General features: G+C 66.8%; 57 protein-coding genes (2 of these 57 only partly in view). 25 read left to right on the top strand and 32 right to left on the bottom strand.

Annotated features, from left to right (window positions below; genetic code table 11):
- From ACSF9G_RS14615 to ACSF9G_RS14605, 3 genes are all read right to left on the bottom strand, one after another.
- Positions 1-1,267, bottom strand: the 5' portion of a protein-coding gene (locus ACSF9G_RS14615) for a TRAP transporter large permease (protein ID WP_436642816.1). Its footprint begins 89 nt before the window's first position; the window shows 1,267 of its 1,356 coding nt (coding positions 1-1,267); it begins with the start codon at positions 1,265-1,267; the stop codon falls past the left edge of the window.
- A complete protein-coding gene (locus ACSF9G_RS14610) occupies positions 1,264-1,926 on the bottom strand; it encodes a TRAP transporter small permease subunit (RefSeq protein ID WP_436642815.1) in 663 nt (220 codons plus the stop codon). The genes ACSF9G_RS14615 and ACSF9G_RS14610 overlap by 4 nt, the downstream gene beginning before the upstream one ends.
- 77 nt (positions 1,927-2,003) lie before the next feature.
- Positions 2,004-3,170 (bottom strand): TRAP transporter substrate-binding protein, encoded by a 1,167-nt coding sequence (locus ACSF9G_RS14605; protein ID WP_436642814.1) that lies wholly within the window; start codon positions 3,168-3,170, stop codon positions 2,004-2,006.
- A gap of 451 nt (positions 3,171-3,621) precedes the next feature.
- On the opposite strand from ACSF9G_RS14605, the gene ACSF9G_RS14600 reads away from it, so the two are divergent.
- Positions 3,622-4,770 (top strand): alpha-hydroxy acid oxidase, encoded by a 1,149-nt coding sequence (locus ACSF9G_RS14600; RefSeq protein WP_436642813.1) that lies wholly within the window; start codon positions 3,622-3,624, stop codon positions 4,768-4,770.
- 122 nt (positions 4,771-4,892) lie between these two features.
- Positions 4,893-6,026, top strand: coding sequence for a 4-hydroxybutyrate dehydrogenase (gene gbd, locus ACSF9G_RS14595; RefSeq protein WP_436642812.1), 1,134 nt, complete (start codon positions 4,893-4,895; stop codon positions 6,024-6,026).
- Here the strand turns inward: gbd and ACSF9G_RS14590 are convergent.
- From ACSF9G_RS14590 to ACSF9G_RS14580, 3 genes are all read right to left on the bottom strand, one after another.
- A complete protein-coding gene (locus tag ACSF9G_RS14590; protein ID WP_436642811.1) occupies positions 5,998-6,462 on the bottom strand; it encodes a hypothetical protein in 465 nt (154 codons plus the stop codon). The two genes, gbd and ACSF9G_RS14590, sit on opposite strands and share 29 nt — an antisense overlap.
- Positions 6,463-6,479: 17 nt before the next feature.
- A complete protein-coding gene (locus ACSF9G_RS14585) occupies positions 6,480-6,950 on the bottom strand; it encodes a MarR family winged helix-turn-helix transcriptional regulator (RefSeq protein ID WP_436642810.1) in 471 nt (156 codons plus the stop codon).
- 76 nt (positions 6,951-7,026) lie between these two features.
- Positions 7,027-8,655, bottom strand: coding sequence for a L,D-transpeptidase family protein (locus tag ACSF9G_RS14580; protein WP_436642809.1), 1,629 nt, complete (start codon positions 8,653-8,655; stop codon positions 7,027-7,029).
- A gap of 195 nt (positions 8,656-8,850) precedes the next feature.
- Here ACSF9G_RS14580 and ACSF9G_RS14575 point away from each other — a divergent pair, with 195 nt between their 5' ends.
- Both ACSF9G_RS14575 and ACSF9G_RS14570 read left to right on the top strand, forming a co-directional pair.
- The gene (locus ACSF9G_RS14575) at positions 8,851-9,471 is read left to right on the top strand and encodes a thioredoxin family protein (RefSeq protein WP_436642808.1); all 621 of its coding nucleotides are present in this window, start codon (positions 8,851-8,853) and stop codon (positions 9,469-9,471) included.
- Positions 9,472-9,491: 20 nt separating this feature from the next.
- Positions 9,492-10,094, top strand: coding sequence for a hypothetical protein (locus ACSF9G_RS14570; RefSeq protein ID WP_436642807.1), 603 nt, complete (start codon positions 9,492-9,494; stop codon positions 10,092-10,094).
- Here the strand turns inward: ACSF9G_RS14570 and ACSF9G_RS14565 are convergent.
- Both ACSF9G_RS14565 and ACSF9G_RS14560 read right to left on the bottom strand, forming a co-directional pair.
- Positions 10,091-12,187: a putative bifunctional diguanylate cyclase/phosphodiesterase gene (locus ACSF9G_RS14565; RefSeq protein WP_436642806.1), complete on the bottom strand. Its 2,097-nt coding sequence runs from the start codon at positions 12,185-12,187 to the stop codon at positions 10,091-10,093. The genes ACSF9G_RS14570 and ACSF9G_RS14565 overlap by 4 nt on opposite strands.
- 119 nt (positions 12,188-12,306) lie before the next feature.
- Positions 12,307-13,230, bottom strand: coding sequence for a DMT family transporter (locus ACSF9G_RS14560; protein ID WP_436642805.1), 924 nt, complete (start codon positions 13,228-13,230; stop codon positions 12,307-12,309).
- A gap of 128 nt (positions 13,231-13,358) precedes the next feature.
- Here ACSF9G_RS14560 and ACSF9G_RS14555 point away from each other — a divergent pair, with 128 nt between their 5' ends.
- Complete coding sequence (locus ACSF9G_RS14555) at positions 13,359-13,529, top strand: hypothetical protein (protein ID WP_436642804.1); 171 nt, start codon at positions 13,359-13,361, stop codon at positions 13,527-13,529.
- Between the two features lie 82 nt (positions 13,530-13,611).
- On the top strand, positions 13,612-14,766 hold the full coding sequence (locus ACSF9G_RS14550) for an acyl-CoA dehydrogenase family protein (RefSeq protein ID WP_436642803.1): 1,155 nt from the start codon (positions 13,612-13,614) through the stop codon (positions 14,764-14,766).
- A 3-nt stretch (positions 14,767-14,769) separates the two neighbouring features.
- On the opposite strand, the gene ACSF9G_RS14545 is transcribed toward ACSF9G_RS14550, so the two are convergent.
- Entirely contained in the window at positions 14,770-15,498 is a 729-nt protein-coding gene (locus tag ACSF9G_RS14545; RefSeq protein ID WP_436642802.1) for a polyamine aminopropyltransferase, read from the bottom strand.
- A gap of 257 nt (positions 15,499-15,755) precedes the next feature.
- Between ACSF9G_RS14545 and ACSF9G_RS14540 the strand changes: the two genes are divergently transcribed.
- From ACSF9G_RS14540 to ACSF9G_RS14515, 6 genes are all read left to right on the top strand, one after another.
- On the top strand, positions 15,756-16,193 hold the full coding sequence (locus ACSF9G_RS14540) for a baeRF12 domain-containing protein (RefSeq protein ID WP_436642801.1): 438 nt from the start codon (positions 15,756-15,758) through the stop codon (positions 16,191-16,193).
- 89 nt (positions 16,194-16,282) lie between these two features.
- On the top strand, positions 16,283-17,131 hold the full coding sequence (locus ACSF9G_RS14535; RefSeq protein ID WP_436642800.1) for a universal stress protein: 849 nt from the start codon (positions 16,283-16,285) through the stop codon (positions 17,129-17,131).
- Between the two features lie 114 nt (positions 17,132-17,245).
- Positions 17,246-19,945 (top strand): bifunctional acetate--CoA ligase family protein/GNAT family N-acetyltransferase, encoded by a 2,700-nt coding sequence (locus ACSF9G_RS14530; RefSeq protein ID WP_436642799.1) that lies wholly within the window; start codon positions 17,246-17,248, stop codon positions 19,943-19,945.
- 73 nt (positions 19,946-20,018) lie between these two features.
- Entirely contained in the window at positions 20,019-20,459 is a 441-nt protein-coding gene (locus ACSF9G_RS14525; protein WP_436642798.1) for an EamA family transporter, read from the top strand.
- A gap of 24 nt (positions 20,460-20,483) precedes the next feature.
- Positions 20,484-21,233 carry a sulfite exporter TauE/SafE family protein gene (locus tag ACSF9G_RS14520; protein WP_436642797.1) on the top strand — a complete coding sequence of 250 codons (750 nt, stop codon included), beginning with the start codon at positions 20,484-20,486 and terminating at the stop codon, positions 21,231-21,233.
- Between the two features lie 318 nt (positions 21,234-21,551).
- Entirely contained in the window at positions 21,552-22,724 is a 1,173-nt protein-coding gene (locus ACSF9G_RS14515) for a mechanosensitive ion channel family protein (protein WP_436642796.1), read from the top strand.
- A 1-nt stretch (position 22,725) separates the two neighbouring features.
- Here the strand turns inward: ACSF9G_RS14515 and ACSF9G_RS14510 are convergent, their stop codons facing one another.
- The 3 genes from ACSF9G_RS14510 to ACSF9G_RS14500 form a co-directional block, all read right to left on the bottom strand.
- On the bottom strand, positions 22,726-24,405 hold the full coding sequence (locus tag ACSF9G_RS14510; protein ID WP_436642795.1) for a thiamine pyrophosphate-binding protein: 1,680 nt from the start codon (positions 24,403-24,405) through the stop codon (positions 22,726-22,728).
- A 164-nt stretch (positions 24,406-24,569) separates the two neighbouring features.
- Positions 24,570-25,034 carry an Hsp20/alpha crystallin family protein gene (locus tag ACSF9G_RS14505; RefSeq protein WP_436642794.1) on the bottom strand — a complete coding sequence of 155 codons (465 nt, stop codon included), beginning with the start codon at positions 25,032-25,034 and terminating at the stop codon, positions 24,570-24,572.
- Positions 25,035-25,180: 146 nt separating this feature from the next.
- Entirely contained in the window at positions 25,181-25,576 is a 396-nt protein-coding gene (locus tag ACSF9G_RS14500) for a hypothetical protein (protein ID WP_436642793.1), read from the bottom strand.
- A 183-nt stretch (positions 25,577-25,759) separates the two neighbouring features.
- Between ACSF9G_RS14500 and ACSF9G_RS14495 the strand changes: the two genes are divergently transcribed.
- From ACSF9G_RS14495 to ACSF9G_RS14485, 3 genes are read left to right on the top strand one after another with little or no spacing between them, the layout of a single operon-like run.
- On the top strand, positions 25,760-27,337 hold the full coding sequence (locus tag ACSF9G_RS14495) for a bifunctional aminoglycoside phosphotransferase/ATP-binding protein (protein WP_436642792.1): 1,578 nt from the start codon (positions 25,760-25,762) through the stop codon (positions 27,335-27,337).
- Between the two features lie 55 nt (positions 27,338-27,392).
- Positions 27,393-27,704 carry an MliC family protein gene (locus ACSF9G_RS14490; RefSeq protein ID WP_436642791.1) on the top strand — a complete coding sequence of 104 codons (312 nt, stop codon included), beginning with the start codon at positions 27,393-27,395 and terminating at the stop codon, positions 27,702-27,704.
- Between the two features lie 28 nt (positions 27,705-27,732).
- Complete coding sequence (locus ACSF9G_RS14485) at positions 27,733-28,047, top strand: MliC family protein (protein ID WP_436642790.1); 315 nt, start codon at positions 27,733-27,735, stop codon at positions 28,045-28,047.
- Between the two features lie 27 nt (positions 28,048-28,074).
- On the opposite strand, the gene ACSF9G_RS14480 is transcribed toward ACSF9G_RS14485, so the two are convergent.
- The 3 genes from ACSF9G_RS14480 to ACSF9G_RS14470 all read right to left on the bottom strand — a co-directional run bounded on the left by ACSF9G_RS14480 (position 28,075) and on the right by ACSF9G_RS14470 (position 30,765).
- Complete coding sequence (locus ACSF9G_RS14480; protein WP_436642789.1) at positions 28,075-28,533, bottom strand: GNAT family N-acetyltransferase; 459 nt, start codon at positions 28,531-28,533, stop codon at positions 28,075-28,077.
- Between the two features lie 110 nt (positions 28,534-28,643).
- A complete protein-coding gene (locus ACSF9G_RS14475; protein WP_436643262.1) occupies positions 28,644-29,627 on the bottom strand; it encodes a zinc-dependent alcohol dehydrogenase family protein in 984 nt (327 codons plus the stop codon).
- Positions 29,628-29,994: 367 nt separating this feature from the next.
- Positions 29,995-30,765 carry a mannan-binding lectin gene (locus tag ACSF9G_RS14470; protein ID WP_436642788.1) on the bottom strand — a complete coding sequence of 257 codons (771 nt, stop codon included), beginning with the start codon at positions 30,763-30,765 and terminating at the stop codon, positions 29,995-29,997.
- On the opposite strand from ACSF9G_RS14470, the gene otnI reads away from it, so the two are divergent.
- Positions 30,728-31,507 carry a 2-oxo-tetronate isomerase gene (gene otnI / locus ACSF9G_RS14465; RefSeq protein WP_436642787.1) on the top strand — a complete coding sequence of 260 codons (780 nt, stop codon included), beginning with the start codon at positions 30,728-30,730 and terminating at the stop codon, positions 31,505-31,507. The genes ACSF9G_RS14470 and otnI overlap by 38 nt on opposite strands.
- A gap of 40 nt (positions 31,508-31,547) precedes the next feature.
- Here otnI and ACSF9G_RS14460 read toward each other — a convergent pair whose 3' ends face one another.
- Both ACSF9G_RS14460 and ACSF9G_RS14455 read right to left on the bottom strand, forming a co-directional pair.
- Entirely contained in the window at positions 31,548-32,297 is a 750-nt protein-coding gene (locus ACSF9G_RS14460) for a hypothetical protein (protein WP_436642786.1), read from the bottom strand.
- 9 nt (positions 32,298-32,306) lie between these two features.
- A complete protein-coding gene (locus tag ACSF9G_RS14455) occupies positions 32,307-32,771 on the bottom strand; it encodes an Lrp/AsnC family transcriptional regulator (protein ID WP_436642785.1) in 465 nt (154 codons plus the stop codon).
- Positions 32,772-32,935: 164 nt separating this feature from the next.
- Here ACSF9G_RS14455 and hppD point away from each other — a divergent pair, with 164 nt between their 5' ends.
- Entirely contained in the window at positions 32,936-34,054 is a 1,119-nt protein-coding gene (gene hppD, locus ACSF9G_RS14450) for a 4-hydroxyphenylpyruvate dioxygenase (protein ID WP_436642784.1), read from the top strand.
- Between the two features lie 10 nt (positions 34,055-34,064).
- Here the strand turns inward: hppD and ACSF9G_RS14445 are convergent, their stop codons facing one another.
- The gene (locus ACSF9G_RS14445; RefSeq protein WP_436643261.1) at positions 34,065-34,856 is read right to left on the bottom strand and encodes a crotonase/enoyl-CoA hydratase family protein; all 792 of its coding nucleotides are present in this window, start codon (positions 34,854-34,856) and stop codon (positions 34,065-34,067) included.
- A gap of 92 nt (positions 34,857-34,948) precedes the next feature.
- Here ACSF9G_RS14445 and ACSF9G_RS14440 point away from each other — a divergent pair, with 92 nt between their 5' ends.
- Together ACSF9G_RS14440 and ACSF9G_RS14435 are read left to right on the top strand one after the other, a co-directional pair.
- Positions 34,949-35,521 (top strand): TetR/AcrR family transcriptional regulator, encoded by a 573-nt coding sequence (locus ACSF9G_RS14440; RefSeq protein ID WP_436642782.1) that lies wholly within the window; start codon positions 34,949-34,951, stop codon positions 35,519-35,521.
- Between the two features lie 212 nt (positions 35,522-35,733).
- On the top strand, positions 35,734-37,203 hold the full coding sequence (locus tag ACSF9G_RS14435; RefSeq protein WP_436642781.1) for an aldehyde dehydrogenase family protein: 1,470 nt from the start codon (positions 35,734-35,736) through the stop codon (positions 37,201-37,203).
- A 47-nt stretch (positions 37,204-37,250) separates the two neighbouring features.
- Here the strand turns inward: ACSF9G_RS14435 and ACSF9G_RS14430 are convergent, their stop codons facing one another.
- Positions 37,251-38,786, bottom strand: a complete 1,536-nt coding sequence (locus tag ACSF9G_RS14430) for an MFS transporter (RefSeq protein WP_436642780.1) — start codon at positions 38,784-38,786, stop codon at positions 37,251-37,253.
- Between the two features lie 83 nt (positions 38,787-38,869).
- On the opposite strand from ACSF9G_RS14430, the gene ACSF9G_RS14425 reads away from it, so the two are divergent.
- Entirely contained in the window at positions 38,870-39,241 is a 372-nt protein-coding gene (locus ACSF9G_RS14425; protein ID WP_436642779.1) for a hypothetical protein, read from the top strand.
- A 9-nt stretch (positions 39,242-39,250) separates the two neighbouring features.
- Here the strand turns inward: ACSF9G_RS14425 and ACSF9G_RS14420 are convergent, their stop codons facing one another.
- On the bottom strand, positions 39,251-39,463 hold the full coding sequence (locus tag ACSF9G_RS14420; RefSeq protein WP_436642778.1) for a YrhK family protein: 213 nt from the start codon (positions 39,461-39,463) through the stop codon (positions 39,251-39,253).
- Positions 39,464-39,674: 211 nt separating this feature from the next.
- The gene (locus ACSF9G_RS14415) at positions 39,675-39,899 is read right to left on the bottom strand and encodes a tautomerase family protein (RefSeq protein WP_436642777.1); all 225 of its coding nucleotides are present in this window, start codon (positions 39,897-39,899) and stop codon (positions 39,675-39,677) included.
- Between the two features lie 227 nt (positions 39,900-40,126).
- Here ACSF9G_RS14415 and ACSF9G_RS14410 point away from each other — a divergent pair, with 227 nt between their 5' ends.
- The gene (locus ACSF9G_RS14410; protein WP_436642776.1) at positions 40,127-40,825 is read left to right on the top strand and encodes a winged helix-turn-helix transcriptional regulator; all 699 of its coding nucleotides are present in this window, start codon (positions 40,127-40,129) and stop codon (positions 40,823-40,825) included.
- Positions 40,826-40,864: 39 nt separating this feature from the next.
- Here the strand turns inward: ACSF9G_RS14410 and ACSF9G_RS14405 are convergent, their stop codons facing one another.
- Complete coding sequence (locus ACSF9G_RS14405) at positions 40,865-41,347, bottom strand: SRPBCC family protein (protein ID WP_436642775.1); 483 nt, start codon at positions 41,345-41,347, stop codon at positions 40,865-40,867.
- Positions 41,348-41,436: 89 nt separating this feature from the next.
- Positions 41,437-42,291 carry a class I SAM-dependent methyltransferase gene (locus ACSF9G_RS14400; RefSeq protein ID WP_436642774.1) on the bottom strand — a complete coding sequence of 285 codons (855 nt, stop codon included), beginning with the start codon at positions 42,289-42,291 and terminating at the stop codon, positions 41,437-41,439.
- Positions 42,292-42,664: 373 nt separating this feature from the next.
- Between ACSF9G_RS14400 and ACSF9G_RS14395 the strand changes: the two genes are divergently transcribed.
- Together ACSF9G_RS14395 and ACSF9G_RS14390 are read left to right on the top strand one after the other, a co-directional pair.
- Positions 42,665-43,078 carry a universal stress protein gene (locus ACSF9G_RS14395; protein ID WP_436642773.1) on the top strand — a complete coding sequence of 138 codons (414 nt, stop codon included), beginning with the start codon at positions 42,665-42,667 and terminating at the stop codon, positions 43,076-43,078.
- A gap of 18 nt (positions 43,079-43,096) precedes the next feature.
- The gene (locus ACSF9G_RS14390) at positions 43,097-44,719 is read left to right on the top strand and encodes a BCCT family transporter (protein ID WP_436642772.1); all 1,623 of its coding nucleotides are present in this window, start codon (positions 43,097-43,099) and stop codon (positions 44,717-44,719) included.
- 204 nt (positions 44,720-44,923) lie between these two features.
- Here the strand turns inward: ACSF9G_RS14390 and clpS are convergent, their stop codons facing one another.
- From clpS to ACSF9G_RS14360, 6 genes are all read right to left on the bottom strand, one after another.
- The gene (clpS, locus tag ACSF9G_RS14385; protein ID WP_436642771.1) at positions 44,924-45,241 is read right to left on the bottom strand and encodes an ATP-dependent Clp protease adapter ClpS; all 318 of its coding nucleotides are present in this window, start codon (positions 45,239-45,241) and stop codon (positions 44,924-44,926) included.
- 199 nt (positions 45,242-45,440) lie between these two features.
- Positions 45,441-45,959, bottom strand: coding sequence for a DUF6790 family protein (locus tag ACSF9G_RS14380; RefSeq protein WP_436642770.1), 519 nt, complete (start codon positions 45,957-45,959; stop codon positions 45,441-45,443).
- Between the two features lie 47 nt (positions 45,960-46,006).
- Positions 46,007-47,140 carry an ABC transporter permease gene (locus ACSF9G_RS14375; protein ID WP_436642769.1) on the bottom strand — a complete coding sequence of 378 codons (1,134 nt, stop codon included), beginning with the start codon at positions 47,138-47,140 and terminating at the stop codon, positions 46,007-46,009.
- 412 nt (positions 47,141-47,552) lie between these two features.
- Complete coding sequence (locus ACSF9G_RS14370) at positions 47,553-48,515, bottom strand: ABC transporter ATP-binding protein (RefSeq protein ID WP_261614055.1); 963 nt, start codon at positions 48,513-48,515, stop codon at positions 47,553-47,555.
- Positions 48,512-49,465 carry an HlyD family secretion protein gene (locus tag ACSF9G_RS14365; RefSeq protein ID WP_261614056.1) on the bottom strand — a complete coding sequence of 318 codons (954 nt, stop codon included), beginning with the start codon at positions 49,463-49,465 and terminating at the stop codon, positions 48,512-48,514. The genes ACSF9G_RS14370 and ACSF9G_RS14365 overlap by 4 nt, the downstream gene beginning before the upstream one ends.
- Positions 49,465-50,184, bottom strand: coding sequence for a CerR family C-terminal domain-containing protein (locus ACSF9G_RS14360; RefSeq protein WP_436642768.1), 720 nt, complete (start codon positions 50,182-50,184; stop codon positions 49,465-49,467). The genes ACSF9G_RS14365 and ACSF9G_RS14360 overlap by 1 nt, the downstream gene beginning before the upstream one ends.
- A gap of 210 nt (positions 50,185-50,394) precedes the next feature.
- On the opposite strand from ACSF9G_RS14360, the gene ACSF9G_RS14355 reads away from it, so the two are divergent.
- The gene (locus ACSF9G_RS14355) at positions 50,395-51,144 is read left to right on the top strand and encodes an SDR family oxidoreductase (protein ID WP_261614058.1); all 750 of its coding nucleotides are present in this window, start codon (positions 50,395-50,397) and stop codon (positions 51,142-51,144) included.
- Positions 51,145-51,157: 13 nt separating this feature from the next.
- On the top strand, positions 51,158-51,505 hold the full coding sequence (locus ACSF9G_RS14350; RefSeq protein WP_261614059.1) for a hypothetical protein: 348 nt from the start codon (positions 51,158-51,160) through the stop codon (positions 51,503-51,505).
- 4 nt (positions 51,506-51,509) lie between these two features.
- On the opposite strand, the gene ACSF9G_RS14345 is transcribed toward ACSF9G_RS14350, so the two are convergent.
- The 3 genes in view from ACSF9G_RS14345 to ACSF9G_RS14335 are tightly spaced (at most 30 nt apart) and all read right to left on the bottom strand, a layout consistent with a single transcriptional unit that may run on beyond the window.
- Entirely contained in the window at positions 51,510-52,412 is a 903-nt protein-coding gene (locus ACSF9G_RS14345; protein ID WP_261614060.1) for a homocysteine S-methyltransferase family protein, read from the bottom strand.
- A gap of 30 nt (positions 52,413-52,442) precedes the next feature.
- On the bottom strand, positions 52,443-53,732 hold the full coding sequence (locus tag ACSF9G_RS14340; RefSeq protein ID WP_436642765.1) for an NAD(P)/FAD-dependent oxidoreductase: 1,290 nt from the start codon (positions 53,730-53,732) through the stop codon (positions 52,443-52,445).
- Positions 53,733-53,746: 14 nt separating this feature from the next.
- Positions 53,747-54,175 carry the 3' portion of an aspartate aminotransferase family protein gene (locus tag ACSF9G_RS14335; RefSeq protein WP_436642763.1) on the bottom strand. It continues 960 nt past the right edge of the window, so 429 of the gene's 1,389 nt are visible here — the last part of the coding sequence; its start codon lies beyond the right edge, outside the window; the stop codon is at positions 53,747-53,749.

The raw sequence follows: 54,175 nt of genomic DNA, 5'->3' as shown, positions 1-54,175 counted from the left end.
ACGGCATCACGCCGGCGAAGATCTGCGTCAGACGCACGTGTGGCGGGGCTATGCCTTTCAGGTAGTAAGCCGCCATCGCCATCGGTGGTGTCAGGAACGAGGTCTGCAGGTTGAGCGCGATCAGGATGCCGAACATCAACGGATCGATGCCGAAGTGCGGCAGCAGCGGCAGGAAGATCGGCACGAAGATGATGATGATCTCGCTCCACTCGAGCGGCCAGCCGAGCAGAAAGATGATCAGCTGGGCGATAATCAGGAACGTGATCGGCGACAGGTCGAGGCCGAGCACGAATTCGCTGATCAGCTGCTCGCCGCCGAGATACGAGAACACCGAGGAGAAGGTCCACGACCCGACGAACAGCCAGCACACCATGGCCGACGTCCGCACGGTTAGATAGACCGCCTCGCGCAATCGCTGCCAGGTGAGCGCCCGGTAGGCGATGGCCAGGACAAGGCCGCCGAGGGCGCCGATGGATGCGGCTTCCGACGGCGTCGCCAGCCCGAACAGGATAGCCCCGAGCACCGACAGGATCAGAAAGGCGAGCGGAAAGAACGAAGTCAGCAGCATGATCACGACCTGCCCCGCCGAGACATCGCCGATTTCATCCTCGGTTGGTTTCGGCGCGATCTTCGGATTGAAGGCCGCGCGGCCCATCACGTAGAGGAGATACAGACCGGCCAGCATGAACCCCGGGAACAGCGCGCCGGCATAGAGCTTGACGATCGACACGCCGGACGTCGCCGCGTAGACGATCAGCATGATCGAGGGCGGGATCAGGATGCCGAGACAGCCGCCGGCGCAGATGACGCCCGAGGCGAAGCTGGTGTCGTAGCGGGCCTTCAGCATCGCCGGAAACGCCAGCAGGCCCATCAGCGTGACAACCGCGCCGACGATACCGGTGGCCGTTGCGAACAGGGAGCACGTCACCAGCGCGGCGATCGCCATCGAGCCCGGCAGGCGGCGGGCGGCGATATTGAGGGTCTGGAATAATCGGTCGACGATATTCGCGCGTTCGACGATGTAGCCCATGAACAGGAACAGCGGCACCGCCGTCAGAACGTCGTTCGACATGACCGAATAGGTCTGATTGACGAACAGGTCGAAGACGCGGTTGTCGAAGATCGTCCGCATCCGTTCCGGGTCGTAATAGGCGTAGTAGCCAAAGCCCAGGCCCATGCCCATCAGCGTGAACGCGATCGGGTAGCCGAGCAGAATCACGAAGATGAAAGCGCCCAGCATGAAAACGGCGACTTGCGGGTCAGTCATGGCCGGTCACCGTCGGTTCGGGTTCTGTTGTCGGCGTCCGCGTCGTTTTCACGTGGGGTGACGACGTCGACGGCTTCGGAATAGTGGCGCAGTTCGTTGCGTTCGTATTCGCGCAAGAGAACCTGCTCCAGCTCCTCGACGTCCTCGAGATGCTTGGGCCAGACGCCGGTGCGCATGCACAGAATGCAGCGACATACCTGGGCGAGCCCCTGGATGAACAGAAGCAGACCCGCGGCGATGATGATGGTCTTGAACTGGAAGACCGGGATGTTCGCCGGGCTCATGACGCTGACCTCCAGGTAGCGCCAGGAGCGGCTGGCATAGCGCCATCCCGAGAAGATCAGGGCAAGCACGGCCGGGAAGAAGAAAATCAAATACAGAACGAGTTCGACCTTGGCCTGGGTCTGCGGCTTCCACAGGCGGTAGAGGAAGTCGCCGCGCACATGGCTATCGCGCGACAGCGCGTAGGCACCGGCCATCATGAACAGCGCGCCGTAGCCCATGTAGCTGACGTCGAAGGCCCAGGGCGTGGGATCGCGCAGCACGTAGCGCACGAAAACCTCGTAACCGACGCCGAACGTCATGACGAGGATCAGCCAGGCGAACGCCTTGCCGAACCAGGCCGTGAACTTGTCAATGAAGAAAATGAAGCGTTCCATCTATGCCCCTGGCCGCGCGGCCGAAGGGGCGGCGCGGCGCGCCGCCCCCGGTCATCAAACACGGATCGAACAATCCATCAGAAGCCGAGCTTGCCCGGGAAGTAGTGTTCGTAGGCAAGCTTGTAGTCGGCCGTGTTCATCAGATCGTAGAAGGCGACGCGCTCCGACCAGGCGCGCTGGCTGTCGACGACCTTCTTGAAGAACTCGTCCTGCATCAGGGTATCGAGAACCGTGTCCCAGGATACCAGCTGGGCTTCCATGACCGAGGTCGGCGTGCGGTAGACGTTGACGCCATCCTCGTTGATCAGCTTCTGCAGGTCGCGCGAATAGTTGTCCATCGCGAGACCGTAGTTGGCGGTGTTGGCCGCCTCGGCACCATATTCGAGAATCGCCTGCTGCTCGGCCGGCAGCGACTCGTACAGGTCCTTGTTGAAGATGATCTCGAAGAACTCGGCGGCCTGATGGTATGAGCCCATCATGTAGACCTTCGAGACGTCCTGAGCGCCGAAACGACTGTCCGAGGTCGGATTGTTGAACTCGAACGCCTCGATGACGCCACGTTCCAGCGCCGGCACGATTTCGCCGCCGGGAAGCTGCGTAACGCTCAGTCCCATGCCCTGCATGATGTCCGTGGCCAGACCGACGGTCCGGTACTTGAGGCCCTTCATGTCGTCGGCCGACTTGATCTGCGTCTTGAACCAACCGAGCGGCTGGGTGGGCATCGGCATGGCGAAGAACCCGACCACGTTCAGGCCGAGCTTGTCCTGCACCAATTCGCGGTACATGTCCTTGCCGCCGCCGAAATGGATCCAGGCCAGGATCTGCGAGGCGTTGGCGCCGAACACCGGACCGGTACCGAACAGCGACGCGGCCTTGTCCTTGCCGTACCAATAGGCCGTCACGGTATGGGCGCCGTCGAGCACACCGTCGTGGCAGGCGTCCTGCACCTGAAAGGCCTGGACAACCGCTCCGGACGGCAGCAGGTCCACCTTGAGGCGTCCGCCGGACATCTTCTCGACGCGGTCGGCGTATTGCTGCGCCATTTCCTGGAAAATGTCGGACGCACTCCAAGAACTCTGCATCTTGAGCGTCTTGGTCTGGGCTCGCGATACCTGAGGCATCGCGACGGTGGCGGCAGCACCGCCGGCGACCGTGGCAGCACCGGCGAGGAACTTGCGACGGCTCGCGTTTTTCGGCGCGTCGGATTTGGCTACCGATTTGGCATCTTCTGATTTGCTGGACATAGACAACCCTCCTAAAGGTCGTTTCCCCAAGCGACCTAAGTCGCGAAAACCGCAGCGCGTTCTTAAGCTTTGTCTCGCACGACGGTGTCGTGCCGACCGCCATATTTTGTCGTCGATCCTCATTTTGTACGGGATCAGCGCTCGGATTATTCATTTGAACGCAACGTATTCGCATTTAGCAACGAAAATCGGAGAACATCGCCTTTTCCGAACGAGAAATATTCCTTATCAGGTCAGCATTGCTTCCCTAATTCGTGACGCTCCCGTGACGGCAACAAGCAACGCAAACGCGGGGCAACGCGGATACTGGCCAACGCAGACACCGGGCCTGGATCGACACCGGCAAAATCCCGGGTTCCAGTGGATCACACTTGCGGGTATCTACGTCGGTGCGAAAACGCACGCCCAGTCGGGTATCGGCGGGGCATCAAATCCCGGGGGAGCGAACGCGATGGGACCCGTTGTTGAAATTGCCGATCTCGAGCGACTGGCGCGGCGCAGGGTGCCGAAGATGTTTTTCGACTATGCCGATTCCGGGGCGTGGACCGAGAGCACCTACCGCGCCAACAGCGAGGACTTCGGCAAGATCAAGCTGCGCCAGCGCGTCGCCGTCGACATGACCAACCGGTCGCTGGAGACGACCATGATCGGTCAGAAGGTGGCGATGCCGGTGGCGCTCGCGCCCGTCGGCCTGACTGGAATGCAGCATGCCGACGGGGAGATCCTGGCGGCGAAGGCGGCAGCGGAGTTCGGCATTCCCTTCACGCTGTCGACCATGAGCATCTGCTCGCTCGAGGCCGTGGCGGAAGCCACAAAGAAGCCGTTCTGGTTCCAGCTCTACGTGATGCGCGACCGCGACTTCATCAACGCGCTGATCGAGCGGGCCAAGGCGGCCGGTTGCTCGGCGCTGGTGCTGACCCTCGACCTGCAGATCCTCGGCCAGCGCCACAAGGACCTGCGCAACGGCCTGTCGGCGCCGCCGAAGTTCACGCCGAAGCACATCTGGCAGATGGCCACCCGGCCGGGCTGGTGCCTCAACATGCTCGGCACCAAGAACCGCACCTTCGGCAATATCGTCGGCCACGCGAAGGGGGTCGGGGACCTGTCGTCGCTCAGCGCCTGGACGAACGAGCAGTTCGATCCGCGCCTCAGCTGGAGCGACATAGACTGGATCAAGGAGCGCTGGGGCGGCCCGCTGATCCTGAAGGGCATCCTCGACGCCGAAGACGCCAAGATGGCGGCCAAGACCGGCGCCGACGCGATCATCGTCTCCAATCATGGCGGGCGGCAGCTGGACGGGGCGCCTTCTTCCATCGCGGCCCTGCCGGAGATCGTCGAGGCGGTCGGCGACAAGATCGAGGTGCATCTGGACGGCGGCATCCGCTCGGGTCAGGACGTGCTCAAGGCGCTGTGCCTCGGCGCGAAAGGCACCTATATCGGCCGCGCGTTCATCTTCGGGCTCGGCGCGATGGGACAGGCCGGCGTCAAACAGGCGCTCGACATCATCGCCAAGGAGCTCGACACGACGATGGCCCTGTGCGGCGAGCGCACGGTGAGCGAGCTGTCGCGCGACAACCTCTACAGGTACGACCAGCCGTAGACCGGTCGGGGGGGCGAAAGGCGGTCCACAGGAACGGAGAGAATCGGACACGCGAGGCGGACAGGGGACGCGGGTAGCGCGATCGATTCATCCGGATCCGGAAACAAACAGGAGGGTCCGACGTGTCGGCACTGATCACGTATCTCACCACGATCCGGTTCGGCGAAGGCTGCGTCGGCGAGATCGGCGAGGACCTGGCGCAGCTCGGTATCGAACGGGCGCTCGTCGTCACCGACAAGGGCGTCACCGCCGCCGGACTAACCGAAACGGTTATGGCGGCGGCAGGCGGGGATCGGATCGCCGCGGTCTTCGACGAGACACCGTCGAACCCGACCGAGGGGGCCGCGGAGGCCGCGCTCGAACTTTATCGCGCGTGTGGCGCGGACGGGCTGATCGCGGTCGGCGGCGGGTCCCCCATCGATCTGGCCAAGGCGGTGGCGCTGATGGCGACGCACGAAGGGCCGTTGGAGTCCTACGCCGCGATCCTCGGCGGCATCCCGAAGATCACCGACGCGGTCGCTCCGGTGATCGCCGTGCCGACGACGGCCGGCACCGGATCGGAGGTCGGCCGCGCCGCGCTGGTGACGCTCAAGGACGGGCGCAAGCTCGGCTTCATCTCGCCTCACCTGTTCCCCAAACGCGCCGTCTGCGATCCCGAACTGACCTACGGCATGCCGACAAAGCTGACGGCGGCGACCGGCATGGACGCGATCAGCCACTGCATCGAGACCTACCTGTCGCCGCGCTTCAATCCGCCGGCCGACGCGATCGCACTCGATGGGCTGACGCGCGCGGTCCGGTTTCTTCGGCGCGCCGTTGAAGACGGCGCCGACGTGGAGGCCCGCCGCGAAATGATGATCGCGGCGTTGCATGGCGGTCTCACCTTCCAGAAGGGGCTGGGCGCGATCCACGCGATCTCGCATCCGCTCGGCGGACTGAAGGAGGTCTCGCTGCATCACGGCACGCTGAACGCGGTGCTGCTGCCGCACGTGCTGCGATTCAACGAGCCGGCTGCAGGTGAGAAATACGCGGTGATGCGCAAGGCGATCGGCGTCGCCGAAGACACCGATCTCGCCACGTGGTTCGACGACCTCAACGGCGAGATCGGCATGCCGAAGTCGCTGTCGGAGATGGGTTTCGAACGGCAGCTCATCCCACCGATCGTCGCGGGCGCGCTCGAGGACCATTCCGGTCCCACAAATCCGCGCCCGCTCGACGAGGCCTCCGTCACCGCGTTGATGGAAGTGGCCTACTAGCGACCCGGCGGCCGCGGGTCATGCGGACGCCGTCTCGGATGTTTAGCCCCATCAGCGTCATGTTGACGGCGCCGACAACGAGTTCGATCGCCTGCACGGCATAGAACGCCGTGCCGAAGTCGCCGGCGGCGGCCAGCCGCTGCAGATAGACGGCGCAGGGGATCAGAATGACGATACCGTTGCCGGCGATGAACGGCATCCGCCGTTTCTTGGCGGCGACGAGTCCCCGCGGGTTCGGCCCGGCGAGCCGGAAGCCGCTCGCCCCGGCGATCGCCAGCGAGGGGATCAGCACGATCATGCCCCACAGGATGCCGGTCTTCACCGTTGCGATCGCGGATGCCGATCCGATGACTTCGACGGCAACCGTCGATGTCCAGAAGGCGAGGATCGTGAGGAAGCCGACAAAGCCGGCGGCGGGATGAATTCGGCGAAGCATGGAATCTTCCTTGTGCTTTACGACGACTGTCCTTCGAGCCGCTGTGCCAGCGCGGCCAGCACGCGGCGGGCGGCGGCGATCTCGGTGGGCGACACCCCTTCGGCCAGCGCGTTCGACCAGGGCGCTTCCCGCGCCGAGGCGTCTGCGTAGGCCGTCTCACCCTTGGGTGTCAGAACGACGAGATGCGCGCGTTTGTGGTGCGGGTTGGTTTCGAACCGCACGTAGCCCTGCCCTTCCAGATCGTTGACGACCCTCTGTACCGCCTGGCGCGTCAGTCCCATGACGCGCGCGAGATGGGCGACCGGCAGCGGCCTGTCGGACAGGGCGATGGACCCGAGTACCTGCCAGCGCGCACTGGTCAGGCCGAGCGGCGCGACCAGCCTGTCTCCCGCAGCGAGCAGCGCGCCGTTGACGCGGAAGACGTCGAGCATCAGCGCCGTCAGTTCGGCACCGGCTTGGGTGTGGGCGGGATATCGGGCATCCTTCATAGGCAACATATAGTCATATTGACAGGATGTTGTCAAATTGGACTTGCCGAAGGGGGCGACCGGTCGATGCGGCCTCCTAGCTTTTCTGCACCCGGTGGGTGGTTTTGATCCCCTCGCGCAGGCGCTTGTCGCGGCCGTAGAGATCCCTGCGGAAGTGCACGGTTCCGTCCTTGTTAACCCAGGCGGTGAGATAGGTGACGTGCACCGGAACCGGCGTCTCCAGATTGACCACGGTCTTCTCTCCCGAGGCAACGACCTTGCGGATGCGGTCGCCACTCCAGCCCTGCGTACCAAGGATCACCTCGCCCAGTTCGATCGGATTCTCCACGCGCATGCAGCCGCGGCTGAACGTGCGGTGCGGACGAGCGAACAGGCCCTTCGAGGGGGTGTCGTGGAGATATACGTTATAGGCGTTTGGAAACATGAACTTGATGACGCCGAGAGCATTGTCTGGGCCCGGATCCTGGCGCAGCGTGTAGCGGAAATCCGATTTCGTAATGGTCGACCAGTTGATCGACATGGGACTGATCGCGGTGCTGCCAGCGTAGATCCGGATGTTCTGCCTGGACAGCGCCTCCGGCGACTTCTTCAGTTTCGGCAGGTACTCGTTGCGGGCGATCGAAGCCGGCACGGTCCAGTCGGGATTGATGACCACGAATTTCATCGTCTCGTCGAAGACGGGGGTGCGGGCGTACGGCTTGCCGACGATGAGCCTGGCGGTGTGAATGGTGCGTCCGCGATCGACAACCTTGAGATACTGGTCGGCGATATTGACAAAGACATAGCGCTCGCCGGGATCGTCCTTCATCCAGCGGCGTCGCTCCAGATTGAGCTCCATGGTGGCGATACGGTCGTCGATCGGGGTGTTGATCGCGGTGAGCGTCTCCTTGCCGACAGCACCGTCGACGTCGAGACCGTGACGCTCCTGGAACCGCTCGACCGCCTCGGTCAGTTCCTCGTCGAACAGCATGGAGGGATCGTCCGGATCGCCCGCGTAGTCGCCGACGGCGACCAGATAGGCGCGCAGCGCGAGAACGCGCGGATCGTCCATACCGGACTGCAGCGCCTCGCCGTCAGGAACGGTTGGCCAGCCGCCTTCGGCAGCGATCTCGCGATACTCGGCGAGCATCGTGGCCAGCCGTGCATACTCGTCGGTCTTCGGGGCCAGGGACAGCGCGTAGGGACCGATATTGTCGGCCCCTTCGGCACCGTGGATCAACTCGCTCGCGTCGATCGGGGTCGGATTGAGATTAATCTCGGAATCGACAGATTCCGGCGCCACTCGTCCCGCCGACAGATCGCGGCCGTAGTCGAGAAAGGCGCGCGTGAGCAGGAGGTCGAGCCGCGCCAGGCTATAGATGCCGGCCTGATCCATCAGTTCCGATAGCCGATCGACGTAGTAGTCGGTCGGCTCCAGGCCGTCGGCATTGGCGTTGCGCAGAACCGCCAGCAGCTCGCGACCCTTCGTTTTCGGCCCGCTGTCACGTACCCAGATCGGGGTAAAGGACCGCCGGTGATAATAGGCGTAGACCTGGAACAGCCGTTCTTCGTCGATGTCGTTGCCGAACGGCACCTGTCCGTCGCGGACAATCCGGGCAATCTCCTCGGCGACCAGCTTGGGCTGCTGCGCGCCGGCCATCGGCGCCGCGACAGCGAACGCAACGACGACGAACATCCACAAAACGAGCTTTCTCGCGATCGCCATAGACTACTCCCGATTGCCTCGCCGATGTCGCACCGGACTGGCCGCAAGAACAGTCTAGCGCGAATCGGCAGAGGATTTCACCGCCTCAACAATTCGCGAGGCCGAAATTTACTGCACGCGCGGCTTGTTTCCCTTGGTTCTCGGCTGCACTATTTGATCACGACAATAAAACGGCACACGCTAGGGAGGAGTGCCATGACCGTATCACGCAGAGGTCTACTCACTGGCACCGCACTGCTCGGTGCAGCCAGTCTCGCGCCCCGGAGCGCCTTCGCCACGCAGGAAGAACCGGCGGTCGCCGACAACGGTCTCTATACGCAACCGTTCTTCGTCGACACGTTCCTGAACTTCGGCGACGACCACGCCGAGGCGGCGGCCGACGGCAAGGGGCTCGTGCTCATCTTCGAACAGCGCGGCTGTCCCTACTGCCGGGAGATGCACCGGGTGAATTTCGCCGTGCCCGAGATCGTCGACTTCGTGACGGAGCACTTCAACGTCATCCAGCTCGACATGTGGGGATCCCGGGAGGTTACGGATTTCGACGGCGAGGCCATGGAGGAACGGGCCCTGGCGCGCAAATGGGGCGTCAACTTCACGCCGACGCTGGTGTTCTTCGCCGCGGACGCGGACGTCGACGGCAAGCCGGGCAACACCGTGGAGTCCGCCCGACTGCCCGGCTACTTCAAGCCGTTCCATTTCCTGTCGATGTTCCAGTTCGTCGAAAGCGGCCGTTACGACGAGCTGCCCTTCCAGCGGTTCCTGCAGGAAAAGGCCGAGACGATGCGCGAACAGGGCGTCGAGGTCGATCTCTGGTAGGGGCTCCGCTGCAGAACCGGGTGACGCCATTCGGCGCGCTGGTCGCTACGCCGGCGCGCGGAACGCTGCTCGGCAATCGGGGCGGCAGGTTCCATGACCCGGAGACGCAGCGCCTCGGGCGCCGCCGATGGGCTTCCCGGCAGTGGATCGCCTGTGTTCTCGACTTCAAGGGCCGCCATCGGCGGGTCTGGGGCGACGGTTACACCGAGCTGTTCTTCCTCGACGAGGTGACCGCGCTGGCGGCGGGGCATCGGCCCTGTTTCGAATGCCGCCGGCAAGACGCCGTGGCGTTCGCCGGGGCCGTGGCGCACGGGCTCGGTTGGCCGGCGCCACCGCGCGCAACGGCGATGGACCGGCAGTTGCACGCGGAACGGCTCGACGGCAGAACGAAGCGCTGCCATGTCGCCGGCTTCGCAAGCCTGCCAGACGGGGCGATGATCGCGTTGGACGGACAGGCCTTCGCGGTTCGCGGCAACCGGCTGCTTGCCTGGGAAGCGGCAGGATATGCCGGCGCAATTCAGATACCGAAGGCAGCGACGGTATCGGTGCTGACCCCGCCGCTCGTCATCGCGGCGCTAAATTCGGGTTACCGGCCGCGCTGGCACCCGAGCGCGCCCCCTTAAGCCGCGGAGACGGCCGCCTTGGCCCTGGCGAGGACCTCGACGATTTCGTCGCGCGGGACGGGCGGCGAAAACAGATAGCCCTGGACCTCCGTCAGCCCTTCGGCACGCAGCGTCTTGAGCTGGGATTCCGTCTCGACGCCCTCCGCCGTCGTATCGATCCCGAGATCCGACCCGAGGCTCGCCACGGCGCGGATGATCGCCCGGCAATCGTCCTTGGTTTCCAGGTCGGCGATGAAGGAGCGGTCGATCTTGATGCGATCGAAGGGGAAGCGCCTGAGATAGCTGAGCGACGAGTATCCGGTGCCGAAATCGTCCATCGAGATGCGGACGCCGAGATCGCGCAGCCGATGCAAAGCTGCCAGCGTGTCCTCGCTTTCCAGCAGAAGTACGGATTCGGTGATCTCCACCTCCAGCCGGCCCGGATCGAGGCGCGCCTGCGACAGCGCCTGCATGACCGACGAGACGATGCCGGGAGCCTTGAACTGGACCGGCGACAGGTTCACGGCGACGGAAATGTCGTCGGACATCCGCGCCACCTCGCAGCATGCGGTCCTTAGCACCCAATCCCCGAGCGGAACGATCAGCCCCGTCTCCTCGCACATCGGCACGAACTCGCCCGGCGACAGCAGCCCGCGCTCGGGATGGCACCATCGCAGCAGGGCTTCCAGGCCCACGATCTGGCCCGACGAGAGGCCGACGATGGGCTGATAGAACAACTCGAACTCGCCCGTCACGAGCGCCTGGCGCAGGTCGATTTCCAGCGCCCGGCGCGACTGCTGGTGAACATCCATCTCCGGTTCGAAGAAACGGTAAGTCCGGCGGCCGTCGTCCTTGGCGCGGTAAAGCGCGAGGTCGGCGTTCTTCAGCAGCAGGTCCGGCTCAGCGCCATCCTGCGGGGCCAGCGCGATACCGATGCTGGTACCGACCACCACCTGCTGCCCCTCGATGGTGAAGGCGGCCGAGAGCACCTCGATGATCCGCCGGGCAAGCGTCGCCGCGCGTTCCGGCGCGCTCGGGCCGGGCTGCAGGATGGCGAACTCGTCGCCGCCAAGCCGCGCCACCGTATCGGTCTCGCGCACGCAGACCTGTAGCCGGCGTGTGACCGCCTGCAACAGCGCGTCACCGGCGGGATGCCCGAGGGAGTCGTTCACGGTCTTGAAGTTATCGAGATCGAGGCACAGCACCGCAAAACCATCGCCGTCCCTGACACGGGCGAGCCCCTCTTCCATCTTGTCACGCAGGAAGAGCCGGTTCGGCAGGCCGGTGAGCGCATCGTGGCGGGCCATATGGGCGATCTTCGCCTCGGCCCTCTTGCGCTCCGTGATGTCCTCGTGGATCGCGACCGACCCACCGCCCGGCATCCGCGCATGGGCGATCAAATAGATGCTGCCGTCCCGAAGTTCGTCGAGCATCTGCGAACGCGTATCGGCTTCGACCATCTTCAAGCGGTTTCGCGCGAATTCGGTCGGGTCGGCGCCCGCATATCGTCCGGTGGCGATGCGATGGTCGAGGATCGTCTCGAGCGGCGTGCCGGGCCGCATCAACGCCTCCGGCAGGCCGTACATCTCGGCATAGCGCCTGTTGCAGACGATGAGCCGGCGGTCATCGTCGAACATGCAGATACCCTGGGAGATATTGTCGATCGCCGTCTCGAACAGCCGGTTCTGTTCGGCAAGCCGGGCGTTGGTGGCGCGCAGCGCCTCAAGCGCCTCGGAGAGCTGGTCGCGCGCGTTCCGTTCGGCGGTGATATCCGAGCCGACACCGCGGTATCCCTTGAACGCGCCCGCGTCGTCGAACACCGGCTGGCCACTGGTCGAAAACCAGCGGACCTGACCGTCCTTGCGTTTATAGGGATAGACGAAGTTGCGAAACGTCCGCCGGTTCAGGAGATCGTCGACGTGCGGCTGCCAGAATGCCTCGATCTCGGCATTGGCGGAAATCTCGACGCGGCTCTTGCCGATCTCCTGTTGCGGCGAAACGCCGGTAGCCTGCTCCAGGCTGCCGGAGAAGTAAGAAAACCGATAGGTCTCGTCCATTTCCCAGAACCAGTCGGATGCGAGTTCCGCGAAATCTTCGAGAAGTCGACCTGCCAATGGGAAAAGTCCGTCGTTTCGGTGCGGGGGCGACAAACCCCGCGCTATTGCCAAGCTGGCATCTGACCACCGAGTGCCTAAACAAAAGCTAATCCGATCTGCCGGATTTGGACAAGAATTCAGCCGCTGATCCCGAGCAGACGGGACAGGCGGGCAGCGGGGCGACCGTCGATCGCCGCCAGGCCGATGCCGATGAGAGCCATGCCGAGGAAGTCGTCGGGCCGGACGGTCTCGCCCAGCAGCGTGGCACCGAAGGCGAGCGCGCTGATCGGGATCAGGAAAGTCACGAGCAGGAGATTAGTGGCGCCGGCGGCACGCAGGATACGGAAATAGATCACGTAGGCGAGCGCAGTCGAGACGACAGCGAGGCCGAGGATCGACGCGACGGCCATGCCCGACGGCATCGCCAGTCGCCATGGCATGTCGACGGCCACGACGATCGGCAACAGCAGCACCGACGAGGCCGTCACTTGCCCGGCGGCCACCACCATCGGCGGCTGCCCGGAGAAGCGCCGCCCCCAGATGCCGGCGAAGGCGTAGGAGACGGCGGCGGCAACACAGGCGAGCTGGGCGAACACGGCGAGACCGACCCCGTCGAGGGCATCGACGCCGATCAGCACGGCGACGCCGGCCAGTCCGATCAGCACGCCGAAGAGCTTCGCCGCCGTCAGCCGCTCGTCGCGCGTCAGGACATGGGCGAGCAGGACGGTGAAGAGCGGCGTCGCCGCGTTGAGGATCGCGGCGAGCCCGCTCGAAACTTCGGTCAGACCCCAGAAGATCAGCGAGAACGGCACGGCATTGTTGACCGCGCCCAGGACGAGGAACGCCCCCCATTCGGCGCCGCGCGGCATCGTTAGCCCCATGGCGCGAACCAGGACATAGAGCGTCAGCGCGGCGATGGAGACGCGCAGGAAGGCGACCGTCAAAGGCGGCAGTTCGCCGACGGCAACCTTGGCGAACAGGAAGGATCCGCCCCAGAGCAGCGAGAGGATCAGGAGCAGCGACCATTCGGTGCCCCCCATGCGCGGCGACGGTGCTTGCATATCGAGATGAACCCCAAGGCGCGATGTGCGTTTTCAAAAATAGGAGCCCGAGTACTTCCAGGCCCCGCGCCCGGCCACCCGGTTCTTGCAACCGGCGCGACCGCAAGGCGTTTCGATGGAGATACGCGATGCCACACAAAGCGAAGCACGGCAGGACCGATCCGAAGACGGACGAGAACGCGCCGAAATCCCAGGAGAAGCGCAAGGAAAATCGCGAGCTCGACCGCGAGCTCGACGACTCCTTCCCCGCGAGCGACCCGCCGTCGATCACCCAGCCGGCGCCGGATCACGAGGACTGACCGCCGGAGATTGCCGGCCCGTGATTGCAGGCCGGCGCGCCGGGTATTATCAAGGCACCATGCCATTCAGAGGGCGTGTGCCATGGACTTCGAGCCGAGCGAAGAACACCGTCTGATCCGCGACACGGCGCGGCGTATCGCGACGGACCGCCTGGCCCCGCTCGCCGGGACGCTGGACGATGGCGGCGGGCGGGCGCCGTTCCTGGAAAACCTGAAGGTTCTCGCCGAGAACGGCTTCATGGGGCTGAACGTTTCCGGTCATTACGGCGGCAGCGAAGCCGGACCGGTCGGCTTCGCGCTGGCGCTCGAGGAGATCGCGCGCGGCTGCGCCTCCACGGCGGTGACGACATCGGTCACCAACATGGTCGCCGAGATCGTCGAGGTGTGCGGCAGCGAGGAGCACCGCGCGGCCTACCTGCCGAAAATCTGCGACGGCACCTATCCGGCCGCCGGCTTCTGTCTGACCGAGGCCGGCGCCGGTTCCGATCCCGCCGGCATGCGCACGTCCGCACGCATAGACGGCAACGAATGGGTGCTGAACGGCTCCAAGCTCTACATCACGTCAGCCGAGTATGCCGGGCTGTTCGTGGTCTGGGCGGTGACGGACCCCGACGCGCCGAAGGGCAAGGGCATCACCTGCTTCCTGGTCGAGGCGGATGCCGAGGGACTGATCGTCGGCCCGGCGGAAAAGAAGATGGGCCAGACCGGCTCGGCCACCAATCCCGTCACCTTCGAGAACTGCCGGATCCCCGCTTCGGCCGTGCTCGGCGACGTGAACGGCGGGTTCCGCATCGCCGTCGGCGAGCTCGCCGGCGGGCGCATCGGCATCGCCGCGACCGCGCTGGGCATCGCGCGCGGCGCCATGGACCTCGCCAATCGCTACGTTCAGGAGCGCGAGCAGTTCGGCCGCAAGATCGCCGACAACCAGGGCATCCAATGGATGATCGCCGACCGGGAGACCGAACTGGAGGCCGCCCGTCTGCTGATCCTGCAGGCAGCCAGCCTCAAGGCGGCGGGCAAGCCCTATGCCCGGGAAGCCTCGATGGCCAAGCTCTATGCCAGCGAGGCGGCGCAGCGGGCAACCTACACGGCACTGCAGCTGCATGGCGGGGCCGGCTATATTCGGGAAACGGGGCTGGAGCGGCTCGTCCGCGACGCCCGCATCACCACGATCTACGAGGGCACCTCGGAGATCCAGCGGCTGATCATCGCCCGCGAAACCCTGCGGTCGGCCTGAGCCCTAACCCTTTTTCGCCAGATAGACCGTCTGCGTGAACGGCTCGTCCTGCAGCGGATTGTCGAAGGTCACTTCCTCGGCGCGGGCGTTTTCGAAGACCTGCGCCACTCGTGCGGTGAACGCCGCGTCCGGCCGGTCGTTAGACCACAGGCCGAAGACGCCGCCCGGCCGCAGATGGGCGGCGCAACGGGCAAGTCCCTCCTCGCGGTAAAACGCGGCGTTGTCCGGATCGAGCAGAAAATCCGGCGAATGATCGATGTCCAGCAGGACAGCGTCAAATGCCCGGCCGGGGGCGTCGGGATCGAAGCCGTCCTTAGACGCGGCGAGCGCGAAGAAGTCACCGTGCACGAAGCGGCAGCGCGGATCGGCGGTCAGGTCCGCCCCCAGCGGCACCAGCCCTTCCTCGTGCCAGTCGATTACCGCCTGCAGCGCATCGACGACGACGAGAGACGAAACCCGCTCGTCCTCCAGCACGGCCTTCGCCGTGTAGCCGAGGCCCAGGCCGCCGACGACGACATCGAGACCGTTTTCCACGCGGTCCGAGTCCACTTCGGCGAGGCCGAGCGTCGCCAGCGCGATCTCGGAAGCTGTGAACATGCTCGACATCAGGTACTCGTCGCCGAGCTTGATCTCGATGACGTCGACGCCCAGCCGCAAGTCCCGCCGCCGCCTGAGGCTGAGCGTACCGATCGGGGTCGGGCGAAAGTCCAGTTCCTCGAAAAATGCGCTCAAGATGTTGCTTTCGCTCCCAGGTTGACGCCGCGATCAGGGATTCGATCCCTGCCAGTCGATACGACGACGACGGCCTCTCATAAAGCGGCCATGACGACATTTCGTGCAAGTCCCCGGCATGCTTGATCCTACGGGCCGGCATGCCCCCCATTCGTTCAAGACGTTGACCGCGATCAAGGTTCCGGCGCACTCTCAACCGCAAAATACCGGCGGCCGGGGCCAGAATATCGGGAGACGTTTCAATGGTTCGCAAACAGGTGACCTGGATCCTCGTGGCAGACGGGGCGCATGCCCGCGTTTTCGTCAATAACGGCGTGGGCAAGGGCGTGAGCGAAATCGACGACCGTGCATTCCTGGGAGACAGGCTGCGCGATCGCGATATCCAGGCCGACAAGCCGGGGCGCGCCTTCGATAGCCATGGCCAGGGCCGCCACGCAATGGAACCGCGGACCGACCCCCAGAAGCATCAGGAGCGCGAGTTTCTGCGAGGCGTCGTCGACTGGATCGCGGCCAAGCCTCAGGAAGAGCAGTTCGACCGGCTCGTGCTGATCGCCGCGCCGCAGGCACTCGGCGATCTGCGCGACCTCCTGCCCAAAGGACTCGCCGCAAAGGTGACGGCGGAAATCCCGCGGAATCTGGTGAGATCAACCGAGAAGGACGTCGAAAGCCATCTGGCCGACGTGTTGGCGGTCTAGCCTTAACCGGCACTATTCCTTAACGGTATGGGGCCTTAAACGAACGGTCGTCCGATGCACGGGCGAGGAAGGGAAAACGGAGTAACGTCATGGCATTCAAGGATATTCTGGTGCACCTCGATTCCGAGGCGGGCAGCGGCGCCGGCGCGCGAAGGCAGGCCTTCGCGATTTCGCTGGCGGCTACCCATGACGCGCACCTGACCGGTCTCATCTTCGCCCTGGAACCGACGATCCCGCCGATGATTATGGGCGAGGTTCCCGGTTCGCTGCTCGAATCCCAGCGCACCCGCGCCCTCGAGGCGGCGCAGGCGTCCGCCGACACGTTCACCGAAGCGGCGAACCGCGCCGGCATCAAGTCGGAAGTGCGCATCGTCAACTGCACGGAAGCGGCGGCTGGGCCCACGCTTGCCATGCACGGGCGCACCTCGGATCTGATCCTCGTCGGCCAGCCCGAGCCCGACGACGTTCTCGCGATCCGCGAACTGCTGGTCGAGGCCGCCCTGTTCGAATCCGGCCGCGCGACCCTGGTCGTGCCCTATATCGGCCCGAACGAGGCGAAGCTCGACCGCGTCATGGTCGCCTGGGATGGCCGCCGCCAGGCAAGCCGCGCCGCCAACGAGGCGATGCCGGTATTGAAGACGGCGGAAGCCGTCTCGGTCGTGATCGTCGGCGACAGCGTGCCGTCCGCCCATGGCGGCGAGCCGGGCGCCGATCTGGCGCTGCATCTCGCCCGTCACGGACTGAGCGTCGACGTCAAGCGCATCGGCAGCGCCGGTATCGACGTCGGCAACGCGCTCCTGTCGCATGCCGCGGATTCCGAAGCCGACCTGCTCGTCATGGGTGGCTATGGCCATTCCCGTTTCCGCGAGTTCATGTTCGGCGGAACAACGAACTCGATCCTCGAAAGCATGACAATTCCGGTGCTCATGGCGCACTGACCCCAGGGTCGTCTCGGGCGGCTGCGACATGTGGCCGCCCGGTCATGGCCCCGTCGCCGCGGGTACGATAGGAATAGGGACCTCTTCGCACCCGCAAAAACCCGGGGTACCGCCATGACCGTTCGTAATCTCGAAGCCGCTTTCTCGCCGAAATCGATCGCCCTGATCGGCGCGAGCCCGCGCGACGGATCCGTGGCACACGTCGTCCTGCGCAACATGCGGGATGCGGGATTTGCGGGACCGGTCTACCTGGTCAACCCGAAATACACCGAAATCGACGGCCAGCCCTGCTACCCCAGCGCCGCCGCCCTGCCCGGGCCGGTCGATCTCGCGATCCTCGCGACGCCGCCGCAAACGGTGCCGGGCCTCGTCGCGGAGCTCGGCGCCCACGGCGCCCGCGCCGTCGTCGTCATCACGGCGGGCTTCGGCAACGGTCCCGGGTCGCTGCGCCAGCAGACGCTCGACGCCGCCCGGCCGCACACGCTGCGGGTCTTCGGCCCCAACACCGTCGGCCTGCTGGTGCCCGGCATCGGGCTGAACGGCAGCTTCGCGCACGCCTCGCCCCTGAAGGGCGATCTGGCGCTTCTGTCGCAGTCCGGCGCGGTGATCGTCACCATGATCGACTGGGCGAACGACCGCGGCATCGGGTTCTCGTCGATGGTGTCGCTCGGCGACATGGCCGACGTCGATTTCGGCGACCTGCTCGACTGGTTCGCGGCCGACGTCCACACCCGCGCGATCCTGCTCTATGTCGAGGGCATCACCAACCCGAAGAAGTTCATGTCGGCGGCGCGCGCGGCGGCGCGGGTCAAACCCGTCGTCGTGGTAAAATCCGGCCGCCACGCCGAAGCCGCCAAGGCGGCGGCCTCGCATACTGGGGCGCTGGCCGGCGTCGACGCGGTCTATGACGCCGCCTTCCGCCGCGCCGGACTGCTCCGGGTCTACGACCTCGACGAGCTGTTCGACTCCGTCGAAACGCTGAGCCGCGTCAAGCCGTTCCGCGGCCGGCGGCTGTCGGTCCTGACCAATGGCGGCGGCCTGGGCGTGCTCGCCGTCGACCGGCTGATCGACCTCGACGGGTCGCTGGCACCGCTGTCGGAGCAGACCTTCGTCCGGCTCGACCAGAGCCTGCCGCCGACGTGGTCGAAGAGCAACCCGGTCGACATCATCGGCGATGCCCCGCCGGAGCGGTATTCGGCGGCGCTGGAAGCGCTGCTCGACGACGAGACCACGGACGCGGTGCTGGTGATGAACTGCCCGACCGCGCTGTCCTCGAGCGACGCGGCGGCGGCAAGCGTCGCCGAGACAGTCCGCAATCACGAGAGCAAGGTCTGGCCGTGCAAGCCGGTCTTCGCCGCCTGGCTCGGCGGCGCCAAGGCTGCGGACGCGCGCAAGGTGTTCGATCCGGTCGAGGTTCCGGTGTTCTCGACGCCGACCGCGGCGGTGCGCGGCGTCAGCCATCTGGTCCGCTACTCGGAAGCGCAGGACATGCTGATGCAGACGCCGCCGAGCCTGCCGGCGGATTTCACGCCGGACGTCGAGGCCGCCCGCGCCGTCGTCGCCGACGGCCTTGCCGCCGGCAAGACCTGGCTCGACCGGCCCGAAATCGCGAAGATGCTGACCGCCTATGGCATTCCCGCCGTCGCGCCGGAAACGGCGGAAACGGCCGCGGGCGCGCGCGAGATCGCCGCGCGCCTGCTGCCGGAGTTCGGGGCCTGCGCGGTGAAGATCAATTCGCCCGACATCCAGCACAAGAGCGACATCGGCGGCGTGCGCCTCAATATCGAGACGCCGCACGCCGCCGAGGAGGCGGCCCGGGAGGTCATCGCCGCCGCGCGCGCTGCGGTGCCGGACGCCAGGATCCTCGGCGTGACCGTCGAGCCGATGATCCGACGGCCGGGCGCCCGCGAGCTGATCCTCGGTCTCGCCGACGACAAGCTGTTCGGCCCGGTTGTTCTGTTCGGACAGGGCGGCACGGCGGTCGAGGTGATCCGCGACAAGGCGCTGGCGCTGCCGCCGCTGGACCTGACGCTCGCCCACGACCTGATCGGGCGCACCCGCATCTCGCGCCTTCTGAAAGCCTTCCGCAACGAGCCGGCCGCCGACATCGACGAGGTCGCGCTGACGCTCGTCAAGATCGCCCAGATGGCCGCCGACATTCCGGAGATCCGCGAGCTCGACCTCAATCCGCTGCTCGCCGACAAGGATGGCGTCGTGGCCGTGGACGCGCGCATCCGTATCGAAGCGGAAACCGGGACCGACCGGCACGGCCTCAACCCGCGCTTCGCCATCCGCCCCTACCCCAAGGAATGGGAGCGCGAACTCACCCTCAACGACGGCACGTCGGTGCTCGCCCGCCCCGTGCGTCCTGAGGACGAGGCGCTCTACAACGCCTTCTTCGCCAAGGTGGAAAAGGAAGACCTGCGCCTGCGCTTCTTCACGCCGAAGCCCGATCTGTCGCACCGCTTCCTCGCCCGGCTGACGCAGATCGACTACGCCCGCGCCATGGCCTTCGTGGCGCTCGATCCGGACACCGGCGAACTCCTGGGCGTCGTCCGCATCCATGCCGATCCGGACCACGAAAAGGCGGAATACGCGATCCTGGTGCGCTCGGACCTGAAAGGCCAGGGCCTGGGCTGGGCGCTGATGCAGCTCATCATCGACTATGCCCGCGAAGACGGGCTCAAGACGATCCATGGCGACGTTCTCGTCGGCAACCGCTCGATGCTGTCGATGTGTCGCCAGCTCGGCTTCGCCGAAGTCCTGACGGCCGCCGATCCCGACCTGGTCACGGTGACGCTGTCGCTCGACTGACCCCGGGCGGACCGCTTGATTATGCCCGCCGCATGGGAGACCCTGTCGGTTCAGATCGGACGAGGATGACGCGATGGCGCGGCCGGAAGTGCAGGCTTGGCAGTTCTGGGCGCTGCTGTCGGCGGCGTTTGCGGCGCTGACGGCGATCTTCGCCAAGGTCGGCGTTGCCAACGTCAATTCCGACTTCGCCACCCTGTTCCGCACCGCCGTCATCCTGCCGACGCTCGCCATTCTCGTCGTCGCGACCGGCCAGATCCCGTCGCTCGCATCGGTCTCCGGACGGACCTACCTGTTCCTGACGCTGTCGGCGCTGGCGACCGGCGCGTCGTGGCTTTGCTACTTCCGCGCCCTGCAGCTCGGCGACGCGGCGCAGGTCGCCCCGGTCGATAAGCTGAGCGTCGTGCTGGTCGCGGTGTTCGGCGTCATCTTCCTCGGCGAAAGGCTGACCGGGCGGGGCTGGCTCGGCATCGCCTTCGTCACGCTCGGCGTGCTACTGATCGCCTGGAAGCGCTGACGACCCGACCGGGGACCACATTTCATGCTCGATACGACGACCCTGGTCATCGCCATCGCGCTCGCCTATCTCGGCGGCGGCATCATCAAGGGTGTCATCGGCGTCGGGCTGCCCACCATCTCGATCGGCGTCTTGAGCCTGTTCATCGCGCCGGCGCAAGCGGCGGCCTATATGGTGATCCCGGCCTATGTCACGAATATCTGGCAGGCCTGGCACGGCCCCTATCTCAGGACCCTGCTGAAGCGGTTCTGGTCGCTCTACCTGGCCCTGTTCGCGGGGTCGTGGATCACGGCCGGGATCCTCACCAACGAGAGTTCCGGGCTCGCCGCCGGCATCCTCGGCATCCTGCTGTCGATCTACGCGGTGTTCGGCCTGACGAATCCCAGGATCCATATCTCGAAACGGGCGGAGACCTGGCTATCGCCGCTGGTGGGCCTGACCATGGGCATGGTCGTCGGCGCGACCGGCATCTTCACCATGCCCTCGATGCCCTACATGCAGGCGCTCGATCTCGACCGCGACGAATTCGTCCAGTCGATCGGGCTCCTGTTTACCTTCGCCACGGTCACCCTGACCAGCATCCTGCTCGTGCATGGCCTGCTGCCTACGCTAACGCTCGGAATGTCGGCCATGGCCGTCATCCCCGCGATCGTCGGCATGGTCCTCGGCCGGAAGCTCAGAGGCCGGATAGATCCGCCGCTGTTCAAGCGGATCTTTCTCGTCGGCATGCTGTTGATCGGCCTCAACCTGGCAGCCCGCTCGTTCCTGTACTGAGGCCGCGCCGGCCCGAAAAAGCGCCGGGCAGCCATAGGTAGCGCCGAGCCGGTAGTCCCGGCCTGCCGGGGCAGCATTTAGGGGAATTGCCGTCGCCGGCCGAACGCGCAATCATTTTGCCACATCAGCAACGGGGAGGCGGCACTGGATCCGTTCGACCAGCCCATCGATACCGCACTTGCCTGGTACGATCAGGTCGCACAGCTCGTCGCGCGGCCATCGACGCTGTTCCAGGCCGGTCTGATCGCCGCCGCGTTCGTTCTGGCCTTCCTGGGCGGGCGCCTTCTTGAGCCGCGACTGGAAGACAGGCTTCGGCAGGTGCGCGAACGACGCGGGCTTCTGCGGTTCCTGGCCATCCTGCTGCGGCGGCTGACGTGGCTGCTGTTCCCGGTGTTTCTTTGGATCGAATTCGCGGTGCTGCGGGTCGTCACCTGGCCGAGCCGTAGCTATCTGATCGGTCTTATCGCGACGCTGGCCACCGCCTGGATCGTGATCGCCGTCGCCGGACGGACGATCCGCAACCGCTTCCTGGCGCGGGTGACGACCGCGTTCGGATTGGCGCTGGCGACGATCCTGATCCTGGGGCTGTTCGACGAGACGACGACGTTTCTCGATTCCGTCGGCATCTCGATCGGCGACCTCAGACTGACGCTGCTGTCGCTGGTCAAGGCGGCGATGCTGCTCGGGCTGTTCCTGTGGGCGGCCAAACTCGCGGCCGGTCAGGCCGAGCGATGGATCGAAAGCAACGAGGACCTGACGCCTTCGTTGCAGGTTCTGCTGTCGAAGTTCGTGCGGATCATGCTCGTCACGGTCGCGCTGCTCGCGGTGCTCGGCTCGATCGGCATAGACCTGACCGCGCTCACGGTATTCTCCGGCGCGGTCGGCGTCGGCATCGGCTTCGGCCTGCAGAAGGTCGTGTCGAACTTCGTCAGCGGCATCATCATCCTGATGGACAAGTCGATAAAGCCCGGCGACGTCATTTCGCTCGGCGAGACGTTCGGCTGGATTCGCCTCCTCAGGGGCCGCTATGTCTCGGTCGTTACCCGCGACGGCCGCGAGTACCTGATCCCCAACGACGATTTCATAACCGGTCAGGTGGTGAACTGGTCGTTCACCGACCGGCTGGTTCGGCTCGACGTGCCCTTCGGCGTCAGCTACGGCAGCGATCCGCATGTCGTGCGCCGGATCGCGGTCGACGCCTGCAAGAATGTCGATCGCGTCTCGGTCGATCCGCTTCCGGTCTGCCACCTGACCGCGTTCGGGGACTCGTCCCTCGATTTCCTGCTGCGGTTCTGGATCGCCGATCCGGAGAAGGGGCTAACCAATATCCGTGGCGCGGTGATGCTCGCCCTGTGGGACGCCTTCCACCAGAACGGCATCAAGTTTCCCTTCCCGCACCGCCATCTCATCGTGGAGAATCCGGTTCCCGTGGAGATCCGCGAGGCAAAGAAGCCCGCGCAAAGGGGCGGGCGAAAGCGGGCGGAGCCCTAGCCTATCCCGCCAGCGCCCTTTCACGGATCTCCGAGATCGTCGTCGTCGGCAGGATCGCCTCCGGGTCGACCTTCAGGTGGATCAACGCGGGCTTGCCCGAGGCCACCGCCCGCTCGAAGGCGGGCGCGAAGGCCGCGGTTTCCTCGACGGTCTCGCCATGGCCGCCATAGGCGCGGGCCAGCGCGGCGAAATCCGGGTTGTCGAGCGGCGTGGCGATGACGCGGCCGGGATATTCCCGCTCCTGATGCATGCGGATGGTGCCGTACATGCCGTTGTCGACGACGATGGCGAGGATCGGCAGCGCGTACTGGACGGCGGTGGCGAACTCCTGCCCGTTCATCAGGAAGCAGCCGTCGCCGGCAAACGCCAGAACCATCCTGTCCGGATCGAGTCGCTTTGCCGCAACGGCGGCCGGCACGCCGTATCCCATCGAACCCGAGGTGGGGGCGAGTTGGGTGCCGAACCCGCGGTAGCGCAGGTAGCGGTGCAGCCAGGTCGCGTAGTTGCCGGCCCCGTTGCAGATGACGGCATCGGCGGGCAGCCTGTCGCGCAGCCAGGCGACGATGGCGCCATAGTCGCAGGCGCCCGGCAGCGGCGGCGGGGTGCCGCTCCAGGCGTGATAGGCGGCATTGGCCGCCCGCGTCTCCTCAGACCACGGACTGCGCGCCGGAGCTGGAAGCGCCGCGGCGGCGGCGGCGAACGAGGCCGCGTCGGCGTGGATGCCGAGCGCGGGCGCATAGACGCGGCCCAGCTCCTCGGCGCTGGCGTGGACGTGAACGAGGGTCTGCGCCGGCGTCGGTATGTCGATCAGCGTATAGGAGGAGGACGGCATCTCGCTCATCCGTCCGCCGACGAGAAGCAGGAGGTCGGCCTCGCGGACGCGCCTGGCGAGCGCCGGATTGGGACCGATGCCGACGTCGCCGGCATAGTTCGGATGGGTGGAATCGAACAGCATCTGGCGGCGGAACTGGCATCCGACCGGAAGGTCGAATGTCTCGGCGAACGCACGGATGTCGTTAAGCGCCTGCGGGGTCCAGCGTGTGCCGCCGAGCACCATCATCGGCTTCTCGGCAGTGGCGAGCAGACCGGCGAGCCTGTCCATCGCGGAGGGGGCCGGCGCCGTCGGGATCGCCTCGGCATAGGGCGTGGCCGGCGCGATCGCGTCTCCCGACAGCATGTCCTCGGGCAGGGCCAGCACGACGGGACCGGGACGGCCGTTCATCGCCGTCATGAAGGCCCGGTGAACGAACTCGGGGATGCGCGCGGCGTCATCGATCTCGGCCGCCCACTTGGTCATGGATCCGAACACGGCGGCATAGTCGACCTCCTGGAAGGCCTCGCGATGGCGCATGTCGCGGCCGACCTGGCCGACGAAGACGATCAGCGGGTTGGAATCCTGCCCGGCGATATGGATGGCGGGCGACACGTTGGTGGCACCGGGGCCGCGCGTGACGAAGCAGATGCCCGGGCGCCCGGTCAGGCGCGAATAGGCATCAGCCATCATTCCGGCTCCGCCTTCCTGGCGGCAGATGGTGATCTCGACATCGGTGTCGTAGAAGGCGTCGAGCGCGGCCAGGTAGCTTTCGCCGGGGACGCAGAACACGTGATCGACCCCCTGGGTGACGAGCGCGTCGACAAGAATCTGTCCGCCGGTGCGGGTCGGCATGTTTGTGGCGTCCATACGGCATCCCTCCAGAAGGCCGGCACATCTTAGCGGGTGGCATCGGCGGCGCCAGCCTCTGTCCCGCTGCGTTTCAGTACAACAGGGCGGCATAGCAGGACCCAGACATGAGGAAGCCCCCTCGCCTGCGCGGCGACGGGGCTTCGTCAGCTCCGGACGAACCGCTACTTGGCGGTCTTGATCGCGATTTTCCTGGTCTTTTTCTTCGACTCGGCCGATTTGGGCAGGCTGATCCTGAGCACGCCCTTCTCGACCCTGGCCTCGACCTTGTTCGGGTCGACCTCGTAGGGCAGCGTGAACGAGCGCTGGAATGCTCCGTAGGAGCGCTCGGAGACCATACGGCCTTCCTCGCCTTCCTTGCGCTCGGACTTCTTCTCGCCCCTGATGGTGAGCAGGTTGTCGACGAGCGTCACCTCGACATCCTTTTCGTCGACACCGGGCACTTCGGCCGTCACCTCGAGGCCCTTGTCGGTCTCGTGAACGTCGATATTGGGCATCAGAAACCGCCCGGTCAGGGCACCGACGCTCGGCCAGGTCTTGGTGAAATCGTCGAAGACCTTCTCCACCTCGCGGTGCAGGGCGCCGAACGGGTCGTCCTTGTCACGACCCCAGAGTGTTGGAAGACGCATGATCAGACCTCCTTTCCCAAGGTGTCCGCCGCGTCTTCCGGCCCCTGCCGGCTTCTTATGCGCGCGGCGGATCGTTCCGAACGAAATTAAGAAGCCAATTCCGCTGTTTTGAGGGCATTCCTCCTGCGACCAAACGTCCCGATGACTTAGGCGGGCTCGACCGAGACAACCTGGAAGGTGTGCATGTCGCCGTCCTCGTCGCGGATCGACACGTACTCGCCGATGCGGAACGCGTGGCTGGCGAAGCGGTACCCGGCCTCGTCGTCATCGTCGGTGGTGTCGTCGTAATCGAAGACCCAGCGCGCATACTCGGCGCCACCGGGCTTGTGGACCAGCTTGCCGATCTCGTCCTGTTCGCCCGCCCAGAAGCGACGGACGATGCAGCGATCCCGCGCCTTGCGCCAGACCTCGGCGTCGATATGGCCGTCCGAATCGAGGGGCGCGACGAATTCGTAGCCGTGATGGTCGCTGCCGTTCGGGTGATCGTGGCTGCGCGCGAGGCTGAGCCGGATGCGCTTGAGATGCAGCGAAGCGTTCGTCATTCGGTACCACTCCTTGAACCATTTTGTCCGGCGATAACCTGCCCGGCCCTCGCGAGCAAGCGTAACTGCGATTATATCGGTGCAGCATACCACCACCTAATCTTGTCCGCGAAAAGCCATCTCGCGGCGTTGACAAAGCTCAAGCGCGTGGCCACTCCGGGACGGGATACACAAGGCGCCGCGATGACCGCCACCACCGAAGACCAAGCCTGTCAGGCCGAGGTTGCCTCGTTTCTGGCCGATCCGGCGACCTATGGAACCGGCATCGCCGCGGTCGAGCGGATCGACACCCATGCGGCCATCGTCTTCCTGGCCGGTGACGCGGTCTACAAGATCAAGCGCGCGGTGCGTTTCCCCTTCCTCGACTTCTCGACACTGGATCGCAGGAAAGCGGTCTGCGAGCGCGAGGTCGCCGTCAACCGGCTGACCGCGCCCGACCTCTATCTCGGCACCGTGCCGATCACGCGCGAGGCGGACGGAACGCTGGCGCTCGGCGGAAAGGGAGTGCCGGTCGAATGGGCGGTGCACATGCGCCGTTTCGACGAGACGAAGACGCTCGACAAGCTGACGGCGACGGGCAGCCTGGACAACCACCTGATCGACGAGTTGGCCGAACGGGTCGCCGACTTGCACGCCAGGGCGCCGGTGGTGCGTCCCGCCGATCCAGCCGGCGAGGTCGCCCGGGTCGCCCGGGAGAACTGCGCCGAATTCGCCGGGCATCCCGACCTGTTCGCCACCAAAGCCGTCGCCGATCTCCTCGCACGCACGGACGACGCGCTCTCCCGGCTCGCGCCCCTGATCCGGTCGCGGGCGGCGGCGGGGCAGGTACGACGCTGTCATGGCGACCTGCATCTGGGCAACGTGGCGCTGATCGACGGCGCTCCCGTCATCTTCGATGCCATCGAATTCGACGAGACGCTCGCCACCATCGACATCCTCTACGACCTCGCCTTCCTGATCATGGATCTGTGGCAGCGCGGCCTGCGCGACCCGGCGAACCGGGTCTTCAACCGCTGGCTCGCCGATCGGCGCAATCCGGACGATCTCGACGGACTGACGCTGCTGCCGCTCTTTCTGTCCATGCGCGCCGCGATCCGCGCCAAGGTCGCGGCCCCGCGCGCGGCCCATCTGAAGGGCGACGCGCGACAGGCAGCCGAAGAGGAAGCGCGCACCATGTTCGAGGCCGCGTGCGCCTTTCTCGACCCGCCGCCGGCACGGCTCGTCGCCATCGGCGGGCTGTCGGGCAGCGGAAAGACCACCATCGCCTATGCCGTCGCGCCCCATATCGGCCCCGCGCCGGGCGCCGCGGTGGTGCGCAGCGACATAATGCGCAAGGTGCTGCTCGACGTCAGGGAAACAGAACGGCTGCCGGACGAGGCCTACGCGCCGGAGATCGGTGCACGGGTCTACGCCGAGATCGAGGCGTGGGCGGCACGGGCGCTTGCCGCCGGCCACGGGGCGATCCTCGATGCCGTCCATTCCAAGCCGGCCGAGCGCGATGCCGCCCGCGCCGTCGCCACCGCGGCCGGCGTGGCGTTCGACGGCCTGTGGCTTCAGGCAAGTCCCGAAAGCATGATGCAGCGGGTCACAAACCGGACGGGCGATGCCTCCGACGCCACGGCCGAGATCGTCAAAAGTCAGCTCGCCTACGAGACCGGTCCGATCGACTGGACAATCGTCGATGCCGGCGGGGGACGCGAGGACGCGATCGCCCGCGCCAGCCAGGCCCTTGCTATCGATTTATCAATACCCTCGAATTGACCATGGGACCGTCGGGCCCTCGAACCCCGTCGGGTCCTCGAACAAGGAGACTTCCATGCCCCGCATACCCCTCGTGCTTGCCGCTTTCGTCGTTCTCGCCGCTCCGCGGCTTGCCGGCGCCGAGGAGATCGAGGCCGTGTTCAACTGCGACGGCGATCTCACGCTGAACGTGGTCTTCGACAACGACGCCGAGCCCAACACCGCCGTCGTGACGATCGAAGGCCAGGAACCGATCACCCTGCCGATCGCCATGTCGGGCTCGGGCTACTACTATACGAACGGCAAATACGGACTGCGCGGAAAGGGCGACGAAGCGATGTGGGAGGTCGGCAGGATGGCGCCGATCAACTGCACGGCCGAGAAGTAGCGACGCCAGCAACGAACCGGAGGACGGGATGGGACCAGTTCGACGTCTAGCGCTTGCGGTCGCGGGCACGGTGGCGTGCCTGGCCCTGCCACAACCGGGCCAGGCCGGCCAGACCAGCGCGGTCTATGGCTGCGAAGGCAGGTTCAAGCTGCACGTCACCTTCGACAGCGACGCCGGCACCGCGACGGTGTCGGCAAGCCATCTGGGGACGCTGACCATGCAGGCCGTCCCGAGCGGCGATGGATTCCACTACAAGTCCGGCAAATACCAACTGCGCGGCCGCGGCAACCAGGCCTCCTGGCACGTCGGCATGAGCAAGCCGCTCCCCTGCGTTGCCGAGTAGCACGGTAGCCGCAAAGCCGGGGTGGCCTCAGACATCGATCTGATACGCGAGGAACGGCGTCTTGCGACCGATGCGGTCGTAAAACGCGCGGGCACGGTAGTTGTCCTCCGCCGTCAGCCAGCGGATGACGGCCCAGTCGCGCCGGCGGCAGATCTCCTGCAGCGCCACCATCAGCGCTTCCGCCGCCCCGGACCCGCGCGCCTGCGGATCGACGAACAGGTCGTTCAGGAAACAGGCCGTGTTGGCGCCGAGCGGCCGGGCGAAGGCCTGATAGTGGGCAAGCCCGATGGCGCGCCCGGCGTCGTCGAGGGCGACGATCGCCTCGGCTTCATGCTCGGGATCGAAGAGCCAATGCCAGACGCGCTCGCGCATCTGCGGAGTCTGCGCGACCTTGTAGAACGCGGCGTATCCGGCGAACAGCCGTTCCCAGTCCTCGCGGTGCTCCGGGGCGAGAGGGACGACGCGGACACTGGACTTCGGCGGCATGGAGGACTCCTCGATGTGGCAGGACGTCAACGCTACGCCATCGGATCATCGAGAGCGAACGTCTTTGCGCGCGGAGATGCCGTCTCCTCGGGCAAGGCACACGAAACGCTCTACGGCACCAGCACCGCCGCACCGGTGAGCCGGCCGTCGCGCAGGCGGGCCAGCGCATCGTTGGCCTGTTCCAGCGGGACCGCCTCGACGGTCGTCTCGACGGGGACCTCGGCAGCGATGCGGAGGAACGCGTCGCCGTCGGTGCGGGTCAGGTTGGCGACGGAACGCACCACCCGCTCGCCCCACAGGATCGAATAGGGAAAGGACGGGATATCGCTCATGTGGATCCCGGCGCAAACGACGGTTCCGCCCTTGCGAACGGCTTCGAGCGCCGCCGGCACCAGCGCGCCGACGGGCGCGAAGATCACGGCGGAATCGAGCGGCTCGGGCGCCGGCTTGTCGGAATCGCCGACCCATTCGGCGCCGAGCGCGGCGGCGAAGTCCTGGGCGGCGGCGTCGCCAGGCCGGGTGAAGGCAAAGACGCGCTGGCCGAGATGGCGGGCGACCTGGGCCATGATGTGGGCGGCGGCGCCGAAGCCGTAGATGCCGATCGTCTCCGCGTCCCCGGCCATGCGGTGGGCGCGATGGCCGATCAGGCCGGCGCAAAGGAGCGGCGCCGCGTGCCGATCGTCGAAGGTTTCGGGAAGCGGGAAGCAGAAGCGCGTATCGGCGAGCATGTGCGTGGCATAGCCGCCGTCGAGCTGATAGCCGGTGAACCGGGCCCGGTCGCACAGGTTCTCCCGTCCCGACCGGCAATAGCGGCACTTGCCGCAGGTCCAGCCGAGCCAGGGCACGCCGATGCGATCGCCGAGCGACAGGCCGGCGACGCCCTCGCCAAGCGCGGCCACCGTGCCGACGACTTCATGCCCCGGCACGATCGGATAGGCAATGTCGGGCAGCTCGTTGTCGACCACATGCAGGTCGGTGCGGCAGACGCCGCAGGCGCGGACCGCGACCAAGACCTGGCCGACGCCGGGTTCCGGCATCGGCCGCTCTCGCATCACGAGCGGCGTGCCCGGCGCTTCCAGAACCATTGCCTTCATCATGCCTTCAGCCGCCATGGCGACAATCCGTCTGCGTGCTCGGTTCCGTAACGGCGACATTTGAAGCAAAACCGCCCGGCAGTTGAAGCAATTCCGGACGAGTTCGTTCAACACCGGTTAGCGCAAGTGCCCTACGCTGTGCAATGGAGGGGCTGCGGGGTGTCCCGGTACTGCGTACCAGGGTTTCGAACCCAGACGGAGGGACCTCGCGATGCTGGACATGCGTCAATTCGCGCTTCTCGCCGTGCTAGTCGGCACCATGGTTGCCGCGCTCGGTCCGGTGAGCATCTAGAACCATGGTATCGCGGGACCGACGGCTGAAGCCCCGGTCCCGCGATACCGCGACGATCGTCGCGGGTACTATCGCTCACCTGTAGCACGTGCATTCCGACATCCGACCCGGAACGGTCGTCCGCCACTCTCCCCGCCAGCGCCGGTTATGGCTCGTGCAGACCGCCGGGCAGACGCTCCTGGCCTGTTGGTCGCTCCAGATCGGGCCCGCATCGAAGCTACGCCCCTCGCGCCGGCCGCTGCCGCCGCCGACCCGGCAGCTGCAAACCGACATCCGGCCCGGAACCGTGGTGTGCCAGCTTCCGTTCCAGGCCCCGCCCGCACCCGAGCAGAGCGAAGGACACTTGTTTCGGGCGTCGTGATCGTTCCAGATCGGACCCGCGTTGATGTCCCTGGCCAGGGCCGGCGCGGCGGCGGCGGAGACAACGAAAAAAGCGGCCGCCATTGCGGCGGCCAGGCGATGAATCATAATCGGCTCTCGTATGACCGGGATTCCCGACAACCGGCGAATCCCCGGAAGCTTTGACTGGATCGGGTTACGAAAGACCGACTCCGACTGTTCCGATTGTCCGAATCCGCCATGGTCACCCTGGCGACTTCCAAGGAGCAACCCGCGCTCAGGCGCGGCCATGGGCGGTGACTGACGTGGTTCCACGGCCCGGTCGTCGTCGCGATGCTTGCCGCGCCGAAAATCGGACTGGGCACCGCCGGCGCGCGTGGCGATCCTGTCGGCGGCCCTGCTCTTGACGAGCTTCCTGCTTTGATCGTCTGCTTCAGCCACGACACATAGCCAAGCTCTAGGAAACGCCATGCTGCGCTTTGCCGCTAACCTGTCGATGATGTTCACCGAGCTGCCCTTCCTCGACCGTTTCGCGGCGGCGCGGGAGGCGGGCTTCAAGGGCGTCGAGTTCCTGTTCCCCTATGACTTCGAAGCGGGAGAGATCGCCGCGCGGCTCGACGACAACGGCCTGGCGCAGGCGCTGTTCAACCTGCCGCCGGGACACTGGGAGGCCGGCGAGCGTGGCCTCGCCGCGATGCCCGGCCGCGAGGCGGACTTCGACGCCGCGCTGGATACAGCGCTTACCTATGCCGGGGCGCTCGACTGCACGCTGCTGCACGCGATGGCCGGCATTCCGGGCCCGGACATCGACCCGGACGCGGCGATGGACACCTACGTCTCCAATCTGAAGAAGGCGGGCGACGCGGCGGCGGCGCGGGGCGTCACCATCCTGATCGAGCCGATCAACCAGCGCGACAATCCGGGCTACTTCCTCTCAGACCTGGAAGCGGGGCGCCGGGTGATCGAGGCGGTCGGATCGGCACATGTCCGCCTGCAACTCGACCTCTATCACCGCCAGGTCACGCGCGGCGACCTGATCCACGCGATCCGCGACTATCTCGACATCAGTCGGCACATCCAGGTCGCCAACCCACCGGACCGCGCCGATCCCGGCACCGGCGAGATCAACTATCCCTATGTGTTCGCCGAACTGGAGCGTCTCGGCTATGCCGGCTGGATCGGCTGCGAATACCGCCCGCCGGCCGGGACGACGGAGAGCCTGAACTGGTTCGAGCCGTACCGGGCGTGATCCGCGCCAGGCGGATCGGTTCGCCGGCAGACGCGCGCGTCTAGCGGATCAGCAGCAACAGCGCCGCATAGGCCGCAGCCCCGGCGGCAAAGGGCAGGAAGCGGCTGTCCTTGTCCTCGGGCAGTTCCTCCTTCAGCGTGTTCATGATAACGCCGCCGGCGAGGAACGCGAACAGGAAGCCGATGAAGATCGGCGGCACCTCCGTATCAAGCGCGCCGACGAGCCAGCCGACGGACACGCCGGCGGCGAGGACCCAACGCGTTTCCGAATCGTAGTCCTGCGGGTGCTCCTGGCGCTGCCCGAAATCGCTGGTCGAAAGGTGCAGCAGCATGGCGACCACGTAGATCGCCAGCGACCAATAGCCCGCCTGCTCGCGGTGCAGGAGCAGGTAGCCGATCAGGAAGTTGAAGAAGAAGAACGAGGCGAGATGCAGCCCCTTCACCTCGCGCTCGAGACGGCTCTCGCCGGTTGCGGCAAGACGGCGGCCGCGGGAGCGGCGGGCGGCATTGTCCAGCCCGAAGAAGAAGACGAGGCCGGCGAGCGCGATCAGGTAGACCCAGGCTTCCGCCGCACTGTCGCTCAGGTGCAGCTCGCGGGCGAAGGTGTGCTGGTGGCCGGCGAGCTCCGGCAGCACGTGCAGGAAGACGTAGGTGACCGCCACCCCGCCGGCAAACGACAGCAGCGCATGGCGCGGCCTGCCTTCGAGAAAGACCAGGCGGCCTATGAAGAGATGGGCGGCGATGAAGGCGAGCGCGGCGAGGCCGCTGAGAATCAGTATCGGCGTGGTCATGGCGACCGCTTAAACCACAATCGGTAAAGACCGTCGCTCCGACAAAGTCTCCAGCACCACCTCGGAGCGTACCTGACTGACGCTTTCGTGCGGCAACAGGACGTCGTTGACGAAGCGGGCGAGATCGGGGAGCGACGCGACCACGACCTTCAGGAGATAGTCGGCCTCGCCGGTCAGCGCATAGGCCTCCTGGACCTCGGGCGTCATCGAGGCGAGATCGCGGAAGCGGCGGGCATTGGCCGCGTTGTGGCGCGACAGCGTGACATGGATGAAGACGACGGTCGACAGGCCCAGTCGCTCCCCGTCGAGTTCGGCGCGGTAGCGGCGGATGACGCCGTCCTGCTCGAGCCGCGCGCGCCGGCGGGAGATCTGCGAGGCGGACAGATGCACCCGCTCGGCGAGCCCCTGATTGGTCAGGTCGCCCTTCTCCTGCAGCGCGTCGAGGATACGCAGATCGGTCGCGTCGAGGTCCATCCTTATGCGTACTTTCCCCTATTTATGCATGATCTATGCATACAATGCGTTATATCCGGCGATTATGCAAACACCTCGCGCGATGCATGCGCGATACTCGCCGCAACATGCATCGGCCCGGCTGCCCCGCCAGCACAGGGCCGCGACAGCGAGAGGAGATCGCCATGGGTCCGTTTCCGCACGACGCGCCGGCCGCCAGGATCGACGACACCAATCCGATGGGCACCGACGGCTTCGAGTTCGTCGAATTCGCCCATCCCGACGCCGCGGTCCTGAAGGACCTGTTCGCGCGCATGGGCTTTTCGCCGGTGGCCAAGCACAAGACGCGCGACATCTGGGTCTACCGGCAGGGCGACATCAACTACATCGTCAACGCCGATCCCGACAGCTTCGCGGCGCAGTTCGTCGCGGCGCACGGACCGTGCGCACCGTCGATGGCCTGGCGCGTGGTCGACGCGCAGCACACCTTCAAGCGCGCGGTCGAACTCGGTGCGACGCCCTATGAGGGCGAGGAGGGTGGAAAGACGCTCGATGCCCCCGCGATCCGCGGCATCGGCGGCAGCCTGATCTATTTCGTCGACACGTATGGCGAGAAGGGCTCGCCCTATTCGGCGGACTTCACTTGGCTCGGCGCGGACGATCCCAAGCCGGAGGGCCACGGCTTCTACTATCTCGACCACCTGACCCACAATGTCCGGCGCGGCAACATGGACACGTGGTTCGACTACTACGTCACGCTGTTCAACTTCCGCCAGATCCGCTTCTTCGATATCGAGGGCAAGCTGACCGGCCTGTTCTCGCGGGCGCTGACGAGCCCGTGCGGCAAGATCCGCATCCCGATCAACGAGTCGGCCGACGAAAACTCCCAGATCGAGGAATATCTCAAGGATTACAAGGGTGAAGGCATCCAGCACATCGCCGTGGGCACCGAGGACATCTATGCCGCGACCGACAGGCTCGCCGACAACGGCGTGACGTTCATGCCCGGCCCGCCGGATACCTATTACGAGAAGAGCCACGAGCGCGTGCACGGGCACCAGGAGCCGATCGAGGCCCTGAAGACGCACGGCATCCTGATCGACGGCGAAGGCGTGGTCGACGGCGGCGAGACCCGCATCCTGCTGCAGATCTTCTCCAAGACCGTGATCGGGCCGATCTTCTTCGAGTTCATCCAGCGCAAGGGCGACGACGGCTTCGGCGAAGGCAACTTCCGCGCCCTGTTCGAGTCGATCGAGGAAGACCAGATCCGCCGCGGCGTGCTGAAGGCCGACGCGGCGGAATAGGCGGCAGGCGCTATCGCCCCGAATAGACGGGCGCGCGGCGGGCGATCCATGCATCGAGCCCCTCGCGCGCATCGTCCGTCGCCGCCATCCGGGCGAACTGTTCGCGCTCGATCAACAGCCCCTCGTCGATCGTAGCGTTGATGCCGCGTGTGACCGCGGTGATAATACGCGCGGCGGCCAGCGACGAGTGTCGCAGTATGCGGCCCGCCAGGGCGAAGGCTCCGGGCAGCAGGTCGTCGTGCGGCACGACGCGATTGACCAGCCCGATCTCGCGGGCGCGTTCAGGGCCGAACGGGTCGCCGGTCAGCAACAGTTCCAGCGCGCGCTTGCGACCGGCGAGACGGGGCAGCCGCTGGGTTCCGCCGAATGTCGGCGGAATGCCGATGTTGATTTCCGGCTTGGCGAACATGGCGCGCTCACTGGCGACAGCCAGATGCGCCGCTTCGGTGATTTCGCATCCGCCGCCGTATGCGATGCCGTTGACCGCCGCGATCACCGGCTTTGGAAACGACTCCAGACGCGCCGTCATCGCCTGGCCCCGGCGGCAGAAGTCGCGGACGGCGACATCGACGCCCGCCGCCACGCTACCGGCGAATTCGGGGATGTCGCCTCCGGCGGAAAAGGCCCGCTCGCCCGCCCCGGTCAGGATGACAGCCCTGACGGCCGGATCGGCTTCCAGACTGTCCAGCACCGCCATCAGCCGGTCGATCAGCGCGTAGTTGAGCGCGTTGAGCTTCTCCGGACGGTTCAGCGTCACAAGGGCCAGTTCATTTCGGGCTTCAACGGTCACAAGTTCGGACATGACATCTCCATCGTCTTGCAGGTCCTGACAAACTTGCCGGGAGGCTGGAGCCGGGATAGTGTCCTGTAAACTCACTAGTCGGTATACATACAATGCCACGCGACAGCGCCGAAACGAGGAAACGCATTCTCAATGCCGCCAATCGGCTCTTCTATGCGCAGGGCATCCGGGCGGTGAGCGTCGATGCCGTGGCGGAGAAGGCCGGCGTCACCAAGAAGACGCTCTACTACCACTTCAAGAGCAAGGACGACCTCGTCACCGAATACCTGACATCGCGCGACCAGCCCAATCTCGACACCTTCCGGAAATGGTTCGACGAGACCGACGGCCCCCTGCCCGACAAGGTGTTCGCGATCTTCGAGGGCGTCGCCAAGGGGGCAAGGCACCCGAAGTGGCGCGGCTGCGGCTTCCTGCGCACCGCCGGAGAACTGGCGGCCATGCCCGGACACCCCGCCGTCAAGGCCGGTGCCGCCCACAAGAAGCGCTTCGAGCAATGGCTGGCGGACATGTTCGCCGCCGACGGCATCGCCGCGTCCGACACACTGGCGCGACGGGTGAGCCTGCTTATGGAAGGCGCCTTCGCCAGCGCGCTCATCCATCGCGACCCCGCCTATGTCATCGATGCGGGCGAGGCCGCGCGGGACCTGGTGTCGCACCGGCCGTAGCGGCGGCGCAGGCGCCTTTACTGCTCGTTAACCAACGAAGTTCACAGTCGAAACACCCAAGACTTTTCTGGATCGGGACGGGGACGCCGGAAACCGGCGGAGACAGGCGGCGCCGGCCGGCGCCGCCTGTTCTTTTTCGTGCCTTTGCCTGCTTGAGCGGTCCGGTTCGCCGCCCTACTCTCGCCGTGACACGACCGGGAGGGAGGACGTCCATGACGGTGGCGGCGACGATCGACAGCGGGCTCAAGGCCTACGGCAACATCATCGGTGGCGACACGGTGGCGGCCGCCGACGGACGCACGATCGAGGTGCTGTGCCCCTCCGACGGCGTCGCCTTCGCGTCGATTGCGCGGTCGGGTCCGTCGGATGTCAGTCGGGCGGTGTCGGCTGCGCGGGCCGCCTTCGACGGGGCCTGGGGCACGATGCCCCCGCACGAGCGCGGACGGCTGCTGATGGCGCTCGCGCGGGCGATCCTCGACCACTTCGACGACCTGGCCGCGCTCGAGTCCCGCGACACCGGCAAGCCGGCCCGCCAGGGCAAGGCCGACATCGCCGCGGCGGCGCGCTACTTCGAATTCTACGCCGGCGCCTGCGACAAGCTGCACGGCGACACCCTGCCCTTCCTACCCGGCCACATGGCGCTGACCCTGCGCGAGCCGCACGGCGTCACCGGCCACATCATCCCGTGGAACTATCCCGCCCAGATGTTCGGCCGCTCGGTCGGCGGGGCGCTGGCGATGGGCAACGCGGTGGTGATCAAGCCGGCGGAGGATGCCTGCATGACGCCGCTGCGCCTGACCGAACTGGCGCTCGAGGCGGGCTTCCCGGCCGGCGCGATCAACGTGGTGACCGGCTATGGCGAGGAGGCCGGCGCGGCGCTGTCGGGTCATCCGGGCATCGACTTCCTGTCGTTCACCGGCTCGCCGGAGGTCGGCACGCTGGTGCAGGCGGCGGCGGCGAAGAACCACATCGGCGCGACGCTGGAGCTCGGCGGCAAGTCGCCGCAGATCCTGTTCGCCGACGCCGATCTCGACGCGGCGCTGCCGATCGTCGTCGCGGCGATCATCCAGAACGGCGGCCAGACCTGCTCGGCGGGCAGCCGCGTGCTGATCGAGCGGGGCATCTATGATGCCGTCACCAGTGACCTCGCCGCGCGGTTCTCGACCCTGCGGGCCGGGCCGCACCAGGCCGATCTCGACGTCGGTCCGCTGATCAACGCCGGCCAGCGCGACCGGGTTAGCGGCTTCGTCACCCAGGCGAAATCGGACGGCGTCCCTCTCCTGGCCGAGGGCGGCATCGCCCCGGACGCGCCGGCCGGCGGCTTCTATGCCGCGCCCGCCCTGTTCGGCCCGGTGCCGCGCGAGAACCGGCTCGCCTGCGAAGAGGTGTTCGGCCCGGTGCTGTCGGCGATCCCGTTCGACGACGAGGCCGATGCGATCCGGCTCGCCAATGCCTCCGACTACGGCCTCGTCGCCGGCGTTTGGACGGCGGATGGCGGCCGCCAGATGCGCGTCGCCAAGGCGCTTCAGGTGGGCCAGGTCTTCGTCAACTGCTACGGCGCCGGCGGCGGCATCGAGCTGCCCTTCGGCGGGCGCAAGAAATCCGGCCACGGCCGCGAAAAGGGCTTCGACGCGCTCTACGAGTTCTCGACCACCAAGACCGTGGTGTTCAAGCACGACTAGAGGCGCCGTCGCCACGCCAGCGGCAGCGAAAGCCGCACTTTTGGGCGCTAAGCCGACCGCGCCCCGCCACGCGCGATCAGCGGGACCAGCACCGCGCCGATCGCGCAGGTGATCAACAGGTACCACATGGCGCCGTGATAGCCGGCCATGAAAGCGTCGCGGAACAGCGGCAGGATCTTCTCCTCCAGGCCCGGCGTCAGCGCCCCCAGCGCCGTCGTCGCCTGGCTCGGATCGGACAGGAGGCTCGCCACCACCTGGCGGTCGGCATCGGTCAGGGTGATGGCTTCGGCCGCGAGAGCGGCATCGAGGCTCGCCTTGTCGAGCACTTCGAAGATCAGCCCGCCGATGGCCAGGGCAAGGCTCGAGCCGACATTCCAGATCGAATAGAGCACGCCGATGACGACACTCGCGCGCGCCGTCGGGAACGGCGCGGTCGCGGCGAGCGTCGCGGTTGCCTGCTGCAGCCCCCAGCCGAGACCGAACAGGCCGAGGCCGAACAAGACGAACGGCACGGCGCTATCCGGCGCGAAGAAGCTCTGCGCCAGCGCCGACAGAACGAGCCCCACCTGACCGAGGGCGATGAAACGCATCGGGCCGTGCTCGTCGGCCAGCCTGCCGATGAGCGGCGGCACGACCACCACCAGTGCGGAGATCGGCAGAAGCATCAGGCCGGCGACATAGGGCGCCTCGCCGCGCACGGTCTGCAGGTATTGCGGCGCCATGAAGCTGCCGAGCCCGATGAAGCCGCCGAGCGTCAACGCCACCACCGTGCAGGCCAGAAACACGCGGTTGCCGAACAGAGCGAAATCGATGATCGGGAACGCCACCCGCCGCTCGATGACGAAAAAGACGGCGAGCAACACGATCGCTGCCGCCGCCGTCGCCAGGAACAGCGGTGAGGCCCAGCCCCATTCGTTGGCCTTCATGATGGCGACGACGAGCCCCGCCATGCCCGGCGTCAGGAAGGCGAGGCCGAGCCAGTCCACCTTTTCCCCGGTCTGCGGCGGCGTCTCGATCACCGCATCGAAAGCGACGAGGAAGCCGACGACCACCACCGGCACGTTGACGTAGAAGGCCCAGCGCCACGAGAGCGCCGACATCAGGACGCCGCCGATCAGCGGGCCGACGGCCATGCCGAAGCCCGTGACGCTCATGAACACCGCCAATGCCCGGCCCCGCTCGGCCTCGGGGAAATGGTGGTTCACAAGGCCGATCGAACAGGTCAGAAGGGCGGCCCCGCAGATGCCCTGCACGAAACGACAGGCGATCAGAACCTCCGCGCTCGGCGCGGCCCCGGCCACGAACGAGGCGATGGCGAAGACGACGACGCCGAGATAGAGCGCCTTGCGCCGTCCGTAGATGTCGCCGAGCCGCCCGTTCGTGACCATGAACACCACCAGCATCAGGAAGAAGGCGTTCATCACCCACTGCAGCTGGTCGTTGGTTGTCCGCAGGTCGCGCTGGATGCCGGGCAGGATCGTGTTGACGACGGTGAAATCGACGAACACGACGAAGCACAGGATCGAGATCCCGACGAGCGCCCGCCACCGCTTGTCGTAAGGCCGGTCCTGCGCGTCCGCCATAGTACGCCGCCTTCAGATCTTTGATGACGCACCGTAACCGGGCTACCTTGCCCCCACAAGGCAAGCGGCGAGAGGAGGCTGCCATGATGGACGCGCCCAAGTCCCTTGTGGGGCTCAGCATCGAATGGACCGGCGTGCACCATTCCGAGCACGGCGACTTCACCGACATCTCCGTGCACACCGTCACCTACGAGACCGAAGACCACTGCTATGTAACGGCGGGCGGTCAGCGCGTCGGCGAAGCGGCCTATGTCTACAAGCGGCTGGATCAGCGCATGGGCATCGTCATCTACCGGCCGCGCGTGTATCAGGGCCGCGACGACGTCGTGCTCAACGCGATGTTCGACTTCCACGAAGGCACCGACCGCGCCGTGCTCACGGCGGGCGGGGCGCCGTTCGCGGTGGCGGACGGCACGATGCGGGTGGTGGATACGGCGGCGCGGCCGCGGGGGTGACGCGCCTCGTCACGCCCGCAGCTTGCGCCGGATCACCAGGAAGGCGCGGCGGTCGTTGAACAGGCCTCCGAGCAGGAACAGCGCGCTGCCGGCGAGAAAGACGACCCCGCCGAGCTTGTAGGTGACGGCGTTGATCGCCTCCCAGCGGAACTGGTCGCGCGCGCTCGGATGCGCCCTGGTCAGATCGTACAGGCGCGGCCGGTTGGCGATGAGATGGGGCATGGGACGCGATGCCTCCGGCGAACGGGATCGCGAGGCAGGCTAGCGCGACCCAGCCGCCGGGGCAAAACGCCCGGACCACCTCGCGTGAATCGGGAGGCGCGACGCGCCACGGAAAACCCGGCCGCCATTGCGGCGGCCGGGTGCTTCCGATTGTGGGCCTTTGGGCTGAGGCGGCGGGCGGGCATCTCCGAATTGCGGCCGCCCCGCGGCCTCAGGCGCCGCCGTTTCTCTGGATCGCCCTGACGTCGTCGGCGGTGATGCCCTTGCCGCCGATGCCCCATTCGCCGCTGGCAACCTCGTGCACCCGCACCCAGGTGACGCCGCGCATGGCCTCGCCTTCGATCTCGATCATCGCGTCGGTGACCTTGGCGATCATCTCCTGCTTCTGGGCCTTGTCGAAAACGCCTTCGATCAGCTGGATATCGACGAGCGGCATGGTGTTTCCCTTCCTCTTGCATCTTCGCACCGGGAGGATCCGCGGTGCCTGGACGAAATCTCTCCCACCGATCGCCCGCCAGCGGCCAGTTCACGAACTGAATCGACCCGGTACAGAAACTGAACTGGCAGAAGAAAAGCCGGCGCACTAGGCTCCGGAGACAGAGGCAGGCAGTCGCGCCGCATTCGATGCGCTGCATCCGATGCGCCGCATCAAGGGAGACGGACATGGCGGAAGGCAGCTACAACCAGTTTTGCCCGGTCGCGATGGCAGCGGAAATCCTGTGCACCCGCTGGACCATGGTGCTTTTGCGCGAGCTGGTCGCCGGATCGACGCGGTTCAACGAGCTGCGCCGCGGGGTGCCGCGCATGTCGCCGGCGCTGCTGTCGAAGCGGCTCAGGGACCTGGAGGACGCCGGCATCGTCGAGCGCCGGCCGGTGCGCGGCGGCGAGGCCGTCTCGGAATACGCCCTGACGCCGGCCGGGCGCGACCTGCAGCCGGTGATCGAAGCCGTCGGCGTGTGGGGGCAGAAATGGGTCGAGACGAACGCGTCGCTGGAGAAGCTCGACCCCAGCCTGCTGATGTGGGACATGCGCCGCAACATCGACCCCTCGCCAATGCCAGATACCCGAAGCACCATCCAGGTGATCTTCAGCGACCAGCCGGAGGCCCGGCGCAACTGGTGGCTGATCGTGCAGCAGGGCGCAGACGTCGACCTGTGCTCCGTCGATCCGGGCTTCGACGTGGACCTCTATCTGGCCACCGACCTGCGCACCATGACAGAGATCTGGATGGGCTATGTCGGCGCCGACAAGGCGAAGGCCGACGGACGGCTGCTGGTCACCGGCAGCCGCGGTCTGGAGCGCAATCTCACGACCTGGTTCGGCCTGAGCCCGTTCGCCAAGGTGGATAAGCTGGTGGCCTGAGCGCCCCGCGCGCGGCGGTGTGGCGACCGGTGCGGCGGGCTACATCTCCGCCTTGATGTAGGCCACCATCTGGTCGACCACCGTGCCCCAGCCCTCATGGTATCCCATGTCCTCGTGCTGCTTGCGGGTTTCCGGATTGCCGTGGATGGCGATCGCCTTGTAGTGCGTGCCGGTCTCCGTCGGGCTGAGCAGCAGGGCGCCGGTGAAGAAGGGCTTCGGCGAGGGGCGAAAGCCGGGCAGCAGCGCATCGGTGAAAATCAGCCGTTCCTGCGGCACGACGTCCAGATAGCAACCGAGGTTCGCGAACTCCTCGCCTTCGGGCGAGCGCATGACGGTGTTGAAGGCGCCGCCGGGCCTGAGATCGATCTCGCAGGAGGCGAGCGACCAGGGCTTCGGGACGAACCAGTGCTTCAGGTGGGCCGGTGTCGTCCAGGCCTTCCAGACGAGGGCGACCGGGACGTCGATATCGCGCTCCAGAACGAGATCGCGTTCGGGATCGTGGGCCGACAAGGGGGACGTCATTCGCTGTTCTCCTCCTGCATCCGCAACACATAGGCATCAAGGCGATCGAGACGGCGCTCCCACATGGTGCGCTGCCTGCCGAGCCAGTCCTAGCCCCGCTCCATCCGGTCCAGGAACGTCCGGATCATCTCGCGCGAGTACAGCGCCATGTGGCGGGGCGGGAAGCCCATGTCGTCGGGATAGTCGCGCAGCGCGAGGATCGGCGCGTCGAAACCGAACGGGGCCTTGCGGAAATCGAGCCGGCGGAAGTTGCCGTCGAAGATGTCCTTGTTCGCAAAGCCGTCTTCGGTCGGATAGGTCGTCATCAGAATGTAGGGCACGGTCGAGCCGGCGAAGTTCTCCAGCGAGCGGACGATGTTGTCGAAGGAGAGATGGATATGGCAGTCGCGCACGTGCCAGATGTCGGCCTCGACGAAGGTGTCCCGGGTGACGTCGAAGACCATGAGGTCGACGTCACGGCCGGCATACTTGCCCTTCAGCTCCGCGATCAGGTCGGGAACGATGTCGCCGCCGATGTAGCGGATGCCCGGCGCGAAGGCGATCGGCTCGATCCACCGCATGTCGCCGCAGGGGGCGTCGAAGACGCGGATGTCGCCGTCGGCCCCGACGACCTCGCGGGCGGGGCCGGCCAGGAACGCGCGTAGCGCCTCCACGTAGAGCGGCGTGTACCACGACGACGAGCCGCTTCCCGACACCGAGTCGATGCCCTTGCCGGTCCGGGCGGCGACACCCTGGTACTTGTCGTCCTGCCAGAACTGCTCCCGGTAGATCTCCGAGAACTTGTCCTGCAGGCTGTCCTTCCGGCGGATCTCGCCGAGCTCCCGCCGGAGCCGGCGCTTGCGCGCGATCGTCTCGATCCGCCCGCGCAGGGCGGCGGCGAGGCCGGCAAGCCCGGCTTCGCGCCAGGCCCGCCGCGCGGCGTCATAATCCTTGGCCAGTCCCATGTCGGTCCCGCATCGATGGGCGGCCGCGCGATCGCGTCCGCCCGCACCCTTTACCGGGCGACGGTGGCAAACGCCATACGGGAGCAGTGCGCCGGCGCGGCGCGGCCAGACGCGCGCCGCCTGGCTTGAGCCAGTTGAGACCCCGCCGCCCGACAGTATTGCCATAGAATACTTCATCTTTTCCGCGAGCCGTCGCCGCCCGGTTTCCACAGGCCAAAGTGCGTCGCGATTTGACGATCACGCCGCCAACGTCCACGTTTAGATATTCCCAACCGCGCAGATTTCGTTCAACGCTCCGGATTCCTTCCGGCTCGGCAAGGAAGGCGGCCGGACTTATCGGCCGCGGCGAAACAACATCAAGGGGACGCGCGTCATGTACAAGAAGATCATGGTTCCGGTGGACCTCGTCCATGTCGAAGTGCTCAGCAAAGCGATCGACACGGCAACCGACCTGGCCAAGCTCTACAAGATCCCGGTCTGCTTCGTCGGCGTCACCGCGGAGACGCCGACCTCGGTGGCGCATACGCCGGAGGAATTCGCCCGGAAGCTGAAGGCGTTCGGCGAAAAGCAGGCCGCCTCGCACGGCCTCACCATCGAGACGGCGGCCTATCCGAGCCACGATCCGTCGGTCGACCTCGACAAGACGCTGATCGCCGCCGCCCACGAGACCAACGCCGACCTGATCGTGATGGCGACACACGTGCCGGGCGTACTCAAGCACATCTTCTCGACACAGGGCGCCCAGGTGGCCTCGCACGCCGACGTGTCGGTGTTTCTCGTGCGCTAACCGGGACAGGAGACCAACATGAGTGACGAAGGAATCGCCGCGCCCGAAGGCGCAGCCGACATCATCGACACCGACTATACGGTCGGACAGGACAACATCCAGGCGCAGGTCGGCCCGTTCGGCCTCGACATCCACAACCCCGTGTTCCTGATCTCGGGGCTGTCGATCGTCGCCCTCGTGTTCCTGACGCTGGCGCTGCCAGACCAGGCGGCCACCTTCTTCGGCTGGCTCAGGCCCGCCATCACCTCGACCTTCGACTGGGTGTTCCTGCTGGCCGGCGACATCTTCGTGGTGGTCGCGCTGGCGCTGATCGTCACGCCGCTGGGCAGCGTGCGCATCGGCGGGCAGGAAGCCACGCCCGACTATTCCTATTCGGGCTGGTTCGCCATGCTGTTCGCCGCCGGCATGGGCATCGGGCTGATGTTCTACGGCGTGTCCGAGCCGATCTCGCACTTTACCACCTCGCTTGCCGAAGACGCCGGCTCGCCCGACAGCTGGGCGCCGCTGGCCGGCGCCGCCGGCGACGAGGCGGAGGCGCTCAGGCTCGGCATGGCCGCGACCATCTTCCACTGGGGCCTGCACCCGTGGGCGATCTACGCCATCGTCGGCCTGTCGCTGGCGCTGTTCGCCTACAACAAGGGGCTGCCGCTCTCGATCCGCTCGATGTTCTATCCCGTCTTCGGCGACCGGGTGTGGGGCTGGACCGGCCACATCATCGACACGCTCGCCGTCTTCGCCACACTGTTCGGGCTGGCGACGTCACTGGGCTTCGGTGCAGAGCAGGCCAATGCCGGCCTGGAATTCCTGTTCGGCGTGCCGGTCAACGACGTCTCCAAGGTGATCCTGATCACGGCGATCACCGGCGTCGCGCTGATCTCGGTGATCGCGGGCCTGGATGCCGGCGTCAAGCGGCTGTCGGAGATCAACATGGTGCTCGCCGCGCTGCTCTTGCTCTTCGTCATCGTGATCGGTCCGACGGCGGCGATCCTCAGCGGCTTCTTCGGCAACCTCGTCGCCTATGCCGAGTACCTGCCGGCGCTGTCCAATCCGTTCGGCCGCACCGACACCAACTTCAGCCAGGGCTGGACGTCGTTCTACTGGGCCTGGTGGATCTCCTGGTCGCCGTTCGTGGGCATGTTCATCGCCCGCGTCAGCCGCGGCCGCACCGTGCGCGAGTTCGTCGTCTGCGTGCTGCTGATCCCCTCGCTGGTATCGGTCCTGTGGATGACGGCCTTCGGCGGAACGGCGATCACGATGTTGAGCGCCGGCGCGCAGGAGATCGCCGACGCCTCGCTGGAGCTGAAGCTGTTCACCATGCTCGACGAGCTGCCGCTGGCGGCGATCACCTCGTTCATCGCCATCGTGCTGGTGATCGTGTTCTTCGTCACCTCGTCGGACTCCGGTTCGCTGGTGATCGACACGATCACGGCCGGCGGCAAGATCGACGCGCCGCTGCCACAGCGCGTGTTCTGGGCGACATTCGAGGGCCTGGTAGCGATCGCGCTGCTGCTCGGCGGCGGGCTGGGGGCGCTGCAGGCGGCCTCGGTGTCGACCGGGCTGCCCTTCACGCTCGTGCTGCTGGTCGGGTGCTACGCCCTGATCAAGGGGCTGATGTCCGAACCGCGCGGCAGCAAGACGTAGCCATTTTCAACGAAGCGGCCCGGCGTTCGCGCGCCGGGTCGCCCTTTGCCCTCGACTAGGGTCTCGGGCGCCACGGCGACGCGTTTGAACGCGTCGCGTCTACGCCCTTCGGAAGCGATGCTTCCGCTGCCGGCGTCGCCGGCACCGGGCTGCGACCATCACTCGAAATGCGGTGCATTTCGTCCGGCTGCGCCGGGCCGCTCCTCACTCCTCCGGCTCCGTCGTGAACATCAGCGGGAAGCCGGCGCGCTTGCCGAGGTCGGTGGCCTCGGTGGCCTTGGTCTCGGCGACGTCGCGGGGGAAGACGGCGACGACGCAGACGCCCTTCTGATGGGCCGTCAGCATCACGCGCTCCGCCTGGGTATCGCCCATGCGGAACACCGCCCTCAGCACCATCACCACGAATTCGCGCGGCGTGAAGTCGTCGTTGAGCAGCAGCACCTTGTGCAGGCGCGGCCGCTCGGTCTTCGGCCTGATCTTCGTGCGCCCCTTCGGGCGCGGCTTCACCGTGATATCGCTCATCGGGGCCTCCTGTGAGGCGGGCCTCCTATGAGGGGGGCCTCCTGCGAGGTTCAAACCCGGTGACCTCAGAAAATAGCACCCGGAACGGCGCTGTCAGCCCCCGACGTCAAGTCGGAGCCTTGACGGGCTGGCGGGGTGGCGGCCGGCCGGGCCGGCAGGCCCCAGGGCCGCGCCCCAAGGCTTCCCTTAAGGCCTCGCCTCAGGGCCGCTCCGGCTTGCCGAGCCGCCACTGCAGCGCCAGCAGGGCCAGGCCGAACAGCGGGATCGCGATGTCGGTCCAGAAGATGATGCCGGCGTTGCCGGGCGCGAAATTGTGCGCCTCGACCATCTGCCGGACATGGCCGACGGCGGCGCCGAGGGTGAAGATCGACGGCGCGAGGATCGCGGCGAGCCGCAGGTCGAAACTGCCGAACGCGGCGATGAAGGCGACCACGGAGAAGCCCAGGCTCGCCGTGCCGACCTCGAACTGGAACGGGCTGTCGGACCAGCCGATGAAGGCGGCGGCCATCTTGCCGAAGAAGACGTGCATGACGAAGTTGTAGAGATAGGACACGCCGATCGCGAAGAAGATGTGCCAGGACAGCAGCTTCTCGACGACGACCGTCGTGCTCACCGGCTTCGGCGCCCGGGCGATCGCCACGAACGAGACGACGAGCCCGAGGACCAGGAAGGTCAGGGTAAAGTTGGACAGTACGAACGTGATGATCGCTGCGATCATGCGGCCCCCAATAAGCGCGAATCAGTCCCGCCGGAGATCATAGCCGCTCAGTCGAGCGTGCGCCGATAGCGGAGCAGCGCCACCAGCCCGACCGCGAACCAGAAGGCGGTGATCGCCCAGAGCTCCGGCACGATGTCGGGGAAACCGTTGCCCTTGAGCACGATGCCGCGGACGATGCGCAGGAAATGGGTGAGCGGCAGCACCTCGCCGATCCACTGCGCCCAGACCGGCATGCCGCGGAACGGGAACATGAAGCCCGACAGCAGGATCGAGGGCAGGAAGAAGAAGAACGTCATCTGCATCGCCTGCATCTGCGTGCGCGACACCGTGGAGAAGGTGTAGCCCAGCGTCACGTTGGCGGCGATGAAGATCAGGAGCGCGAACAGCAGAACCGTCAGCGAGCCGAGCATCGGCACCTCGAAGATCGTCCAGGCGGCGGCCAGGATGACGAAGACCTGGATGAAGCCGAGGCCGATATAGGGCACGATCTTGCCGATCATGATCTCGACGGGCTTCGCCGGCATCGCCAGCAGGTTCTCCATGGTGCCGCGCTCGAGTTCGCGGGTGAGCGCCATCGCCGTCATCAGGATCGTGGTCATGGTGAGCACCACGCCGAGCAGGCCCGGAACGATGTTGTACTGGGTGATGATCTCCGGGTTGAACATGCGGTGGACGACGACCTCGACCGGCGGGCGGCCCTGCTTCAGCGTCTCCAGCGGACCGCGCAGGTCGTGCTCCAGCCCCGAGTTGACGATTTGCGAGATCGCCCCGACCGCGCCGGATGCCGCCGCCGGATCTGTCGCGTCGGCCTCGAGCAGCAGCGAGGGCGTGTCGCCGCGCATCAGGTCGCGACCGAAATCCACCGGCACGGTGACGACGAAGGAGACGTCGCCGCGCGCCAGCATCTTGCGGGCCTGCGTCTCGCTCTGCGCGGTCTCGACGAACTCGAAGTAGCCGGAGTTCTGCATCGCCGCGAAGACGGAGCGGCCGAAGCGGCTCGTATCCTGGACGATGGCCGCCGTCGGCAGGTCCTTCGGATCGGTGTTGATGGCGAAGCCGAACAGGATGAGCTGTATGATCGGGATGCCGACCATCATGGCGAAGGTCAGCCGATCCCGGCGCATCTGGATCATCTCCTTCATCAGGATGGCGCCGATGCGGGAGAGCGAGAGGGCGGTCATTGCGCGACACCGTTGTCGCGGCCGGGTTTCCGGCCGGGGTCGCGGCTGGAGTCGATCGCGCGGGACCGCGAGCGTTCGTCGGGCGGCCGTCGCGAGGCGGGCTCTAACCTGCCCGCCGCGCCGCGCCGGGCAACCCCTCTCCCCATCCCTCCCCCACACGGGGGGAGAGAGGAGCAAGCGGCACGTCCCGGCGTCGATCCGATGGTCTGCGGTTCATCCGCTGGCCGGACCGTCGCGAACCGGCACGGGCCGTCGCGGCGAATGGCCGCCTCCCCCCTTGTGGGGGAGGGATGGGGAGAGGGGTCGCGAGCCGGAGGCGTGCGGAGCAGCACACCGACGATGCCGCCATCGGGAGCGCCGAAGGACGCCCCGACCGAACGGGACCGCGAACGGCCGAGAGGAGGCGCCGCGGTCATTGTTCCAGCGCCTGGGCGTCGGTCATCAGCTTGATGAAGACGTCTTCCAGGCTCGTCTCGCCGGGCTCCGCCTTCAGGTTGCGCTCCCGGGCGACCGCCGTGACGCCCTTCTCCAGCGCGCCGCCGTCCGAGCCGACGACGTGGATATCGGTGCCGAAGGGCGCGACCTGCTCGACGCCGGGCAGCGTCCGCAGCTCGTTCATCAGCCGGCCGGACCCGTCGCCGTGGATGACCCAGGTCTTCAGGCCGGATTCGGCGACCACCTGCGCGACGGTGCCACGGGCGACGATGGTGCCGTAGGCGATGTAGACGATGCGATGGCAGCGCTCGGCCTCGTCCATGTAATGGGTGGAGACGAGAACGGTCAGCCCCTCGTCTGCGAGCGCGTGAATCTCGTCCCAGAATTCGCGCCGCGCCTTCGGGTCGACGCCGGCCGTCGGCTCGTCGAGGAGCAGGAGCTTGGGCTGGTGCATGACGCAGGCGGCAAGCGCCAGGCGCTGCTTCCAGCCGCCCGACAGGGTGCCGGCAAGCTGGTTCTGGCGGTCGGCCAGACCGAGCCGCTCCAGCGTCCTGTCGATCGTTTCGCCGCGCGGCCTCAGGTCGTAGAGCCGGGCGACGAAATCGAGGTTCTCGCGGATGGTCAGGTCTTCGTAATAGGAGAAGCGCTGCGTCATGTAGCCGGTCTGCAGCTTGATCGCGGCGGACTCCGTGCGGATGTCGTGGCCGAGCGCGGTGCCCTCGCCCTCGTCTGCCTTGAGCAGGCCGCAGATCATGCGGATCGTCGTGGTCTTGCCGGAGCCGTTCGGCCCGAGGAAACCGACGATCTCGCCGCGCTTGACGTTGAGGTCGACATTGTCGACCACCGTCTTGGTGCCGAAGCGCTTGGTGAGGCCGCGAACGGCGATCACCTCGTCTGATGTAGCGGCGAAAGGCTGGTCGGAGGCGGGTGGCGCGGTCATGGCGCGAACCTCACGTCGACCGGCTGGCCGACATTCAGGCCGGCGGTGTCGTCCGGGTGGGCCTCGACCATGTAGACGAGCTTCTGGCGGGCGTGGACCGAATAGATCACCGGCGGGGTGAATTCCGCCGAGTCCGAGATGAAGGTGATCTTCGCCGGGATCGGCGCGGCGCAGCCGTCGCAGGAAACCGACACCGCCCCGCCGAGCGCCGCCTCGGCCAACCGGTCCTGGGGCACGAAGAAGCGGACCTTGAGATTTTCCGGCGGCAGCACCGAGACCACCGCGCGGCCGGCCGGCACCACCTCGCCGGGTTCGTAATAGGTATCCTGGACGCTGCCGGCCATCGGCGCGGCGCCGGTCAGCCGGGCAATTCGGGCGTCGATCCGGGCGACCGCCTGCGACGCGGCGTCGACGGCATCCTGCGCCGCCTTGATGGCGTCGGGGCGGGCGGCGAGCTTGGCGACATCGATCTGGGCGGCCATCGAGGCCAGCCGCGATTGCAGCGTCTTAAGGCGTTCCTCGGCGTTCTCGGCGTTCGCGTCGGAGACGACGCTGGCCTCGTGGAGGGTGCGGTAGCGCTGATACTCCCGGCGCGCGTATTCCAGGCTGGCCTCGATCTCGTCGTGCTGGGCCTGGAGCACGTCGAGCTCTTCCTTGCGCCGCCCCTTCTCCAGATCGGCGAGCTGGGCCTTGGCCTGGGCGAGCCGGGCCTCGGCCTCGGCGCGCGCGGCGCGGGCGTCGGTATCGTCGATGCGGAACAGTTCGGCGCCGGCCGTCACGGCGTCGCCGCGCCGCACGTCGAGGGCGACGAGCCGGCCGGTCTCCTCGGCGCCGACATCGAGGAAATCGCCCTCGACATAGCCCTGCAGGACATCGCTCTTTTCCTGCCAGAAGCAGCCGGACAGGCCGACCGCCACGAGCAGGAGGACCGGAAGCCGCAGGGGGCGCATCACGCCCTCCCCGCCTCGATCGTCGCGTCGAGGTGCTTGCGCAGCACCTCCCGGACAAGGCCGATTTCGGGCTCGCCGTAGCCCTTCCAGCCGAGGCGGCGATCGACCATGGCGCGGCCCATGCGGAAGATGACGAGCTGACCGAACAGCATGAACACCGCGGCGATGCTCTCGGGGGCGGATTCGGACTGACCGGTGGCACGGGCGTAGAGCGCGGTCATGGTCTTGTGCATGCGCTCCAGGAAGCCGTCGTAGATCACGTCGAAGGTCGGCGAGGGATCCATCTGCTCGCGCAGCACGAACGGCGCCCAGCGCGACGCCTCCGGATGGCCGAGGATGACCTCGACGGCGTTGCCGGTGACCATCTGCAGCATGTCCCGCGCCTGCCCCGGGTCCACCTCCCCCCGGTCGAGCGCGGTCGACACCGCCTCCACCGCCGGGCCGATGCGGCCGGCGACCTCGTCGACGATGTGCTGCGCCACCGCCTTGTGCAGCCCGTCCTTGCCGCCGAAGTGATAGGGGATCGCGGCCAGGTTGACGCCGGCGCGCCGGGCGATCTCGCGGGTCGAGGCACCATCGAAGCCGAAGCGGCCGAAAGTATCGAGCGCGGCATCGATCAGGCGCTGCTTGGTGTCCTCCGCCGGCCCGCGGGCAGGCTCGTCGCGGCCGGCCATGTTCGCGGGCGGCTTCTGTTTCCTACCTGGGCTCGATTGCGTCATCACGTCGATCCGAATGCTGATTGTCCGAGATAATTAGTTCATTCGAACGATTAAGTCAATCGATTGAATTATTCGGTATGACCTCACCGGCACCGCGCGCCGCCCGTCGAAAACGGGTCGACGGGCGGCTTTCCTCGAAAACCCGGACAGGCTAGTGCTGGAGAAACGGCATAGGCCGACAGCAAGAAACGCAAACGAGGGAGATACGCGATGGCAGGCAGGCTCGAGGGCAAGGTGGCGGTGGTCACCGGCGGAGCGTCGGGGTTCGGCGAGGGCATCGCCAGACGCTTCGCCGAGGAAGGCGCGAGGGTGGTCGTCGCCGACCTGAACGGCGACGGCGCCAAGGCAGTGGCCGACGACATCGGCGCTAAGGCCGTCGCGGTGAAGGCCGACGTCACCAGCGGCGCCGACGTCAAGGCGATGATCGCCGCGGCGACCGACGGCTTCGGCGGCCTCGACATCCTGGTCAACAATGCCGGCTACACCCATCGCAACAAGCCGATGACCGAGGTCTCGGAGGCGGAGTTCGACCGCATCCTCGCGGTCAACGCCAAGGCGATCTATCTGGCCGCGCAGGACGCCGTTCCAGCGATGGAAGCGAAGGGCGGCGTGATCATCACCACCGCCTCGACGGCCGGCCTGAGGCCGCGGCCGGGGCTGACCTGGTACAACGCCTCGAAGGGCTTCGCGATCACCGCGACGAAGTCGATGGCGGTCGAACTGGCGCCGAAGAAGATCCGCGTCAACTGCCTGTGCCCCGTCGCCGGCGAGACCGGCATGCTGCATCTGTTCATGGGCGAGGACACGCCGCAGATGCGCGAGAAGTTCATCTCGACGATCCCGCTCGGGCGGCTGTCGACGCCGCTGGACATCGCCAACGCGGCGCTGTGGCTCGCCTCCGACGAGGCCCAGTTCATCACCGGAGTCGCGCTGGAGGTGGACGGTGGCCGCTGCATCTGAGTGTGAGGGTACGATGTTCGACATGTTTCGGTTCCGCCGCCTCGTCCCGTTCGCCGGGCTCGTCATGATCCTGGCGGCGATCCTGATGGGGGCTGCCGGCGCGGGGGCCCAGGAGACGCCCGCGCCGCTGTCCGAAGCCGAGCTGTTCGGCGACGTCTTCGTGCATCCGCGCGACCGCTTCTACATGCCGGGCAAGGCGCCGAGCCGGGCGATCCTGGAATCCGAAACGGTGGTCCAGGACGTCCGCGGCCAGGTGAACCGGTACGAGTACAGCCGCGGCAACAGCTTCATCGCGCGGGAGACCTGGCAGGACGACCGCGGCGAGAGCCAGGGCCGCATCGGCATCGGCCGCAAGTTCTGAGGGATCAGCCGAAGGCCCGCCTGAGCGCGGCGACGTGCTCGGGCCCGATGCCGCAGCAGCCGCCGATGATGGTGGCGCCGCGCCGTACCCAGCCGCGGGCGAAGTCGAGATAGGCCGGCGGGTCCAGCTCCGGCCGCAGGATCGCGGTGTCGGTGTTCGATTCGGTGTCGTCCGTCATCGGCACATAGGCGTTGGCATAGACGCCGACGGGCAGGTCGCCGCCGAGATCGCGCAGCGTCTGGCAGGCGAGGCTCACGGCCGCGCCCATCACCTCGGGCTGGCTGCAGTTGAACAGGACCGCGCCGGCGCCGAGCCGCACGGCGGCGCGCACGGCGTCGTCCACCGTTTCGTGCGAGCGCAGGCGCGGATCGGCGAGATCGGGATGATCGTCCTTCAGGGTGAAGGCCAGCCACAGCGGGCGCCCATCGTCCTTCAGCGCCGTGCGCACGGCCTCGACTTCGGCGATCGACCCCATGGTCTCGGCGAGCCACAGATCGACATACGGCGCCTGCGCGCCAATCAGAACGGCGAGCAGTTCGGGCGCGCGCGCGGGATCGAACAAGTCGGGGCGATAGGAACCGAACAACGGCGGCAGGCAGCCGGCCACGCGCACCCTGCCCTCGCCTGCCGCGTCGGCGGCCTCGCGCGCCAGACGGCCGGCGAGCGCGGCGAGCCGCGCGGCATCCGCGGCGAAGCGCGCCTCTCCGATATGATAGGGCACCAGGGCATAGGCGTTGGTGGTGAGTATCTCGGCGCCGGCGGCGACATAGGCGTCATGGGCGCGGCGCACGTGGTCGGGGCCCTCCATCAGCGCCAGCGCCGACCATTCGGGCCTGCGGAAGGGCGCGCCCGCCGTCTCGAGCTCCTGGCCCATACTGCCGTCGAGGATGACGATCGATCCGCTCATGGCCACCAGCCTGACCGATCGGCGGGCGAACTACAATCGGTCGCGAAGCGCGAACCAGGTCATGGCGGCGACCAGCGTCGGCGTGCGCAGCCACTTGCCGCCCGGAAACGGCGGGCAGGACATCGACGCGAAGTCGTCGAGCCGGTCCGGCGCATCGGTCAGCGCGTCGGCCAGCAGCTTGCCGCCGAGCGGGGCGATGGTGACGCCCTGGCCGGAATAACCGGCGCCGACATAGACGCCGGTCCTGATCTTGCGGATATAGGGCAGACGGTTGACGGTGACCGCCAGCGTGCCGCCCCAGGCATGGTCGATCCGCGCGTCCCTGAACTGCGGATAGATGTTCAGCATGTGCTTGCGCACGAAGGCGCGGACGTCGGCGGGGAAGGTCCGCGTGTAGGTCTCGCCGCCGCCGAACAGCAGGCGGCCGTCCGGCGTCGGGCGCCAGTAGTAGATGACGAAGCGGGAATCGGAGGCCGCCTCGCCGCCCTTCAGGATCCCGCCCGGCGCGCCGGCACCGATGGGCTCGGTGGTCAGGACGTAGTTGTTGATCGGCATGACGCGCGACTCGACGTCGGGTTCGACGCCGTCGAGATAGCCGTTGCCGGCAAGGATCACGGTATCGGCCGATACGCGGCCGCGCGGCGTCACCAGCACCGGCGTGGCGCCGCCCTCTAGTCCGGTGACGACGGTTGCCTCGTGGATGCGCGCGCCGGCCGCGGCGGCGGCGCGGGCGAGCCCGAGTGCGAAGTTCAGCGGGTGCAGATGGCCCGCGCCGGCATCGCGCATGCCGCCGAAATAGACGTCGGTGCCGAGCGCTTCGGCGAGGTCGTCGCGCCCGACCCATTCGATCTGGTCGTAGCCGTACTCGCCGCGCAGCTTGTCGACGTAGCGCCGTTCGCCGGCGACGTAGCGCTGCTTGTGGGCGGTGCCGAAAAGGCCGTCGCGCAGGTCGCAATCGATACCGTGACGATCGATCAGGCCGCGCACAAGCGCCTTCGCCTCCTCGGCCAGCGCCCACAGCCGCTTCGAACGCTCGACGCCGAACTGCGCCTCGGTCCATTCGACGTCGCGGCGCTGGCCGGAGTGGATCTGGCCGCCGTTGCGCCCCGACGCGCCCCAGCCGACGCGGTTCGCCTCGAGCAGGACGACGTCGACACCGCGCTCGGCGAGGTGCAGCGCCGCCGACAGGCCGGTGAAGCCGCCGCCGACAATGGCGACGTCGGCCCGGATATCGCCGTCGACCGCCGGAAACGGATCGAGCGCGTGCGCCGTCTCCGTGTACCAGGAATCGACGGGATACGGTTCTCCCGGCCCTTCCATCGCGGTCTCCGCGCCTAGCCGATGCGGCCCTGCTTCTTCAGCTCGGCATAGGTGTCGTCGAGCGTCTTCCCGATGAGCACGGCCATCTGATCAATCTCATCGCGGGTCATGACCAGAGGCGGCGAGATGATCAGGGAGTCGCGGACCCCACGCATGATCAGGCCGTTGCCGAAGGAAAAGTCGCGGGCGATGGTGCCGACCTGTCCGACATTGTCGAACCGCTCGGCACGGTTCGGCTTGTTGGGCACCAGCTCCAGCGCGCCGACCAGGCCCTTCATGCGCGCCTCGCCGACCAGCGGGTGCTCGCCGAATTCGCCCCATTTCTTCTGAAGATGGGGCGCGGCCTCGTTGGCGCAGTGCTCGACGACCTTCTCGTCGCGCATGATGCGCAGGTTCTCCAGCGCCGCGGCGCAGGCGGCGGGATGCCCCGAGTAGGTAAAGCC

This window comes from Microbaculum mangrovi (assembly GCF_051390635.1).
Lineage (GTDB): Bacteria > Pseudomonadota > Alphaproteobacteria > Rhizobiales > Tepidamorphaceae > Microbaculum.
Note: the sequence above shows the minus strand (reverse complement) of the source record. Positions and strands in the feature narration are given on the sequence as shown.

Excerpts from the sequence above, each read along its gene's own strand:
- ACSF9G_RS14610 (WP_436642815.1), bottom strand. The coding sequence starts at position 1,926 with ATGGAACGCTTCATTTTCTTCATTGACAAGTTCACGGCCTGGTTCGGC.
- ACSF9G_RS14605 (WP_436642814.1), bottom strand. The coding sequence starts at position 3,170 with ATGTCCAGCAAATCAGAAGATGCCAAATCGGTAGCCAAATCCGACGCG.
- ACSF9G_RS14600 (WP_436642813.1), top strand. The coding sequence starts at position 3,622 with ATGGGACCCGTTGTTGAAATTGCCGATCTCGAGCGACTGGCGCGGCGC.
- ACSF9G_RS14590 (WP_436642811.1), bottom strand. The coding sequence starts at position 6,462 with ATGCTTCGCCGAATTCATCCCGCCGCCGGCTTTGTCGGCTTCCTCACG.
- ACSF9G_RS14585 (WP_436642810.1), bottom strand. The coding sequence starts at position 6,950 with ATGAAGGATGCCCGATATCCCGCCCACACCCAAGCCGGTGCCGAACTG.
- ACSF9G_RS14580 (WP_436642809.1), bottom strand. The coding sequence starts at position 8,655 with ATGGCGATCGCGAGAAAGCTCGTTTTGTGGATGTTCGTCGTCGTTGCG.
- ACSF9G_RS14575 (WP_436642808.1), top strand. The coding sequence starts at position 8,851 with ATGACCGTATCACGCAGAGGTCTACTCACTGGCACCGCACTGCTCGGT.
- ACSF9G_RS14560 (WP_436642805.1), bottom strand. The coding sequence starts at position 13,230 with ATGCAAGCACCGTCGCCGCGCATGGGGGGCACCGAATGGTCGCTGCTC.
- ACSF9G_RS14555 (WP_436642804.1), top strand. The coding sequence starts at position 13,359 with ATGCCACACAAAGCGAAGCACGGCAGGACCGATCCGAAGACGGACGAG.
- ACSF9G_RS14550 (WP_436642803.1), top strand. The coding sequence starts at position 13,612 with ATGGACTTCGAGCCGAGCGAAGAACACCGTCTGATCCGCGACACGGCG.
- ACSF9G_RS14535 (WP_436642800.1), top strand. The coding sequence starts at position 16,283 with ATGGCATTCAAGGATATTCTGGTGCACCTCGATTCCGAGGCGGGCAGC.
- ACSF9G_RS14530 (WP_436642799.1), top strand. The coding sequence starts at position 17,246 with ATGACCGTTCGTAATCTCGAAGCCGCTTTCTCGCCGAAATCGATCGCC.
- ACSF9G_RS14525 (WP_436642798.1), top strand. The coding sequence starts at position 20,019 with ATGGCGCGGCCGGAAGTGCAGGCTTGGCAGTTCTGGGCGCTGCTGTCG.
- ACSF9G_RS14520 (WP_436642797.1), top strand. The coding sequence starts at position 20,484 with ATGCTCGATACGACGACCCTGGTCATCGCCATCGCGCTCGCCTATCTC.
- ACSF9G_RS14510 (WP_436642795.1), bottom strand. The coding sequence starts at position 24,405 with ATGGACGCCACAAACATGCCGACCCGCACCGGCGGACAGATTCTTGTC.
- ACSF9G_RS14505 (WP_436642794.1), bottom strand. The coding sequence starts at position 25,034 with ATGCGTCTTCCAACACTCTGGGGTCGTGACAAGGACGACCCGTTCGGC.
- ACSF9G_RS14500 (WP_436642793.1), bottom strand. The coding sequence starts at position 25,576 with ATGACGAACGCTTCGCTGCATCTCAAGCGCATCCGGCTCAGCCTCGCG.
- ACSF9G_RS14495 (WP_436642792.1), top strand. The coding sequence starts at position 25,760 with ATGACCGCCACCACCGAAGACCAAGCCTGTCAGGCCGAGGTTGCCTCG.
- ACSF9G_RS14490 (WP_436642791.1), top strand. The coding sequence starts at position 27,393 with ATGCCCCGCATACCCCTCGTGCTTGCCGCTTTCGTCGTTCTCGCCGCT.
- ACSF9G_RS14485 (WP_436642790.1), top strand. The coding sequence starts at position 27,733 with ATGGGACCAGTTCGACGTCTAGCGCTTGCGGTCGCGGGCACGGTGGCG.
- ACSF9G_RS14480 (WP_436642789.1), bottom strand. The coding sequence starts at position 28,533 with ATGCCGCCGAAGTCCAGTGTCCGCGTCGTCCCTCTCGCCCCGGAGCAC.
- ACSF9G_RS14475 (WP_436643262.1), bottom strand. The coding sequence starts at position 29,627 with ATGAAGGCAATGGTTCTGGAAGCGCCGGGCACGCCGCTCGTGATGCGA.
- otnI (WP_436642787.1), top strand. The coding sequence starts at position 30,728 with ATGCTGCGCTTTGCCGCTAACCTGTCGATGATGTTCACCGAGCTGCCC.
- ACSF9G_RS14460 (WP_436642786.1), bottom strand. The coding sequence starts at position 32,297 with ATGACCACGCCGATACTGATTCTCAGCGGCCTCGCCGCGCTCGCCTTC.
- ACSF9G_RS14455 (WP_436642785.1), bottom strand. The coding sequence starts at position 32,771 with ATGGACCTCGACGCGACCGATCTGCGTATCCTCGACGCGCTGCAGGAG.
- hppD (WP_436642784.1), top strand. The coding sequence starts at position 32,936 with ATGGGTCCGTTTCCGCACGACGCGCCGGCCGCCAGGATCGACGACACC.
- ACSF9G_RS14445 (WP_436643261.1), bottom strand. The coding sequence starts at position 34,856 with ATGTCCGAACTTGTGACCGTTGAAGCCCGAAATGAACTGGCCCTTGTG.
- ACSF9G_RS14440 (WP_436642782.1), top strand. The coding sequence starts at position 34,949 with ATGCCACGCGACAGCGCCGAAACGAGGAAACGCATTCTCAATGCCGCC.
- ACSF9G_RS14435 (WP_436642781.1), top strand. The coding sequence starts at position 35,734 with ATGACGGTGGCGGCGACGATCGACAGCGGGCTCAAGGCCTACGGCAAC.
- ACSF9G_RS14430 (WP_436642780.1), bottom strand. The coding sequence starts at position 38,786 with ATGGCGGACGCGCAGGACCGGCCTTACGACAAGCGGTGGCGGGCGCTC.
- ACSF9G_RS14425 (WP_436642779.1), top strand. The coding sequence starts at position 38,870 with ATGATGGACGCGCCCAAGTCCCTTGTGGGGCTCAGCATCGAATGGACC.
- ACSF9G_RS14420 (WP_436642778.1), bottom strand. The coding sequence starts at position 39,463 with ATGCCCCATCTCATCGCCAACCGGCCGCGCCTGTACGATCTGACCAGG.
- ACSF9G_RS14415 (WP_436642777.1), bottom strand. The coding sequence starts at position 39,899 with ATGCCGCTCGTCGATATCCAGCTGATCGAAGGCGTTTTCGACAAGGCC.
- ACSF9G_RS14410 (WP_436642776.1), top strand. The coding sequence starts at position 40,127 with ATGGCGGAAGGCAGCTACAACCAGTTTTGCCCGGTCGCGATGGCAGCG.
- ACSF9G_RS14405 (WP_436642775.1), bottom strand. The coding sequence starts at position 41,347 with ATGACGTCCCCCTTGTCGGCCCACGATCCCGAACGCGATCTCGTTCTG.
- ACSF9G_RS14400 (WP_436642774.1), bottom strand. The coding sequence starts at position 42,291 with ATGGGACTGGCCAAGGATTATGACGCCGCGCGGCGGGCCTGGCGCGAA.
- ACSF9G_RS14395 (WP_436642773.1), top strand. The coding sequence starts at position 42,665 with ATGTACAAGAAGATCATGGTTCCGGTGGACCTCGTCCATGTCGAAGTG.
- ACSF9G_RS14390 (WP_436642772.1), top strand. The coding sequence starts at position 43,097 with ATGAGTGACGAAGGAATCGCCGCGCCCGAAGGCGCAGCCGACATCATC.
- clpS (WP_436642771.1), bottom strand. The coding sequence starts at position 45,241 with ATGAGCGATATCACGGTGAAGCCGCGCCCGAAGGGGCGCACGAAGATC.
- ACSF9G_RS14380 (WP_436642770.1), bottom strand. The coding sequence starts at position 45,959 with ATGATCGCAGCGATCATCACGTTCGTACTGTCCAACTTTACCCTGACC.
- ACSF9G_RS14375 (WP_436642769.1), bottom strand. The coding sequence starts at position 47,140 with ATGACCGCCCTCTCGCTCTCCCGCATCGGCGCCATCCTGATGAAGGAG.
- ACSF9G_RS14370 (WP_261614055.1), bottom strand. The coding sequence starts at position 48,515 with ATGACCGCGCCACCCGCCTCCGACCAGCCTTTCGCCGCTACATCAGAC.
- ACSF9G_RS14365 (WP_261614056.1), bottom strand. The coding sequence starts at position 49,465 with ATGCGCCCCCTGCGGCTTCCGGTCCTCCTGCTCGTGGCGGTCGGCCTG.
- ACSF9G_RS14360 (WP_436642768.1), bottom strand. The coding sequence starts at position 50,184 with ATGACGCAATCGAGCCCAGGTAGGAAACAGAAGCCGCCCGCGAACATG.
- ACSF9G_RS14355 (WP_261614058.1), top strand. The coding sequence starts at position 50,395 with ATGGCAGGCAGGCTCGAGGGCAAGGTGGCGGTGGTCACCGGCGGAGCG.
- ACSF9G_RS14350 (WP_261614059.1), top strand. The coding sequence starts at position 51,158 with ATGTTCGACATGTTTCGGTTCCGCCGCCTCGTCCCGTTCGCCGGGCTC.
- ACSF9G_RS14345 (WP_261614060.1), bottom strand. The coding sequence starts at position 52,412 with ATGAGCGGATCGATCGTCATCCTCGACGGCAGTATGGGCCAGGAGCTC.
- ACSF9G_RS14340 (WP_436642765.1), bottom strand. The coding sequence starts at position 53,732 with ATGGAAGGGCCGGGAGAACCGTATCCCGTCGATTCCTGGTACACGGAG.